The sequence below is a fragment of the Gemmatimonadota bacterium genome, assembly GCA_009838845.1.
GTDB lineage: Bacteria > Latescibacterota > UBA2968 > UBA2968 > UBA2968 > VXRD01.
Genome location: VXRD01000033.1, coordinates 1 through 50,124, shown reverse-complemented (window position 1 = coordinate 50,124; position 50,124 = coordinate 1). Strand labels below are relative to the sequence as shown.

The window sequence follows — 50,124 nt, the reverse complement described above, 5'->3', positions numbered from 1 at the left end:
CCCATCACCATCGACATCGCATACGAGATCCGTCGCCGTACTTCCCCCTATTGACACCGTGTAATTCACGCGCCGTCTTTCGCCCGAAAGCGATGTCTCCATCACAATAAATACCACCTCGTCAAAGCGATTGGCTCTTGGAATCACCACCGTTGTCCCACGCGGGCACAATAGCTCAATACCAGACGGAGAAATCAGCATAACCAGCAACTGCCACTGTCCCCGGTCATCCAGTGTAAACATCCCCCGAAGCCCGCCAGCGATATTTGAAGTTGCCACGCGCAAATACGTCGCTCCCAAATGATCAACCGTCTCAGACCCTTCAAAAGAACCACCTGTGCCGAGGAATATATTGGTATGCTTTATCGAAGGCAAATCGCGCGCCTCAACATAATATCCGGGGCGCGTGCGCAAATCAGTCAAATAATTCCACGCGGCAAACCGCGGCATCACCTGGGCAAATCCGCCCAATGGCATCCCATCATCAATAAGCGACAAACTATATCTACTCGGATCGCGTCTTTTGAGCAACTCCCAAACACTCTTGATCGCATCTGCACCGTAAACCTGCTCGATGTGATGGGCAAAAATCGACGCGCCAAAAGGATGGAGACTACCAGAAAACTTGTCCAATGAGGCTTCGGGATCGTCGTAAAAACACGAAAAGTTGCTCGGGCAACTCATGTACTGATAAAAATCATTCACGTCGGGATAGGCCACATCCTCCATCCATACCGCCGTGAGTTCCTGCCACCATGCAGCGGCAAAATCGGCATAATACCCAAATTGAATCGCGTGAAAAAACTCGTGTGCAGCCGTCACGCGCAACCCGTTGAATCCACGTGAATTTACAGGATAAATATTATCCGTAAAATTATTGTCAATCTCCATATAACTCGGCGTCGTCAATTCCGTATATGCAATCGGATATGTGAAACCATACGCCTGCTGAACGGCGAGATTTTTGATATAAATGTCGTAAACATTATCGCCATCAGACAGAGGAGGATTATAGCCCAATTGATTGATCTGCAAATCCCAAACCGACTCAAAGACGCGCGCGGCTTCATCGACATAATCCGGAACGCCATTGGCATTTGCATCTGTTGGAGCAACAGCGTGTGTCCCCACAGTATTGTAGTGAATCTTGAAATGCCCCCCCGAAGACAGAATTGAATGACTCAGAACAGGACGCTGCTGGAGAAACGCAAATGCCTCCTTGGCTGCGGGAGGCAATCGATCCCAATTCGCGGTCAAACCCCTTATTGCCGATGTCCCACAAATAGCTCTATCCAGCCGAAACTCGCTATCAGCGGGCAAAACCTCGGGAAAAAAATGGGCACACGCACGGCAATAAATATCGTGCAATTCGGTCCCGGGCGCAAAAATGGGCGGAACTTGTGCATGCACAGATCCGCCCGCCAATAAAACAACCACCAAAAAAAGAACAACCCTGCCCATATCAGCCATCTTCCCCCAATGATGAAACATAAATATGTGCAGCCACTTCAAGCCCGAGTGAATACGTCGCCTCGCCATTGACCACGATTTCCAGCGGGCCGTTAAAAGGCGCGCGCGCCACCACCTCGATCTCGACATTGGGTTTAATACCCATCGTCGCCATATAGCGCAACATCTCCGCGCTTTGATCACTTACCTGTCTGACGAGCACGTTTTCTCCTGCGGGAATATCTGCCAAACACAGGTAGTGGTCGTATTCTATCGAACCATCTTTACGCGGAATCGGCGCACCGTGAGGATCGACTGTCGGATACCCCAGCATTCGATCAATTTTATCTTCAAACTCCTCAGAAATCACATGCTCCAATCGATCCGCCTCCTCATCGACCTTATCCAGATCAAATCCCATCACCTCTGACAAATATAGCTCGAGCAAACGGTGGTGGCGAAGGACCTCAAGGGCAATGCGTTTTCCCGTCGATGTAAGTACAACGCCCTGATAGGGCGTGTGTTCCACCAACTTCATCGCGGCGAGTTTCTTCAGCATATTGGTGACCGAAGCAGGAGCAACAGCCCTGTGCTCTGCAATGAGAGAAGTCGTCACAGAAGCGACGGGATTCTGCCCGTGTGTCAGCTTGTAGATCGTTTTCAAATAATCCTGTGACGATTGACTGATCATATTCATCTCCTCAAATAACCATCACAAAAAGTAAGATAAACCTCACGTACAGGCAAGCACATCCTATCCATCGGGAATGCGCTTGCCCTGTGGATCAATTGCGATATTGGGCAATGCCGCCAGAATTTCTTCCCGCAAATGGTCATCTGTAAAGTGTTCCAGCGCGTCAGCAGGGGCGTGTACATGATCTGGCGGAAGCCCCAGTTGGTTCAGGTAGGACTCCCAAAGTCTGTGATTGCGGAGCAATCTGGTCGCGTGTATAACGCCCTGTTCCCCCAGTGAAAAATGCCCATTTTCCCGCGTTATTAGCCCTTGCCACATCAACGACCGAATCGCAATACCAGACACCCAACGCGCAGCCGTATCGACCAGATCGCCCCAACTGAGCGCGGATACGCGCTGCGATTCTCGCTCGCGAAGCAACTTCAACAAGACGTGATCTCGCGCAACCCTCAGAGAGAGCCGCACCTGCCGCACAAATCGCCCCAACAACCCATAGTGGGGTGCAAAAATCAGGGAAAGCGCAAACAGCACACCCATAACCACGACCATAGCCCCGGCAATAGAGCTATTCCAAACCCCTGCGAGAAAATATCCGGCTATTGCGGAAATAACGCCCATCAAAGCAGACAACATCAAAATGACTTTTAGCCGATCGCTCCACAAATAAGCCGAAGCGCCGGGAACAATCAGCATTGCCACAACGAGGATAGCCCCTACGGACTCAAATGCGGCTACTGTTGTGACAGAAACAGCTCCCATCAGCATATAATGTACCAGCGTGGCACTCACGCCCACAGAAAGCGCCATCTCGGCATCGAAAGACGCGATCAAAAGCTCTTTGTAGAACACCAGAACAAGCGCGATATTAAGCGCAAAGACCGTTCCGAGAATCCAGACTGGACGCGGTCCCAAGTCCCATTCTCCCCAGAACAGGCGATCCCAGGGCGTGTACGCGATCTCTCCGTAAAGGACGCATTCCTGATCTAGATCGACCTGCCCGGCGAATGCCGTGATCAAAACAACCCCCAGCGCGAAAAGCGCTGTAAAAGTAATGCCTATCGATGAATCTTCTTGCACGCGCCACCTGCGGTGAAATGTCTCAATCAACACAGTGGCAATCACCCCACATATAGCAGCACCAATAAACATCGGAATCACATCGCGACTGCCCGAAAGCAGAAACGCAATAACAATGCCCGGCAAAACAGCATGGCTTAGCGCATCGCCCAAAAGCGACATCTTGCGCAACACGAGATACGCACCCAACAAACCGCACGAGGCTCCGGCCAGCGCGCCTGCAAGCACAATCCAAAATGGTCCCCAAAACTCATCCATCTTCGCCGGTCCTCCGATAGCCACTGTGTGTTTTGTGGATATCTCCAACAACATCTATACCTTCTTGTGCCAGAATCAGTTCAAGCTGTTCAATAATCTCAGGCGTTAAAATGTGTTCGACCTCATCGGCGGATCTATCCACGTGATCCACCTCCAGGATAGACCGATAAACCAGATAATATTCCCATAGCTGATGGGACTTTACCACAAAATTCGCCTCTTTGTGTCCCCGTTCCGTCAAAGAACACGCACCATTATGCGTGTTCACCCATCCATCACGGCCGAGACGCTTTGCAATTCGACGCACGCGGTAAAGCGGCAGCTGAAGCTCATTGGCGAGGTCCGCCAACACGACCTCCCGCTTATCCCGTACCTGCAGCGCGAGATATGCCCGCAAAAAATGCTGACCGTTCTCCCGCAAAACATTTGCCCTGAGCCGTGCCCACCTGGCGAGCACTCCACGCCTGGGGGCAATCAGCACAGAAACGAGAAATGCAGCCGTTGCAACCAGCACCATCACTGGACCCGTTGGGATTCGGGGTGCCAGCGCACTCAGACCAACGCCCAGCGCGCCGCATAACGCACCCAAAATACCCGACACCAGCACCATCACATGCAGCCGATCTGTCCAAAACCGCGCAGCAGCAGCGGGGGTAATCAACATCGCAGCAATGAGAATAACTCCCACAGCCTGAAGCCCCACCATAACGGTAAGCACGATCAACCCCATTAGCAAAAGATCGACCACACGCTGGGAAAATCCCAGTGAAGATAGAAACTCCGGATCAAAAATGAGTCCCTTAAACTCCTTGAAAAAAAGAAAAACCGCAACCATAACCAGCGCAGACACAATGCACATCACATACAGATCAGCGCGCACGATGGAAGCTGCCTGCCCAAAAAGAAACTTATCCAGACCACTTTGATTGCCCACCTCGCTTTGCTGAATATGCGTGAGCAACACAATACCCCCACCAAAAAAGACCGAAAGCACAATGCCCAGCGCAGCATCTGCTTTGATGCGCGTGTAATAGACAATGGCTTCGATAATAAGCACCCCCACCACACCGGAAATTGTCGCTCCCAAAAGCAGAATGGGCAATGCTTTGCTCTGTGACCACAGAAATGCCAGCGCAACGCCCGGAAGTGCTGCATGTGCCAGCGCATCGCCCAACAGGCTGCGCCGGCGCAATACGGCAAATGCACCCAGTGTGCCCGATGTTGCCCCGATCAATAGCGAACCGAGCAAAACCAGTTGAAATGTCGCGTCCCAAATCACTTCATAAACCCCGCTGGTGATGGGCAACAGCCTGTGCGGCTTCGGAAAGCACCGTCAACCGTCCGCCGTAAGTTTTGTTCAAATTATCTTCTGTGAACACACCTTCCGTCTCTCCCGCGGCAACGATCCGCATATTGATCAAAACCAGCCAGTCAAAATACTGATGCACCGTGTGCAAATCGTGATGTACAACCAGCATGGTCTTTTTTCGCGCCCTCAAATCCATCAAAATGTCTATAATGGCGCGTTCGGTCGCCGCATCCACGCCGGCAAAGGGTTCGTCCATCAAATAAATTTGTGCATCTTGAGCCAGAGCGCGTGCCAAGAAAACCCGCTGTTGTTGGCCCCCCGAAAGCTGATTGATCTGCCGATGCCCAAAATCGGTCATACCGACCTTTTCAAGTGCTTCCTCAGCCAGTTCTCTGTCAATTTTATCCGGACGCCTCACCCAACCAACGTGGCCATAACGCCCCATCAGCACCACATCTAAGGCATTGATGGGAAAATCCCAATCCACTGACTCGCGTTGTGGCACATAGCCAATGGCCTGACGCATGCGCGAATAGGGCTTGCCGTAGATGCGGACCCACCCCGAAGCCTTGGGCACGAGATCCATAATGGCTTTGATCATCGTGCTCTTGCCCGCGCCATTTGGACCCACAACCCCCACGAGTTTGCCTTCTGGCACCGCGAGATCCACATCCCAAAGAACGGGTTTCTTGTGATACGCCACCGTCATATCGTGAATATGAATGGGCGTCACCGATTCATCAACTGCGTGTAACATTATTTTAATACCTCGACAATTGTGTTCACATTTGACCTTACCATGCCGATGTACGTATCGGCCCCACTGCCCGCAGGTCCCATCGCGTCGGAATACAGAGTTCCACCAATTGCAACATTCCATCCCTGCGCCTTGCACCCTTCGCGCACGGCATTGATCGAACGCTCGGGCACACTGCTTTCCACAAAAATGGCTTTTACCCGCCGTTTGACGATAAAATCTACCAGCAGCGACACATCGTTGACGCCGTATTCGGCCACAGTCGAAATTCCCTGAAGCCCGCGCACTTCAATGCCGTAAGCAAGACCAAAATATCCAAAGGCGTCGTGTGCTGTAATCAACACGCGCTGGTCGCTGGGAATGCGCCCAATCTGCGCTTTTGCCCAGGCGTCGAGATCGAGCAATTGCTTGCGATACGCCTCGGCATTGGCGCGAAACACACCTGCACCATCGGCGTCACGCCCGCTCAGCGTCTGGACAACTACGGACAGGGTCTCTGCCCACATGCTGACGTCAAACCAGATATGTGGATCGTGCTCCCCTTTTCCAGCAACCGGTTTCCGCAGCCTCTCTTTGGAAATATCCCGCGATACTGGAATCACCGTCTTGCTGCGCGCCATCTTTTCAAAAATACCTTCCAGCTTGCCTTCCAGAAAGAGACCATTGTAAAATATCACATCCGCTCGAGACAGTTTCTGCAAATCGCCCTGCGTCGCCTTGTAATAATGCGGGTCAATTCCAGGCCCCATCAGGGAAATCACCTCAGCGCGATCCCCTGCAACATGGCGCACCAGATCGCCGACCATTCCGGTCGTACACACCACCAGCTTTTTATCCTGTTCAACCGGCGGCGTTTCGCCTCCGCCACACGCGCACAGCAATAAAACACCAGCCATAATGAAAAATCTATACATATACCCTCCATTATATATGCCTACAACAATTCTTATATTGCTGCTAAAATAAAATTTAGTCAGAGCTAAAAATATAAAAATCAGGGGATATGGTCAAGAAAAGAAAAAACCCTCAATCCATAGATTGAAGGGTTTTTTATACAAAACGAAACTTCCGTATTTCCCTAATTATTCAATCTCTATCAAACCCTCGCGCTTTGCTTCCCCGCCACAGCCGGAACAAGACGAAGTCAAAAACGGCCTTACGACCTCACCAATAACGCGATAGGCACACCAGAGTGCCACTGCAACCGCGATCCAATTTTGCCAGTCGGTCATACCATTACCCCCATCCGAGCGCCATTCCGAGGCGATAAGTCACAAATGCGCCGATATAGGCGAGCACCGTCATATAAACAAAAGTCAGCACGGGCCACCGCCAGGCCCCCGTTTCGCGTTGAATAACCGCAAGGGTGGAAACGCACTGCGCGCACAGTGCAAAAAATACCATAATAGACAGTGCGACCGGGATATTAAACACCTTTCGTCCATCAGACCAGGTCGCAGACCGAAGCGCGTCTCTAAGCGACGCCGATTCCTCATCTACCTCTCCCAGACTATAAATAGTCCCCAGAACAGCGACAATTACTTCCCTCGCAGGGAAAGATGCCAGTGCCGCCATCCCAATCCGCCAATCCCATCCCAATGGCTCTACGACGGGTTCAACAGCATGTCCCATCCGCCCCAGAAAACTCTGCTGGAGCATCTCGCCGGCCTCTTTCGCGCGCAAATCATCCAAAACCTCCTCCGATGCCCCAACTAATCGCTCGCGCTCAGCCTCGTAATGTTCGGCAATTGTTTCAGACCTCGGGAAATACGCCAGTGCCCACATCACAATCGTCGCGGCGAGAATCAATGTGCCAGCTCTTTCGAGAAAATGCCTCGCACTTTGATAAATACGCATCCCAACAGTGCCCACATCTGGTATTTTGTAAGACGGCAACTCGAGCAAAAAAGGCGTGGGCTGCCCTCTCAACAGCGTCTTTTTTAAAATCCACGCAATGGGAATAGCCACAACAATACCAACGCAGTACAGCGCGAAAAGCGTAAGCCCCTGCAACCCAATCCCCCCCCAAACATCTCGGGCGGGAATAAAAGCCCCAATAAAAATCGCGTACACCGGCAAACGCGCAGAGCAACTCATCAACGGCGCAACCAGCATCGTGGCAATGCGATCTTTGGGGTCATTGATAGTCCGCGTAGCCATCACACCCGGAATCGCACAGGCAAAACTCGACAACAGGGGAATAAAAGACTTCCCCGACAAACCACACGGCGTTAACAGGCGATCCATCAACAGCGCCGCGCGGGCCATATATCCACAATCTTCCAGTATGGCAATAAAGAGGAACAGAATACAAATCTGGGGCAAAAAAATGACCACGCCTCCCACTCCGGCAATCACCCCATCCACCACCATACTTTGCAGCGCTCCTTCAGGCAGATAGCCCGAAGCCCATCCTCCGACCGTCCCAAACAACGCGTCAATACCATCCATTAAAGGCACGGCCCACGAAAAAATCGATTGAAATACAAAGGCCATAATCACAGCAAAACTCAGGCTACCCCATAGCGGATGGGTCAAAATCCGATCCAGTTGATCAGAACGGGTCACGCGAAGTGGTTCGGGATCGCGCAACACATCATCGAGGACTTCGTCGATCCATCTATAGCGCCATTCGATCTCTCGATTCGCCAGTGCATCATCCGCATTAATCTGTGCTCGCAACGCGTGAAGGTCGGCGGCAAAGTCATCACCAAAGCGTTCCACGACATGGGATGTAAAGGCGTTCTGATTATCAACCAACACACGCAACGCCAGCCCCGTAGATACACCTTCGTATTTTCGCGCCAACTGATCGGCTTCTACCCACCAGGATTGCGGGGATATCGGGCTGCGCGAGGGAACCCTGCCCTTTTCAACAACCCGAGAAAGGGCTTCTTTCAATTCATCAAGTCCCACGCGTTTATTGGCCTGTATGGGAATAACAGGAACGCCCAAACGCTCGCTCAGAGCAGGTGCATCAATAACAATGCCCCTGGCTTTGGCCACATCTAACATATTGAGGGCAACAACCAGGGGCAAATCAATTTCGAGAAGTTGAGATACGACGTATAAACTGCGCCTCAAATTGCTGGCGTCGAGAACCACGAGCACAGCTTGAATGGTACTCTCGCTCTCCAACAACCCCATCAGTGCTTCAACAGCAATAAGCTCATCTGGAGACTTGGCTGAAAGGCTGTATGTACCGGGCAAATCCAGCAGGTCAACCGCACCCGCGTTGGGCAATGTCAATTGTCCGACCTTGCGCTCAACCGTAACGCCGGGAAAATTTCCCACGCGCTGCGAAAGCCCCGTCAGAGCATTAAAAAGCGTTGTCTTACCCGTATTGGGATTGCCAACCACAGCGACCGTGGCACGACCCACATAAGGTCGCTCTCGATTCGCTATATTCATTGCCATAATAAATCAGGCCGCTTTCATTCCTTTGATGCATGCAGCATCGGTTTTTCGCAAGCAAAATCTGCTGCTACCCACCTGAATGACCACAGTGCGCCCAACGCGCAACACGCGCACCGGGACACCTGGTATAGCACCCACCTCACGCAGTCGGGCCGCCAGTTGATTGGCTCCTGAAATGCCTTCAATAGTACCTTCATCACCCCGGCCCCATATTGAAAGTGGGGTTGCAGCATCCGTTGCATAAGCCATTATTGAGACTCCAAATTGAATAATTGATCAACATCCTGAACGGGCCACTGCCACTCTTCATCCTGATCCAACCTGGACCAGAATTCAGAGAGAAATTGTCGCGCAGTGGGATCATCGGAGAGCAAGAAGCGCACAAAATGCAGCAATTGCCCACCAGTTTGCGCGCTTAAAAGATGCTCGACCTTGCACGCATCTACTTCGGCTTGATGCTCGTCGAGCTTGAGCACCTCATTGAGAAATTTGCGAACAACAGCGCGTTTGGCTAAAATAGAATCGACAATGCGGCGGCCATCTTCGGATAATTTCAAAAATTTATTGTGATCTTCCACAACCAGCCCGCGCGCCTTGAGGGCTTTGAGCGTCAGCGAAGCACTACCCCGGGTAATCTCCAGCGCACGCGCCACATCCGAAACCCGCGCATAGCCCAGATCGCCCATCAACTCGTGAATGGCAGTTAGATGATGGGCAACACTGTGGGAAATCTCGTTGCTCTCGTATTCTTTCCATACATCCGATGCCATCATAATGCCCCCTCGTGCGTTTAGCCATTTAACCAATGTTTTGCTAATAAAACAACTGATAGAAACATAAACCAAACGCACTCGCTCTGTCAAGGTATTTTTTGGGTGAGACGCAATACGCGAGATGTGAGACAAGACACCCGCGTGAACTGGCCTGAGAGTCGGCCAATTGTCCACCATTTCTCCCCTCACACTTCATCCTTCTCCCTTGACATCTCTTTTTTTTATCCTTATACCTCTTATCCCTAAACCGACTTATCAAAGGACACAACACATGACGCATTTCTATAAGTTTTCTGAAATCGGTCGTCTCCCTCTTCCAGGAGACAACGTCGGCATTGCAACCCGAAAACTGGACGGAGGCACGCAGATTATCCATTCAGATCGCACCTTCGCGCTTCGGCACACCATCCTCGAAGGCCATCGCTTTGCCATCCAACCCATCGCGCCCGGCGACCCCCTCCTCTCGTGGGGCTTGCCCTTTGGCATTGCAACGCGCCATATCTATCCCGGAGATTATGCCTGCAACCCGGAAATCCTTGGCGCCCTTAAACTCCGCGATCTCGACTTTGAACTGCCAGACATGCCCAACTTTGAAGATCGCATTGTTCCATACCAGATCACCACTTTTGAGGCAGGCGAGCAAGTCAAGCACTATGATCAGTGCGGTACTTTTCAGGGTTACAAAAGACCGGGAGGTCGAGGCGTAGGCACGCGAAATAATATTGTTATACTGGGAACATCCTCTCGTACAGCGAGTTATGCCAAACAGCTCGAAGCGAGGTTACAAGACCGCATACGAGATTATCACAACATCGATGGCATTGTTGCAGTAGCCCACACCGAAGGCGGCGGCACTGAAATCCCCAATAACAAAGACCTCTTATTGCGTACACTCGCCGGATTTGCAGTACATCCAAACGTCGGTGCGGTACTCGCGATCGACTATGGTCACGAAGCCATCACCAATCAGCACCTACGGGAATTTCTCGCGCAAAATAACTATCCTATCGACCATGTCCTGCACCACTTTCTCACGCTTGAAGGCAGCTTTGAAAACGCGCTAAAACAAGGCGAAAACATCATTGCCAAATGGCTGCCGCAAGTCCAGACAATGGTCCGCGCACCCGAACCCCTATCGCACATCAAAATCGCACTGCAATGCGGTGGCTCAGACGCATTCTCGGGCATCTCTGGCAATCCATTAGCTTCGTGGGTGGCAAGAGAAATCATTCGCCACGGCGGCTCGGCCAACCTCGCAGAAACCGACGAACTCATCGGTGCAGAGTCCTATGTCCTCCAAAATGTCTCATCTTACGATGTCGCCCAACGCTTTCTCGACAAAGTGGAAGCCTATAAAACCCTCGCGGCCTGGCACGGAACAACGGCAGAAGGTAACCCTTCTGGTGGCAACAAATTTCGCGGCCTCTACAACATCGTCCTCAAATCAATTGGCGCGGCCATGAAGCGTCACCCGGATGTCCGTCTCGATTCTGTCATTGATTACGCGGCACCGATGACCGACCCAGGGTACTATTTCATGGACAGCCCTGGCAATGATCTCGAAAGTATTGCCGGACAAGTAGCTTCCGGATGTAACATGATCTTCTTTATCACGGGCAATGGCTCAATCACAAACTTCCCCTTTGTACCCACCATCAAGATCGTCACCACATCCGAACGCTATCATCTACTCAGTAAAGATATGGATGTCAACGCGGGTGCATATCTGGACGGTACCTCCATGGACGACCTCGGCAGCGATATGTTTGACCTGACCTGCAAAATCGCCTCGGGAGAACGCAGCAAAGGCGAAAAAGCCGCACACGCACAAGTCTCGATATGGCGCACATGGCGACAGACCTCAACAGATCACCTGCCCGACCTCAAGAACCGCCCCGAACCCCGGGGCGTGCCACTCGCTATTCAGGTATTGGACGCCGACGAACACAGCTTTGAAGCCATTCGCACCCGAGATGGATTTACAACCGACCGCCTGGGCCTGATTCTACCCACCAGCCTGTGTTCTGGACAAATTGCGCTGATGGCGGCAAAACGTCTCACAGAAAAGGGTCTGGGCCACGATAAGGGCATCTCGCGCTTTGTCGCCCTCCCTCACACCGAAGGATGCGGCGTATCGGGAGAAGCCACCGAACGCCTCTACACGCGCACTATGCTCGGCTACCTTACTCACCCCCTCGTACACACCTGCCTGTTATTGGAACACGGCTGTGAAAAGACCCACAACGACTATATTCGACACGCACTGGACGACAGAGGAATCAGCCCCGATGCGTTTGGATGGGCAAGTGTACAACTCGACGGCGGTATCGAGGCCGTTCTCGACAAGGTCGAAGCCTATTTTCTCGACCAGTTCTCGCAGACGCCTCCCCCTAAAATCACTCCCGCCAGCCTGTCCGCACTTCAAATCGGTCTTCACGCTTCTGGTTCTATTTCCGATATAGCCGCGCAATCACTCGCCATTCTATCCCAATCCTTGATCGGCACAGGTGCCACGCTCATTGTACCCGACAATGCAAGTTTTCTGTCTCATCCTATATATCTATCCGAAGTTCTGGGCGACACGCCACCTGTATCCACTCTTGCACACGGGCAAAATCCCACCCAACCGGGCTATCACATCATGGACAGCCAGACCGACCACTGGGTCGAAACCCTCACGGGATTGGGCGGCACGGGCGTCCACCTCATCGTCGCCTACTCGGGCGATCACCCCTTGCAGGGGCATCCCCTGACCCCCATGCTTCAAACAACGGCTGAAGAGCGCGTCACTAACTCCTACGGCGATGACTTTGACCTCATCTTCTACACCGAACCCAAACACAACGCCGACGCTCTCTTGCGCCAGATCATCTCCATCGCCTCTCGTCAATACACGCCTAAAACGCCCCCCACAGGTAACACAGACTTCCAATTCACCCGAGGACTTCTGGGCGTCTCGATGTAAATAATGGAACATACAGGAGATATCAATGTCTAAAATCAGCTTTTACACCTGGAACAGATGAAGCACCTGCCGCAAGGTGAAAGCGTGGCTTTCACGGGAAGACGTGAATTTTGAGGAAAGGGATTTCTTCAAAGATGAGTTCTCTGAGAAAGAGCTTCGAGAATTGCTCGGCGACACTCCGCCAACCGACATATTCTCGTGGCGGAGTCCTTCGGCGCGAACATTGAAACTCGACCGGGAAGAAGTGTCAGCGGACGAACTGATTCGCCTCATGGCTGAACAGCCCCGGTTGATACGTCGTCCACTAATACACACTGGAGATCGGCTATTCGTGGGCACGGACAAAGCGGCGATGGGCGAGATATTTCCCGGCTACAATCTGTGAAATAAAAAAGCCAGACAAAATATCTGGCTTTTTTTCTTTCACACTTCACACTTCCCCTACCCCACCTTAACTTCCCGCCCCGTGCGTCCAGATTCAAACACCGCAGTGATAATTTCCACAGCATGGCGCGCACTTTCAAGACCAATCATAGGCTCGCGGTCTTCATTGATCGCCCCGACGAGGTCTTCGATGATCAACGTGTGCCCATCGGAACTGACAGCCAGCGGATCTGCTGAAATATTCTTCTGTTTGTCTTCCTGGTCGCCGTAAAAACCCAGCATCTCCGCTTCTTCTGCTGCCTCGTTCTCACCCTGAATTTTCCAGGAAATCAGCTTCGAAGCATCTTTCATAATCGACCCATTCTCGCCGTAAATAGTCACCAGTTGCGGAAGCCCTGGATAGCAGCAGGTCGTTGTATAAACCGTGCCAATCGCGCCATTCTTAAACTTGAACAACGCCACAGTCTGATCTTCTGCTTCGATATCGTGCCCAAAAACGCCAAACATACCCATCACAGACTCGACGCCGCCTGCAAGCCACTGAATCAAATCGACAGTGTGAACGCCCTGATTCATCAGCGAGCCTCCCCCATCGAGATCCCACGTTCCCTTCCACGATCCATGTGCGCCCTGATAATAGCTATCCGCGCGATACCAGGGCAAATGGCCGTGAACGCCGATCAACTTACCCAGCTTGCCGCTATCAACCGCATCTTTAATCCGCCTGTTTAGAGGTTCCAAACGCGCTTGAAAAATACATCCGACCTTTACCCCGGCATCCTTCACCGCACCAATTAATTGGTCAACGCGCTCAGGCGTAATATCTGCGGGCTTCTCAACGATCATGTGCTTACCCGCATCTGCAGCCTGAATACCCAACTCGGCGTGCTTTCCAGACTCAACGCAAATATTGACGACCTGGACCTCATCATCCTGAAGCATCTCTTCATAACTCGTATAAGCTTTGCACCCGTATTCCTCAGCCGTCGGTCCCAAACGCTCCTCATCTAAATCGCATACGGCCACCAACTTCGCACCTTCGGCCCGTGTGACAGACCGACAGTGATTCGTGCCCATACCCAGTCCAACAACGCCAAAACCCAGCTCTGCTGCCATAATATCCCTCCAATCAAAAATGTAAAATCAATCTATCAAAACGCCGCCCAATGTAATGAGACACCCGTCCACGAGCAAGCAAAAATTATTAAGGGAAAGACCTTGACATTTGATGAGAACAGGCTATACATAGTTAAAGAGATAATCTACAAACTATGAACGAGGAATCACACCATGTGCGGTCGATTTGTTTATGCTGCCCAAAACGATGAAAACCAGCTTGCATTTCCACAGATTGTTTTTCCCAACGAGATACCCTTGCGATACAATATCGCACCGGGCCAGGACATCACGGCGATTGCCAACACTGCCGAGCCGCGGGCAGACACCTTCAAATGGGGACTTATTCCATCGTGGGCAAAAGATCACAAAATTGGCAACCGACTCATCAATGCTCGGGGAGAAACCCTTGCGGAAAAACCCTCATTTCGCACGGCCTTCAAAAGACGGAGGTGTCTGATTCCCACAACGGGATTTTACGAATGGCAACGCAATCCCGACGGCAGAACCAAAACCCCTATGTACATCGCGCTCAAATCCGGTATCCCCTTTGCCTTTGCTGGCCTCTGGGAATCGTGGCATTCGCCCGAAGGACAACGCATCCAATCCTGTACGATTATCACAACCGAACCCAACGACCTGATGGCTCCAATTCACAACCGCATGCCCGTCATTCTACCGGATGATGTGTATGACCTCTGGCTCGATCCAGAAGAAAGAACGGACCTCCAGGAACTCCTCATTCCCTATTCCGCCCAGGAGATGAGCGCACATCCCGTTTCCACCCTTGTCAATAATCCGAGGAATGACACTCCCGACTGCCTGAAACCCGCGCAATCGCCCGAACAGGGCGCATTGTTTTGATCCCACCCCTTCGGAGCAAACACAATGACCATTGTCGATACACACTGCCACATTGGACTTCACAAATACGAACCCGTGGAATCTCTACTCTACCACATGAACACATCCGGCGTTGATCGTGCCATCTTTATCCAATACGCGGGGAACTCGGATAACCAGTACATGATCAATAGCATGGCGGCACATCCGGGAAAATTTCAAGCGGCCATGATCGTTCCCCCCACAGACGATGGCACAGCCATGCGACAATGGACAGAACAGGGCATCGTGGGCATTCGCCTTCCGGCAAATAGTCGCGCCGATTGCGCTGCCCCCCTCGTGCAGTGGCGTACAGCAGCCGAACTCGACCTCGTTGTCAGTGCGCCGAGCAGTCCCCAGAGCCTTCTAAGCGATGAATTTGCAGAAGTAATCAGAGAATTTCCAACTCTGTCCATTGTGATCGAACACCTCGCGGGCATCGGCGAGGGCCAGCAACCTCCTTATGATACCTTCAAAAAAATCCTCGAACTCGCCGAATACCCCAATCTGTCCATCAAACTCCCCGGATTCGGCGAAATCTGTCCTGTCCCCTTGCCCTTTGATCCCATTCCCCCACTCGCCGACATGGCCATAGAAGCCTTCGGTCCCCAAAGGGTCATGTGGGGAAGCGACTATCCTCCAGTAAGCAGACGCGAAGGCTATGATAACAGCCTCAAAGTCCCGATGGATTATCTATCTGATCTCAGTTCAGAAGACAGAGAATGGATATTCGGAAAAACCGCCCTGAAAATCTGGCGGTTCTGATCACAAAAGCCAAAAAAAAAGCGCCAGCTTAATGAGCTGACGCTTTTTTTATTCTTGATTTTTATTCACTTACGTCTTCATACTCGGGAAATGCGGGAGCCAATAAAAAGGCACAATCTTCGTGACATTTACCGCAATAAGGTACCATGGCGCGGAACTTCTTATTCGCCTCTTTGACATTTCCCGCCTTGGCAGCCGATGCAATCCCCAAAGCCAGTGTTTGAGATGCCTGGTTGTAAATCGTGTACTTCTCCTCGTGTTCTGGCGGATAGAGATCGATCACCGCTTTCAACGCATCCTGAATCTTCTCGGCATCGTCGGCAACCCCCTCAACCGTCTCGTTTTTCAACGCGACCATAATCCGGTCTGTACTCAGCTTAATATCGCGCATCTTCGCACGTCTTACTGGCAGATTATTGTCCGACTGTTCGTTACCTCCACCACAGCCAGCGATACCAGCCATCACAACACCCAGAATTACCGAACCCAGAGCCATAAACCTCAAATAACGCATTGATTCCTCCTCATTTCATTCTCGTTTTACAGTGCGAATATGATAATAAACTTTTCCGAACATAAAATCAAGTTTTTCCAGAGGGGTTATCTCGGCCTCCCAAAACTTTTCTCAAGCCCTCCTGAACCCGGCGATTTTGATTGTGCTGACGCACCCCCGCCTGAATCATAAACCGCGAAAGCCGATCCTTTTTGGCCCTCATCCAGCGATTCAATGGTGGATAGGCATACATCAGAAAACCAGAAAGACAAATCGTCAACGTAACATAGGCAACGATATCGGTATAAATATACGCGTTGCTAGCACCCGCAAAAATAACCCCCGAATGCAACTCCAGCATGATTTTCCGGAAATCAGCAGATCGCACCATCACCAGAGAGGTAATAGACATCACCGCCAACAAAATCATGCCGACGAGCCCGGCCCAATAGTGTATCTTGCGATTGTACTTAAACACGGTATTGATAACCGTGCGGTCTTCCACCAGATGCTCAAATCCCGACAAGCGCTCCATCTGTGCTTCGAGCAACTCATTGCGGTGGGCCATCTCCTCGCGCCGCAACATCATATCGACCAACCCACCGATTTGCGCGGCCACCTCGTGCAGGAAATCCTCATCATCTTTTGTAAAATACCCCGGATCGTCTTTCTTGTTCAGGAGTTCCAGCACACCTATCACCTCCCCGCGTCTGTTGTGCAGCGGAAAAGCCAGCATAGTATGCGTTTCATACCCAAGCTCATTGGAAAACAAGGGGTCTTTAGAGGTATCTAAAACATTTCTCACATCGCCGCTATTAAACACATGCCCTGCGATACCCCTATTGCTCGGGATTCGCACCTGCGTGTCTTTTTCGACGCCCGCACCAACATGCGTATATAGCTCATCCGTCAGGCGGTTGTGAAAAAAAATTGAACACTGTTCCGCCTCTAAATACGTGGAGATTTCATGTGCAATACCACTGATTAACCGCCCCTGGTTTGACGTCGCATTCATCAACCGACTAATTGCCAACAGCGACTCCAAACGCTCCACACGAGCGGTGAGATCTTGAGAAAGTTCGCTATCTTGTGCCATATACCAACCTCGAATATAAACTATATCCGATTGATACCAACGTTCAATGTTTCCAATATACAAAACTATTTGACGAAATACAAACTCCCTCCTCGTCTTTTAGCTCTCACCTCACCAATTCCGCTGTACCCCACAAACTCGGATCATAAGACACGGGCAAAATCTCTTCTGCTGTCCAAACTTGTCGTCCCAGATTTTTGTCGCGCAGCAAATAAGTAAAACCGATCCGATTATTCTCATCGGGATCAAACCCGGTCATTGCAGTAGCGGGAATATGAGCTTCCAGACGATACCCCGTTTTGAGCACCTTTGAAGCCGCCTTTAGACGCTCGGGATCGCACAATCTCGGATGTGCTCTCGCCCGTCGCAGACGAAACTGCCTTCCCCCGGCTCGCCCCTTGCCCTTGCCCGGCCAAAAACAAAAATGATGACAGTAACGGCTTCCCCGAGGCGCATTACGCACATCGCGCGTATCAATCCACACCTGAAGTCCGTCACCGCGCAATGGACTGCGAACATCGGGCGCACGCCCACCTCCACTTTTCACATCAACTGCGAAAAATAATCCGGTATCGTGCCAAGCCATATACACATCGGCAAAGGGATTTTTTCCCTCAACCCCGGTCAAATCAGGCACCAGATAAGTCGCCTCCCAGTCATTGAGTACCCCATCAATTACCGGGACATCTGCGCGAAACACGCAGGGAAAAGCCACCTGAAAAAACGCACGTTTGGGAATACCAATATTCATAACCTTAGCCCCCAGCCCCAACCTTGCGACCAAAAAGATTGGCAAAGATGAGAAAGTCGGGGAAATTGACGATACCATCGCCGTCAAAATCAAATGTGGAATCAGAAGTTTGAAATGCACGGACAAAAGATAGGAAATCTGCGAAATCGACAACGCCACTGCCATCGACATCGGCCCGCGCGAGAAGGCTCGGATCAACAATATCTGAAATAGTTTTCAAACCAAGAGGTGTACCGCTCGCATCGGATGTATTGAGAATAGTCAGCGTATATCGAGGGGGAAACAGTACGGCAAAAGACAGAACCGCGCGAGTATTTTGCTGGTCGAGAATCACTGATGTGGGTTGCCCAACACCGCCGAGCAGATAACTCGACGGCAGTGCCGCATCTGATCCCATCTCTTCCGAAAAGAAAATTTGAATCTGGTTTTCCGACAGTGTTTCAACGCGCACGACCTCTGGCGCACGATTCGGCGTGAGAGATACAATACCCGAGCGAAGGTCCCAATCGGCCACGGCGACAATCTGATAGTGATAGGTCTGGCCTTCGGTCAGCAAAGAATCAATATATACCGTGCGGTCGCTGATCTCATCAAAATAATCGAGCACACCATCGCCGACAGCGCGATAAATCTGGTAAGAAGACGCATCGGGCACTTGCATCCAGTCTATTTCAACGCGAGTTGGACCCAGAGGCCGCGCGCGTATAATCTGCGGCGACCCCACCTCAACTGGCGGTTCATCGCGTTCAACAATATGCACTGCGCCATCCAAATTAAAAAGCACCTCATAGCGAAAATCTTTGTCCAGATCCGCAATGAGTGCGCGGCGCATCAAACCCACTGGCGTATGCCAGATCGGGCGATAGTGATCGGGTTTCTCAGCGCGAAAAGCGTAGAGATCGGGGCGCAGACATACTATCAGATCGACAAGGCCATCCCCATCGACATCCCCTGCTGAAATCCCATTGCCCGTGGTCGCCACCCCGTGGATTCGCGTCGTCCATTCACGCGCATAAGTATCGGGCGCACGCATGCTGTAAATCTCCAATTCCCAGAAACCATTGGAAGCCTCGTACGCATCTGTGTACGCACGAGCAACTGCAAACTCGACCAATCCATCGCCATCCAAATCCATACCCCCGCCAATCCATCGCGCATCCCCATCGCCCGGCAAGTACCAGGTCTGCACGTATTTTCCCGCGCGATATTCGTACATCCAGAGATCGCCATCGCCATCGCCAGCGAGAATTTCCTGCTGTTCATCTCGATCAAAGTCCGCAACTACAAAGCGCGGACCAGGGTCTCCACCACCTTCCGAGGGATCAACAAGAAATACCTCCTCGCGGATCACACTGCCGAGATTGCGAATCACGCGGATACCGCGCTGATCGCCTGCGCGAGCGATAATATCGGGAATGCTATCACCATCCACATCGGCAAAATCGCCGCCCCATGTGCCGCGCTGTTCAAATTCCACCTGCGCGGGATAGGGATTGGAGAAACTATCTGTAAAAAGCACGAGACGCTCATAAGTCACGCCCAATAAATCATCGGTCCCATCATTTGTAATATCGCCAATTGCCCAGGGTAAAAAACGCTCATCGCTTTGAAATTCATCGATAAATGTACCATCCGCCTGGCGTTCGTAAATATGCACTGACCCATAAGAACCGCCTCCAACATAGGGCATAAGCGCGATTTCCAGCCTGCCATCGCGGTCGAAATCCGACGCGCGGTCGGGCAAAAAACCATCGGGCAATGTGCCCCTTTCCACAAAGCCATTTTGTGGGACGCGAAATGGAACATAATCAATTGTCTGCGCCGGATGCACCGCGCGGATATTATTTTCCCCATCGGCTAAAACGTGAAATGTAACGACACCTGATGGCAATGTGTGGGGCAGAACAACGCGGTGTTTGTTTTGCACCAGACCGGTGTACAGAGTATCAAAATTCGTGCCATAGCGATAAGCAATACCCCCGTGTGCGCGCTGATCGGTTCGCCAGCGACATTCAAAAACGCGGCGGTCGTCCTCCAATACATCGCCACAGGCAAGCGCGGTGATAGCGGGTGCTATTTTTTCAATGGCAACGCGAACGCGGTCCTCTACGACCACACCATCCGACAAATCTGCCTCGAGTCTCAAAACCACGTCAGAATCTGCAAAAGCAGAAACATCCCACGTCTGACGAATGTCCAGAGAGGGCGCCCCCTCGGCGAGACGTGTCCATGTTTGTGGATTGTACCCGCTGCCATAAGACAGTCGATAACCCGTGACCTGCGCGCCCGAAACAGAAGCGCGAATATCAAACGCAGTATCTTCTCCCTCGTCATTGGCGGGAGATCGAATCGCAACCGTCAGCGAATCGAAAGTACTCAGGCGGTCTGCGAGTTGCGCGCCACTCACGCGCCCTGCGCCGTAGTCATTGTCGTGCCCCGACGGACCCAGATCAATCGCAGATGCGATGAGTAAATTGCGCACAGAGTGAGGCGAAAGATCGGGACGCCGCGAGAGAATCAGCGCGGCCAAACCGGATATGTGAGGCGCAGAAAAAGAAGTGCCAGAACCAGACGCATAGCGATTATCGAGACGTGTGCTGAGAATACTGACCCCCGGCGCAACCAGATCGAGCGACGCGCCCGTGCTGCTAAAGCCCGCCAGGCGATCGGCGTGATTTACCGCACCTACGGCAATCGTATAGTGATTGCCCGCGGGATATCCCAACTCATCTCCCGAGTTGCCCGCAGAGGCGACGAGCACAACGCCTTGAGCGTGTGCATATTGGATTACATCGCCCAAAATAAAAGTGCGCTCGGGTCCACCCAAACTCATATTGACAACATGCGCGCCATTTTCCGCGGCATAGAGAATAGCCGCAGCAATATCGTCTTCTTCGAGAAAACCAATACCTCCAAGCCGTCTCAACCCCGCTCGCAATGCCATAATCTGTGCATTGGGTGCAACACCGACAATACCTCGATTGTTATTCACCGCAGCTGCAACAATACCAGCAACGCGCGTACCGTGCGACGATTCATCCTGTGGATCGTTGTCGCGCCTGAGATAATCGCCCATTCCCGGCAACCCGGGCGCATGGGTAAAATCCCACCCCCTTATATCGTCGATATACCCATTCCCATCGTCATCAACGCCAGACATGCCGTTTACTTCTGCTGCGTTGTGCCAGATATTATCGCGCAAGTCTTCGTGGTTGTAATCGACGCCAGAATCAATGATCGCGACAATGATCTGTTCTCGAACGGGACCGAGATTTTGTTGCAATAGCTCCCAATCGATGGTCTGAAGGCTGCGTTGATCGCCGTAGTGAGGGTCATCGGGCACCTGGTGGTGCGTAAACAAATAATTGGGCTGTGCGTAAACAACATCGGGACGCAATGCGTAATCGGCTGCGGCTGCGACCGGATCGCCCGATAAATGAACGCGGTACACACGCGTCAAAGGATGGGGATAAACTGCCTTAGCACTTCGCGGCGTAAAAAGTGGTTCAATCGCCGTCACGCCATGGAGCTCTGATAGATCGCGGAATTGTGCAATTGCTGGCTTTGCGTTGCGAAATTTGACGAGAATTTGCCCGGGAGAATATGTGGGCTGCGCGTGCGCTATCTGTAAAAAACAACCACTAATAACTACAGCAAGCGCGTAACACCACCTCAGTCCCCGCTTTTCTCTGTGTCTCTGTGTCTTCGTGTGAGCCATCCCACCCTCACCTTTTATTTTTTCTTGCTTCTCACCTCACCATACTCAGAAGGCAGTAGCGCCACCAGAAGTGTTGCCGGGATAAGCACCATGGATACAACCACAAGCGCAGTCGCAGTAGAGGTCCACTCTGCAAGGCTCCCCACGCCGATCATAGCAAGGCCCGCCATGCCCCAGGAAAATCCCATCACCAATCCCGTCGCCGTACTCGTATTGTGCGGCAAGGCACGCTGTGCCAGAGATATATTCGTCGTAATACCGAGATCGAACAAATACCCCGCCACAAAAAACGAAATAAGCGACACATATCCGTCTGTCAGACAAAAACCAGCGTGAAAAATTGCGGACGAAGCACACGAAAAAGCCAGAAGCTTGCGCTGAGACATGCGATCTGCCAGATAACCACCTGTGATGCGCCCCAGCGTACTGGAAAGCAAATAGCCGGAAAAAACCCAACCAATTTCGCTGGTAGCCCAGCCGCGAGACGCTCCCAGAATAGCTGTAAAACTGACAAATCCCGTGTGAATAATAGAGCGCAACACACTAATCGCAAAAAGCGTCCACAGAGAGCGGGCTTTTTTTAAAATGGAGAAATCGATTTTACCCGCAGTTACGCGGCGTTCACGCACGGGAACTTTTCGAGACTGCCACAGGATAAATGGCGCGAGAATCAAGACAGGGATGACAATAAGCCACAGATATTGGATGCCGTATCGCTCGACAATTTGCGTCCCGGTAATCGAAGCGAGCGCCATCCCCGTTGTTCCCCCCGTCAGAAAAATAGCCATAGACAGATTGGCACGATGCGGCGTTAGAGCAGTAACCAATCCCCCGGCGGTAGGATGAAAAAGAGAGGATCCAAAAGACGCGAAAATCAAAAAAATAGCGAGTGTATAAGCAGTGGGCGCAAAGCCGATACAAGAGACAAAAATGCCCGTGACAAATAGCCCAAGTGCAACAAGAGCCATGCGATCGCGTCCATCGCTAAAATAGCCCATAAAGGGTTGCGTGATAGAACCGCAAAAGACAATCACCGTGGGCAAATAGGCAAACTGCGCTACCGTGAGATTGTAATGACTCTGAAAAAAAGCCCACAATGGCGGCGTAAGGACCATATAAAAATCTAACGCCAGGTGTGCAGCGGTAATATAAAAAACAGGGCGCAAATCCCCTCTTGAAGCAGAGCGAAAAGATGGCGCGGTTTCTGTGGACATAAGAGAGCTTTCAGCAGTCAGCAGTCAGTAAAACATGCAGTCAACGATCTTATCCTGGGGGCGGATGGGTGGGAAGCTGAAAGCTGATGGCTGATCGCTTTCCTTCACAACCCGGCGCGTTGGAGAATAACCTCGCAGAGTTTTTCGTGCAGGCCAAGAGGTTCGGTAACGCGGATATGTACATCTGGATATGCAGCCCCCGCTTCTGTTGCCATACGCGGAATATCCTCCGTGGCATGGCGTCCGGGAGACAGCATGTAGGGATGAACAACGATCTCACTCGCTCCCTCGCGCACACATGCATCAATGCCTTGGCTGATAGTGGGTTCGGCCAGTTCCATGTGCGCGACGTGGACAATGATCTCGGGGCGTTCTTGACGCAAAATATCGGCAACGCCGTAAAGCATCTGGTTGGCTTCTTCGCGCCTGGAACCGTGATCGACAATGAGAAGTGCAATAGGCATGTTTGTTAAGTAAAAAAAATTAACTACTACCATCCAGCCACGCTTCAATTCGCTGTTCATCCTCGTCTGTCCACGGCGCAATATCCTCAATACAAATGCGGTCATGACCGCTATAGACGCGAGCCATCGTATCCTCGTAGATGCCTTCTTTGTGCGCCTGCTCGCGCCATGCGACAAAGCTTTTGCGGTCGTATTCTTTCGCCCGCGCATCAATACCTTCGCAATCAAAATTGCTGGTCAGCACCCGATCCAATTCGCGGGTGATTTCCGGTTTGTCATGGACGAGATCCGTCGTTTCATCTGGGTCGTCCATGAGATTGAATAGCTCGGATTCAAACCCCGTGTGCTTGACGTATTTCCAGTCGCCCTGACGCAACATAAACGTGCCAGTGGCACAGCGATCGCCGTGGTATTCGCACATCGCCCAATCGCGTTTGCGCGCCGTCCCCTCGACGAGTTGCGGAAATAGAGATTCGCCGTCCAGCGTATCGGGATATGCTGCATTATCCGCATAATCTTCATAGCGAATGCGCGCCATATCCATAAACGTGGGATATAGATCAACGAGAGAAACGGGTGTATCGACGACAACGCCTTTTTGTACATCGGGACCGCGAATAATGAGAGGAACGTGGGATGACGCCTCGTACATCGAACGCTTGAGTATTTGATTTTGATCGCCAGCCATTTCGCCGTGATCGCTCGAAAAAATGACATACGTATTATCGCGCAACCCCAAATCATCGACCGTCTGAAGCACCCGACCAACCATCTCATCGAGCGCGGCGATCATCGCAAAATAGGTGTGCCGAATCTCTCGAACGAGGTTCTCAGAGAACTGTTTATCGCAATTTTTGGTCACGCGTTGATACGCAATCGCCTGATTGTGCGTGGCTTCGAGCGGCATCAAAGTCGGCGGAATATCGACATTATCCGCATCGATCAAAGGCATGTGGCGTTTCTCGGCAGTAAATGCGGGATGCACCAATCCCGTAGTGAGATAAAGCCAAAAAGGCCGGTCACTCCTCGCGTATTGATGCAGTTGATCAACAGCCTGATACGTCCGGTCCCAATCGCGCCCATTCGCCTTGCCATCATCTACAACTTGCGGCAAGGTCGTGCGACATATAGGACGGCGAATATTGGCCGCGCGCGTCCACGAGCCAATGCGATCGCGGATGGAGTGTTTGCCATAGGCGTAGTCTATAGGACCGATGGCAGAGGTCTGATAGCCCGCGCTCTCAAATGTATTTTGATACGTGGGCACATTCTCGTGCAACCCTTCGTGATTATTCCAACAATCGTAATAATTGGGATATTTTCCACTCCACATGCTCGCCCGCGACGGATTGCACACCGGACAATTGGTGTACGCATTTGTAAACAGCACCCCATCACTGGCGAGGCGATCCATATTGGGCGTGGCATTTTGCATGGCAGGATGGCCCATACAGCCCATCTTTCGCCCATCCATGCTCTCGGCGTGAATAAAAACGATATTCGGTTGAGAAGGCATTTTTGTTTCCTATTGTAGGTGTAATCAATTAAACATCCACCACACGCCCTGTTTGTGCTGCTTTGTGCATAGCAAAAACAACGCGAAGAGCCTGGAGGCCGTCTTCACTGTGCGGATCGGCAAAGGGAGCATTGGGGGCGGGACGATTGCCTTTAATCGCCTCGACAAAGTGATCGCTCGAATTGCCGTATTCGGGCAAATTCTCCACGCGCTGCCAGCCACCTCTGCGCGCAATCGTGTAGAGGCGGTCGCGTTCCAGGCGATAACTCTGCTTGTCAGTATATATGTTGACCTCATCCTGATTTTCGTCACAGGACTTGATACAGAGCAGACTGGCACATAATCCCCCTTCAAATTCGAGACGCATATCCACCAGCATTTCCTCTATGTGCCCGGTCTCGTATTGAATTTTGCCCTCCACTCTGACCACGCGCTCGCCCGTGATCCACGGCAAAACATCTGTAATGTGAATCGTGCGCCGGTGCAACATGCCCCCGTCTTCTATACCGCGCTTGACGGGACTTTTCCGCTGGACAGCCGTGAGCATTTGCGGAGTGCTCGCACCAGACGCAATTTGTCTGCGCACGTACTCGGTACTGGGCATAAAATGACGCGTAAACGCCGTCATCAAAATACAATTTTGCGACTTACTCAACGCCACGAGTTCCTCGGCATCCTCCAAAGTCACCGTAATCGGTTTATCGACAATCGCCGGAATACCGCGCTCAAGCGCCAATTTGCAGGCCGCGAAATGCGCCCGATTGGGCGTACTGACAAAAACCCCATCAATCAAATCCGGATTGATCATATCGCGATAATCGGTAAATACCCGACTATCCCGCAACCTCCTATTGCGCCCGTCCAGACATTCTTGAGAAATATCGCAAACCGCCGTGACTTCTACATCCGACCTCTTGAGCAAATTCGGAATATGATAGCTCGAACAAAAAGAGCCGAGACCGATAATACCGATTTTTACCTTATCCATATCAATCCTTCCCCAGGCGCAACCAACCATCCGCATCGGGGGTGAGTTCGCGCCAGTGACTGGTAATCGCCTGCGCTTCTTCAAGGCCCATTTTGCTCCTGTCTTCATAAGATGCGGGCACGCCCTTTTCAGTGAGATAATCCAGACAGCGAACCCACATTGCGCTCCATACATAGGCATTGTGTAATTCTGTTTCTGGAGCCGAGCGGCTGCGCGCAACAAAACCCGGTATAAAGGGGCGACCAGGGGGCTGTCCAATAGGAAGATAACGGAAATTATAAGCCCAGCGATAATCTTCGCGACTCGTGTTGGGCGTAGAGCTGTGCATCACTTTATTATCCAAAAAAACAATATCTCCAGGATCAACGGGCAGAGTAATTCCCTGCGTGTCGAGATCTTCTGGAAAAGGATGGTATTTAACGCCTTCTTTGTGACTGCCGGGAATGACCACCAAACAGCTATTTTCTTCGGTAGCATGGGTAATCGGAATCCACGCATTGACAATCTCGCTCTCATGAGAATCTCTCAGGCCCGAACCTGCGTCCATGTGCCATCCTGTTTTGCCCACCTGAAATGTATAAAACCCTTCCTTTGAAAGATCTGCACCCACAGACCCGGCCACCTGATCTGCCAGCTTGAGATGATCGGGCGCGAGCTTGAGATTAAAATGGTAAATCGGCGACGCAGCTATCTCCGGCCCGATAAGAACTTCCAAAACATCTAAGACTTTTGGATGGCGCATAAGAGCAAACATTTCGGGAATCCGCGCATCTGGCAGGTCTTTGCGCCACTGAAAAGTCGGAACAAAGATATTCAGCACGGGATCGAGATGGTGTAAAACCGTTCCCCGACTGGCTCCGAGCGACATTGCAAACCGCTCGGGCAAAGACATCTCATCAAATCTATCCAGTGCCTCAGAATTAGTCTCAACCAGATAAATTCGCGCCAGCGCATATAGAAGCTCAGAATAGGCTTTTTGCAAGGGATAAATATCCTGCTCGATATTGAGCACATCTTTGACAACAATGTATCCCTCTTCTACGTATTGTTCTTTTAATGACGACATATATGGTCTCCTGTTGTTGATCATCAGTAATCTATTGTCAACCTCCCCCATCTTGGACGCCTGCCTAAAGCCGCAATCCCTACTGGTGCTCACAGTTATCAAAAGCCCAGCGCAATGCCTCTATGGATTCATTGGTCGCCGCGGCAATTTCATTAACGGGATTTTCGGTGGGCAGCATATAAAACGCATGCGTCATACCAATATAACGCCGTGTGACAGTGTCAATCCCTGCCGCTTTTAAGGCATGGCCATAATCTTCGGCCTCGTCTCGGAGGGGATCAAATTCAGCGGTCATAACCAGCGCGGGCGGCAAGCCAGACATATCAGAAGCGCAAATGGGCGCGACATCGGGATGATTGCGGTCTGCGATATTGGGAACATAACAATCCCAGAACCACTTCATCGCACTGGCCGTAAGCAAATACCCTTCGGCATTTTCAGAATAAGAGGCACGATCAAAATTTGCCTCAATAACGGGATAAACGAGCAATTGAAAAACGAGATTTAATCCCGCATCTCGGGCGCGAAGGGCGACACAGGCAGCCAGATTGCCCCCGGCACTATCGCCAGCCACGGCAATGTGGGAAGAATCAATCCCCAATTCATCCGCTGAAGATGCCGCCCATAACGTAGCGGCAAAACAATCGTCAATTGCACCGGGGAAAGGCGTTTCTGGCGCGCGGCGGTAGTCAACTGAAACGACAACACACCCTACATCATGCGCGAGTTTTCTGCATTTAAACTCCCCAGTATCGAGATCGCCCAGCACCCATCCCCCGCCGTGAAACCACATGAGAAGCGGCAACCCTCGATACTCATTGGGGCGATAAATGCGAATGGGAATCTCCCCCGTTTCACTCGATATCGCGCTATCTTCCACATGATAAATAGGCGGCAGCATATCATCTGGCATTTTGCGCGAATCGTTAAAAGCCCTTGCAGCTGCCACCCCTTCGCTGTGCAAATCCGTCAGACCATCCTCGTGCATTGCGTTTTCAAATGTCTGCACGAATTTCTGTATCTCCGGATGTGGTTGGCTCATATTTATATCCCTCACTCTGGCATTGGAACGGGTCTCGCATCCTCTGTGCGAATACTCCAATCCGCCAATTTTAATTGCAAATCTGCGATAACATCGCGGTGATCGGCATTATCTATCACATTGTACAATTCCCAGGGATCGTTCACCAGATCGTACAACTCATCCCGATCCCCCATAGGATCATGCACGTACTTCCATTCGGCAGTACGCACCATCTTGCGGCGGCCCTCAGCTTCGCGCCATTGCAAAGACTGCCCAATAGCCCGCCTTCCCCATGGCTTCTCAAGCTGCTCTAAATCTGCCATAGTAAATGCCGGTCCTCCTGCGCCGTATTCTGAAAAAGCCGCATCTCTCGGCGCTGTATCCGTAACCGTGGGCAATCCCTCCCCGTACATAGAACGCGGCACATCGTGCCCCTGCAATTGCAAAACCGTCGGCACAATATCGATCAAATTGACACAACTCTCATCCACCACGCCCTGCGGGATCTGTCCCGGACACGACACGATAAGCGGCACGCGCGTCAAACAATCGTAAAACGCACCTCCTTTGGCGATCTGCGCGTGCTCACCCGAAAAATCGCCGTGATCTGCACAGAAAACCACAACCGTATTCTCGCGCAAATTGAGCCTGTCCAGCGCATCTAAAATCTGCCCCACGCCATCATCCAAAAAACGCACCATTCCGTGATACACGCCCACGCATCCCTTTACGTCTTCAATCGGATCATCTTCCACCCCAATCATCGCATGCAAGACCCGATTGCGTTCGGGCGCTGTACCATCGCTATACTCATCCGCTCGCCAGGGTGGCATCACCACATCATCGAGTGCAATCGCATACCGCTCGGGACATTCATACGGCGTATGAGGATCGGGAATGGAAACCCACAGCGCGAATGGATCATTGCCAAATTGCTCCAAAAACCGCACGGTCTGTCCCGCCACCAACCCGGTCGAATAATCCTCCAGCGGAAAATCGCTAACCCCATAGGAAAATTGCGGACTAATATCCGGCAAATTCCTTCTCACCGCATGTGCCGCATTGATCGACTCACGGGACCGAAACCAATCCATTCCCTTTGTCGCGGAGCCTCTGGGCAATCCTCCATGTCCGATCTCACACCACACATCGAACAAATCGAGATCGCTTTGTTCCTCAAAACAGTGATTTTTCCCAATCAGTCCACACCGATATCCCGCAGCTTTCCACAGCTTAAACGCATGCGTCGCATCCCCAGGCATCAGCGTCTGATTTCGCCGCCCACCGTGCGAATGAGGAAACTGGGAGGTCCAAAACGAAATGCGGCACGGCACACACAGCGGATGCGGCGTAACAGCGTGTTTGAACAACACCCCTTCATTCGCCATCCGCTCCAACGACGGTGTCTGACAAAACGCACTGCCGTATAAATGGCTCGCCGTTGCCTTCATCTGATCGCTCATAATAACGATTACATTGGGTTGGTTCATACATCCTCTCCATTGACCATCACCGGTTCACCACTCTCGGCACTGAGCTTCACCGCCTCAATCACAGCCATCGTATGCCGCACAGACCTGCCATTGGCATCGGGCACTTTTCCATTGAGACAACAATCTACAAATTCGGCAATCTGACTGGGCATCCCTACCCGCGATGTCACATCTACGGGCACTTCTTTGCCATTGACCATCAATTTCTGATTGGTCATCCAAATAGATCCCTCACTACCCATAATATACGTATCGTGTGCGCCAGTATGCGTCACCACAGTTTGCGTCAGCACACTTACCGTGCCATCTTTGTGATTCATAATCGTCGAATAAGAATCCTTTTGCCCTGCGTATCGCTCTGCGCTTTCACTGCCTTGCGAATATACCTTAACCACGGGGGAATCGATATACCAGGGTAAAATATCGTACTCGTGCGGACCAAAACAATACAAAACACAAACACCGCCCAATTCCAAATCGAGATACCACGATCGGTCAGGCGGATCAAAATTGCCGTATCGCCTGCGGATCATGTGCCCGACCTCGCCAATCGCACCCTCCTGAATCAGCGCCTTCACCTTTAAATTCACTGGAAAGTGCCGCATCACCTGCCCCACCATCAGCACCACACCGGCATCCTCACACGCAGCAATCATGCGATCGCATTCGGCCACAGACAGCGCCATTGGCTTTTCAACCAGCACATGTTTTCCAGCACGCGCAGCGGCAACCACCTGCTCGGCGTGTACTTTGTGAATCGAACACACATGCACGGCATCCACTTCGGGATCATTCAACAAATCATCCAACACCCCATAAGCGCGGGCTTTGTGCTCAGTCGCAAGAGCCTCTGCCCGACTGCGGTCAATATCCATAACCGCCGCCAGACGGATATTTTCATTCGCCGCAATACCGCGCGCATGTCCTCCCGCATTCGAACCTGCACCAATCAGCCCAACAGATAAAATGTCTTTCATCATATTACCCCGCAATTTGACAAGAATTAAAAGCATCCCATCCTGGACGCCTGCTTAAACCATGCAGGCGTGAAGATAGAAATAGCGATTGTCATTGCGGCATGTTTTTAGCCGCAATCCAGTGTTTTGCAATGTTAGTATCCACTAATTTCAGTTGCTCGTGCAATAGCTTTTGTTTTCTTTATTATTCTCTCACAAAGGAGCAATTTATGAACCCCGTAAAATTTGGCATTGTTGGCATTGGCGGTTTTGGCCAAACGCACGTACGCTCTGTCGAAGCACTCGAACGAAAAGGACGCGCGCGCCTCAATGCCGCTGTTGTCATTGATCCGGAAAACCACCCCGAAAAACTCGCCGAATTTAAAACCCGCAATGTTCGCGTTTACGACACATTTGACGACCTCCTCAGCGCAGGAGGCATGGACTACGTCACTCTACCCATTGGCATTCACTATCACGTCCCTTATTCCGTTGCAGCGCTCGAAGCGGGATTCAATGTTATCTGTGAAAAACCACTATCAGCCACAGTACAGGACGCCAACCACTTGATAAATATAAAAAACAAAACGGGCAAAATCGCGCTCATCGGATATCAATCGATCTACGCTCCAAGCATTCAGACCATCAAAACCCGCTTATTGGACGGTCGGCTGGGCAAGTTGCATGCGATTCGCATCAAAGGCGGATGGCCGCGCAACAACCTATATTACAGCCGCAACACCTGGGCCGGTCGGCTCACACTCGACGACGACACCTGTGTTCTCGACAGCCCGATTAACAACGCCATGGCACACGACCTCAACAATGCGATGTACCTGTGCGGCGCAACCCATCACGAATCGGCCATACCCGAAACTGTACAGGCCGAACTCTACCGAGCACGCGATATCCAGACACTCGACACAGCCGTACTCCGCATTGTCGCAAATGGCGTTGACGTCCTCATCGGCCTATCCCATTCCACCCGCGAAAATTTCGGTCCCCTCATGCAACTCCAGTGCGAACATGGAACAGTCGAATGGAGCCGACCAGGTTCAATCATTCGCTACAATGACGGCAGCACAGAAACCTTTGAAGAGCACAACTTGCGCGACCACCACGGCCCGTTTCACAACGCCATAGACGTACTGCAAAACAACGCCACGCCCCTGTGTCCGCCAGAAGTTGCACGCGCACAAACCCTGTGTGTCAATGGCGCACACGAAAGTTGTCCGAATATCGCCACAGTCGATCACAGTGAAATCGAAGTCGTCAAACGCGACGGCGCAACCTTCCACATCATCAAGGGTCTCGACGACCTGTTAGACCAGAGTTTTCGCACGGGCAAACTCTTCTCAGAACTCGGCGTCAGTTGGGCAATCTCACCCCAGCCTTATGACATGACGAACTACGACCATTATCCTTACGGCGGCAAATAGTTCAAAAACCAGGCCAGCGTTCGCCGCGCACTATCGCGGCGGTTTTTCTCTTTCCGAAACCCGTGGCCCTCGCCCGGATACACCACCAGGCCCACTGGCACCCCCAGTGATTCCAGCGCACGACAGGTGACTTTGGATTCTGACAGCGGACAAATCGGGTCCTGATCGCCGTGCAACAACAGTAGCGGCGTGCGAATTGCGCCTAAATTGGGAAACACATCGCCCCCGCGCGTACGCTCTGTAATTGGCCACGACAGCGGTTCCAAATACTCTGTCTCATACGTAAAATCACCCGTCTCCAGAGTCATCCGCCTGTTGTCGATAAAGCCGAAAAGCGCAACGCCAGCCTGAAACCGATCCGTCACAGCCAGCGCCCGCAAAGTCATATATCCCCCGTAAGACCCACCGAAAATACCCACCCGATTTTTTAATGCAAGCCCCTCTTCAATCAAAAAATCAATACCCGAAACAATATCCTCGAGATCGGCCCGCCCCTGGCATCCGATATTGCTCCGCGCGAAATCGTCCCCAAAACCCAGAGAACCTCGAAATGCCGGACGAAAAACCCGGTAGCCTGCCCGCAACAAATGGCGATATCGAACCACCTCGCTCCGCACATTCTCCACCGGAGCGGCAGGCCCCCCGTGTGCCGAAACCAGCAACGGGGCAGAGCCTCTAAGTCTATCTGCTTCGTAGAGCACGCCTTCAATCTCCATGCCATCGGGGGCTTCCCATTCCATTTCTAAAACGCGCAGATCCTCGTAATTCTCAGGCTGGGGCAAGGGCACCCTGCGCATTCCCGTCCAAATTGCGGGGAATCTCTCCGCATCCTCGGTTTCAAAAATAGCCAGACCATCGGGCATCCACACAATATCTGATACTGCGTCCAGATCGCCAAATGTCCCTTCTGGCGTTCCATCCAGAGCCAGTACTTCCGTCTGCGTTTGCAAACCCTCCACAAACGACACCCAGGCAGTTTTGTCGCGAGGTCCCCAGCCAAAGCGCGCAATACAGCGCCCCCCCTCTGTGAGATTCACTCGTTCGCTGCCATCCCATGACAACCACCACAAATCCGTATGTGTCGTAATGGGATACGCCGCCTCGTGATTCGCTTCGTAAAGCAACGCAGAGCCATCCGAAGCCATCACCACACGGCCGACTTTGCCCGCACCCTCAGTCAACTTTCGCACCTCATTTGTATTCAAATCAAATCCGTAAAACTCTCCCCGCTGCGCTTCTTCTGGAATCACATTGAGGGATTCTCGCCACGCGATCCGACGGCCATACCGACACATGCTCAAGTTCCCGCATCCTTCTGGCACATCGGCAAGATCGTGCCACCCTTCAATTGAAGCATATCGACACAGCGTGACCTTTTCTCTGGACGCGGGATAAAAATAAGGTGCTTTGGGATCCACAGACTCGCGGCGATCCACAAGCGCACCTACAACCAAGCCCCGTATTCCCCATTTGACATCATAGGAAATCGTCCCTTTGGGAATGGTGAGCAAACGCCCCTTTGTACCATCCAGATCAACCCGCCATAGCGCGCCTTCAGATTCGACCAGCGCACAATTTTCATCGGCCGGCCAAATGCGTGTCACCGAATCAAACACGGGCTCGAGCACGGCTCTCTCAGCGGTCAACTTGTACAAGGAGCCACTCAATATCACAAATAACACATCGGGACCAACGCGCACCATACCCTGCACACGCCTGAGATCCAGAGCCGTATCCGTCAGACGATCTAAATGCGACGGCAATTTGACATCATCCAGCAACACATCCATAGCAATCCTTCCAACCAAAATTCCATGCACAATTCAACGAGGCAAACAAATCGCCTCACAAGATAGTGTTAGACCACGAGATATGCAACAGCACAATGCATAAAAATAAGAGCCTACTTCGTAAGATACAAAACAATCGCTCTCTCTTTTTAACTTGACCAACAGAAATACTTTGCCATACCTGTTTCCCCGTCCTATCTTGTCCCGTCCTTTGATCCACCTGAATTCACCCTTATTCCGGAGCACCTTATGGCTCGCAACCTCCTTTTAATCACCACCGATCAACAGCGCTGGGACAGCCTGCCCTGTTACGGCCTCGACTTTATGCAAACCCCCAACCTCGACCGCCTTGCACGCGAAGGCATGGTATTTGACCATTGCATCGTCCCCTCCCCTGTATGCGTGCCTTGTCGTGCATCCATCATGAGCGGGCAGTACCCCAGTGTAACAGGCGTACTCGGCAATGGCAACTGGCTACCCGATCACGTGCCAACCTGGCCGCGCATCATTTCGCAGACCGGAAGGCGCACCGCGGCCATTGGCAAAATGCACTTTCATCCTTGGGACTCGCACCAGGGCTTTGACGAACGCATCATGGCCGAAGACAAACGGCACATTTACCTGCCCGACCACCACGTACAATTTCTCGCTGCACATGGCCTTGACCGACCGCACCCCACCACATTGCCGGGTTATTACGAAAACATGGGCGCATCCATCACACCACACGAACGCAAATTTCACGTCGATGGCTTTGTCGGCGATCAGGCAGCCGAATGGCTCCAACAAAACGGGAGCGACCCCTTTGCCACATGGGTCAGCTTTCCCGGACCACACGACCCCTACGACCCCCCAGAAGACATGGCCCTTATGTATGCCGACGCGCCCATCCCTGAACCCGTCGGTTCCCCGGAGGAACTCGCCGACAAACCACCTGCCCAAAGAGACCGCGGTCGCGGTAGCCTGTCCAACTCCATGTTTCGCCTGGACTATTCAAAAGCCACACCAGAACACTACCGCAAATGGCGCGAGCACTACTACGCCAACATCAGCCTGATTGACGAAGGCATCGGCAAAATCATCGCCGCACTTGAAGCCCATGGCGTACTCGACGACACCCTCATCATCTTCACCAGCGATCACGGCGACGCACTGGGCGATCACGGCCTCCCCTTCAAAGGCTTCTTTTACGACTGCATGTCCCGCGTGCCCCTCATCATTCGCGGTCCCGATGTCCCCGCCCATCAGCGCGCTCCGGGCCTTGTCAGCATCATTGATCTCGTCCCACTCTTTTATCACGCCTGCGATACCGAACCGCCCGGCACACTTCAGGGAGAGGACATTCGCCGATTATTCAAAGACCCCACCGCGACCATCCGACAGGCCGCATTTTGCGAAATTGGCGGTCGCGCTATGGTGCGAACCGAAAGCTACAAATACGCACACTACGCCGACGGATCTGCCGAACTTTACGACCTCGAAAACGATCCCGATGAACTCGTCAACCGCGCGGACGACGCGCACCTCGCCCATGTTGAACACGACCTCAAATCCCGCTTGCTCGAACACTGGATCGACAACCAGAAACACCAATCAAACTACGTCTCTGCCCCGCAATACTGGGTGCGAGAGGCACTTGAAGCCGATTACAAAAAACAACAGGAAGAAGGCGGAGATCTACGTTATAGACCGCTGTATTGAAAGGAGTTACCCTTGAAAATCACCGATGTCGAAACCATTCAATTCAAATATATCGCCAACACCGAACAGGACAGCGATGGACACGGGCATCCTGGACCCGAACGCGAAGCTGTTCAAACCCTGCTCATCATTTCAACCGATGAAGACGTATCCGGATACTGGTTCGGTGCAAATGCACGGGTGATCAACAGCATGGTCAAGCCAGAACTCATTGGCAAAGACCCCTTTATGCGCGAACAAATCTGGCACGACCTCAACCACCGCCAGCGCATCAACTCAGACACGATAACAGATAAAGTCATCATGTCCGTTGACCTCGCCCTCTGGGACCTCGCCGGACGCGCCGTCAATCAACCCGTTTACAAATTGCTCGGCGGGTACCGCGACAAAGTACCCGCCTATGCATCTACCATGTGCGGCGACGACCTCGAAGGCGGCTTGGCCACGCCCGAAGACTATGCCCGCTTTGCCGAATGGTGTATGAAACGCGGGTACCCCGCCTTCAAACTCCACACCTGGCAGCCCCCCTACGAAGGTGCCCCCAGTGTCAAACGCGACCTCGAAGCCTGCGCTGCCGTGCGCGAAGCTGTCGGCCCCGACGTACCCCTCATGCTCGACCCCTATCACTATTATGACCGCGAAGCCTCGCTTGCCCTGGCAAAAGGACTCGAAAAACTCGACTACTACTGGATGGAAGAACCCATGGACGAACACAGCATGTCGTCCTATGTCTGGCTTTGTGAACAAACGTCTTTACCAATATGCGGTCCCGAAACCTGCGAAGGCAAAATGTATGTGCGCGCCGAATGGATCAAAGCCGGAGCGTGCGATATTTCCCGCTGCGGCGTCGGCGACGTGGGCGGTTTGACCCCCCTCATGAAAACCGTTCACCTGTGCGAATCCTTTGGCATGCGCTGCGAAATCCACGGAGGCGGTCCCGGCAACCTGCACGCCCTGTGCGCCATGACCAATGGCGAATTTTACGAACGCGGCCTCCTCCACCCCTTCATCGACTTCGATGAACAGGCGCCCTGGCTGCACGAACACGGCGAACCCATGGATGACCAGGGATTTGTCCATGTTCCCCAGCGTCCGGGATTGGGCATGAATATTAATTGGAATTATATCGAAAAAAACAGGATCAGGATGTAAGGATGAAAGGATGTTCAGGATGCCCCCACATCCACCCAAAACAAGATCAGCACAACCCCCTACCCCCAACCAAAACAGGAGAATTTTATGGACAAAGTACGCATCGGCATTATCGGCATCGGCAACATGGGCAGTGGACATAGTCTTTATTTGCACCCGGGCGAGGTATCCAATGCCGAACTAACCGCCATCTGCGACATAGATCCCGACCGCATCAAGTGGGCGCGCGAAAACCTGGGCGAGAATATTCGCACATTCGACAGTGCCGATGATCTCATGGCTTCTGGAACCGTCGATGCCGTCATCGTCGCCACGCCGCACTACCTCCATCCGCCACTGGCAATTCAGGCTATGAACAGCGGGTTGCATGTACTCATTGAAAAGCCCGCAGGTGTTTATACAAAGCAGGTCGCAGAAATGAATGTTGTAGCTGAAAAAAGCGACCGCGTCTTTGGCCTCATGTTCAACCAGCGCACCATAGGAGCGCACCAAAAACTCAAAGACCTGGTCGCATCGGGTGATCTGGGCGAAATTCAGCGTACGAACTACATCATCACCACCTGGTTCCGCTCGCAAAGTTATTACGACTCAGGCGGTTGGCGCGCGACATGGGAAGGCGAAGGCGGCGGCGTCTTAATGAACCAGTGTCCGCACAACCTCGATCTCTGGCAATGGATTTGCGGTATGCCTACCCGATGCAGGGCATTTGTCGGATTTGGCAAATACCACGATATCGAAGTCGATGACGAAGTCACCGCCTACGTGGAATACGAAAATGGCGCAACAGGTGTATTCATCACCACAACGGGTGAAGCCCCCGGCACTAACCGTCTCGAAATCACTGGCGATCGCGGCAAAGTCGTAATGGAAGGTGGAAACATCACCTTCTGGCGCACACGCGAATCCGTCAGCAAATTCTGCAAAGAATACAAAGGCGGCTTTGGCAGCCCCGAATCCTGGAAATGCGACATCCCCACGGGCAGCAGCGGCGAAGCCCATCGCGGCATCACGCAAAACTGGGTTGATGCCATACGCACGGGCAGTCCCCTCCTCGCACCTGGGGTTGAGGGAATCAAAGGCGTCGAACTCGCCAATGCCATGCTCTTATCCGCCTGGACAGACTATTGGGTGGATATCCCGGTTGACAGCGATCTCTTCTATGAAAAACTCCAGGAAAAGATCAAAAACTCCAATACAACTAAAGAGGCAGACGCCAGCACTGTCCTCGACGTATCCGAAACGTATTGAAAAGAAAAAAGCAACTGGACGCCTGCTACAAGCCTGCAGGCGTGACGAGTACAACTGGTCGCATCATCCCGTGAAGGTCCAGACCTGTTCATCGTCATCGCGGCAGGGTTTTAGCCGCGATCCAGAAAGTTTTTGGCCGACCCCAAAAAAACGAGGGCCGATTCTCAAGTAAAGAACCGACCCCCACGCGGAAGCTGACTGAAGAATAAGTTATCCGTATTCTGTGACAGCCAGGTTTCGGATAAGTTACGGACACGTCAAATCGACTTTGGCACCTCAAAAAACACCAGATCCCCCGATACCGCATCTGACCAATCATCAATCTGCAGATCAATACCTGCGACACCACACGTCGGCACATTGGCGATAGCAGATCCCGTTAGTTCATTGACCAATACGGTCATATCCGGGTTGTGTCCTATTACCATAACCTCCCGATACCGATTATCGACCTGTCGAATCAAATCCAGCACATCTCCACTGTGCCCTGAATAAATGCGCTCGTGCCAGGCAATCCGTTTTTTGGAAAAGTTGAGAGATTTGCGCAACCGCTTGACCGTAGATCGCACGCGCTTGGCCGTGCTACACAACAAGTAATCTGGCTCGACCTTCCACGCCTGCTTCAGGTATTTGCCCATGCGCTTCGAATCCCTTCTTCCGCGCTTATTCAGGGGACGATCAAAATCAGCCAACCCGACATAACTCCAATCCGACTTGGCGTGCCGCACGAGATAGAGCCGTTTCATAAAGTATTCTCCGTTAAGGTTTTACACACGTTGAAATATACGCAACCAATGGGCTTTTACAACTTAATCTTCACTTCGGAAGAATATAAAGTCTCAAGTCACTCGGCGGTGGGATCTCCTCTCGTGGAAGGTCTCGATTGCGCCCCAGCGTTTCCCAGCGCAAGAGATATCGCTCGCCGGGCCTCGTGCCCGACCCCCGCGCCCAGCGCGTATTGATCCTCATCCCCGGATACTGAGAAGTCACGCGCGCCAACTCCCTGGGTATCGCACTCGGGGGCGGCGGATACGTCCCGATCACTTGCATGGTTTGGGGATCCAGCTTCCAGATTCCCCGTCCTTCTTTCACATGTATATAGCTCATACTCAGACCCCCATCGGATGCCACATTTACGCTACCCAACCGAATCTCTGCAATAATTGATCCACCCCCTCCAAATTCCCACCGATAGGTCCAATTGCTCACCTTGTACACAACCCATTCGCCGTATTCCAATCGCGCACAATAGGCTTGCGTATATCCATTTTCGTCGTGCTTGTGATAACTGATCACCGGGCGTTTCTGATGATCAAAACCCAGCGACTGCGTCATATTGATCATCCCTCCCCTCGGCGGCACGGGATCGACGATAGCACCGCTTTCTATTGTAATCGGTAAATCCAACGCATCGCCGCTACCCGTTTCCCAGGCGACCAGGTCACGGCTGCGGGCATATGAGATATCGTGATTGGTTGCAGCATCGGGTGTGTCGCGCCACATCCAAATCATGTGGAACATTCTATCGGGACCTTTCTGGGGACTGCGCGCGTACGCATTCATCCGCCCTAACCCATCCAATAACGGCGTATCGTGTAACCGCCGCCATGTTCTGGTCTCAACATCATACATATTATAAAATTCAACCGCATTGCCACTACTGCCGTCTCGATACCTGAAAATCAATTCATTATTGGGACCGCGCATAAACACGGGATAAGTGCAACGATCTTCATTTTGTCCCACCATCGAATCAATGCGCTCAAAACTCGTCACATCGAGTGGCCGCGTTGTGCGAAAATAAATCAGCGGATCCACATGCATATTCCCGCTCAGATGGATATGATCGTCGGTGTCAATAGCCATGGTCAGGTAATTGTGGGTGTCCCATCCGGTTTCCGACGACAGTCGGCCTCGATTTTCCAACCACACACCTCTGGGCTGTTCAGATGTCCACGTCTCTGCATCTAAATTTCTCATCCCAACCGTCATTTTGCGGTCGGCATCGTAAAATGCGACAAATTGTACATCGCCATAAGTCAACAAGTCAAAACTAACGGGATGCCCAGCCCATACCTTTGAGATAAATAACGAGCCGAGAATTTTCCTATTATCTACTGTCGGGGTCGCCCCCCCACTTGACGCGACTGTTTTGCCAAAATTTGCGGCAAAATGCAAAAAATCATCGAACCCGATCTCGCCATCGCCATCCAGATCAAAACGATCTTCATACTTATCATCGCCCTGACGCGCCCCGAATTTGGCGACAAAGAGCAAAAAATCGGGAAAATCGACCACGCCACTATTGTCAAAATCTGGACTGGAGACTTGTTCTAATGCCACATTGGCCCGAAGGGGTTGGATCAGAAGCACGATGAATAGCAAGGCGAGGATATGCCTACACATGGCATCTTACTCCTATCGACAGAAAAAGGGCTTGCGATCCATATCACAAGCCCTTGCTTTTATGTGGTGCCGAAGAGGGGATTCGAACCCCTACACCCTTTCGAGTACTGCCCCCTCAAGACAGCGTGTCTACCAATTCCACCACTTCGGCACAAAATCTATGGCGTGGTACTGCCGGTATCGGCCGGTGCTGTTTGGGTTGTTCCTTCAGTGGGTGTGGTTTCCGGAAAGGTCAAAGGTTGAGGAATTTGCTGCAGGGGCATCTGCCCTTCTTCCATTAACCGCTCAGCAGCCGTTGACGGTACAGAATCAGTCGAACGCCCCGCGTACCAGAGCCCGATACATGTCAGCGCAAAAATAATCCCCACATACGTCGTCACTTTTGCCAACATAGGCACGGCACCACCACCGCCAAACATCGATGTGCCACCGCCCATACCGCCAAAAGCACCACCGGACAACCCACCACTTCTGCCGGGCTGCATCAAAATAACCAGAATGAGTACCGCACAAACTATCACATGAACAATCAAAAGAAAAATTTCCATATCACCCTCTATATAGCCGCTTTCACAATAGCGGCAAAGTCATCGGCTTCCAACGAAGCCCCGCCGATCAATCCACCGTCGATATTGTCCTGCTCAAACAACTCCGCCGCATTATCTGGCTTCACAGACCCGCCGTATTGTACGCGAACCGCCTGCGCGACATCGTCGTCGTAAATTTGCGCCAATACCTGCCGGAGAAACGCATGGACAGCCTCTGCCTGTTCTGGCGTCGCCGTCAGCCCCGTACCAATGGCCCAAACAGGCTCATAAGCCAGGGTAATCCCCTGCACTTCATCAGCGGAAACGCCATTGAGAGCACCCCGCGTTTGCTTCTCAACCACCTGCTCAGTCACATTGGCCTGACGCTCATCAAAAGACTCGCCAATACACATAATAGGCTTCAATCCAGCACTCAGAGCTGCCTTTAAACGGCGGTTGACAGTCGCGTCAGTTTCGCCAAAAAACTGCCGTCGTTCAGAGTGTCCTAATATAACGTATTCACAACCGCAAGTCAACAGCATGGGGGCCGAAACCTCACCCGTAAAAGCACCCTCAGCCTCCCAGTACATATTCTGAGCACCCAGCCCTACGCCAGTGCAGCACACCACACTTGAAACCCGTTCCAGCGCCGTAAAAGGCGGACATATTGCCACATCCACATCCGTCACATCCGAAACCGCATCCACCACATATCGCGCGAGTATTTCTGCCTCATCCGGCGTCTTATTGAGCTTCCAATTTCCCGCCACAAACGGCGTTCTCATTACAACTTCCTTTCAGTGTTTGAACACGCACCTATGCTTCCTCTTCCCTATCCGAAAGTGCCGCCACACCCGGCAGTGTTTGGCCTTCTAAAAACTCCAGCGACGCCCCACCCCCGGTCGAGACATGACTCAATTTTTCCGCCACGCCAAAATCTGCCATCGCAGCAGCAGTCTCCCCCCCGCCAACAATCGTCGTTGCACCGCGCTCAGTCGCCGTAACCAGTGCGCTGGCAACCGCACGCGACCCTTTTGAGAACGAGTGAATCTCGCACACCCCCAGAGGACCATTCCACACCACGGTTTTGGCACTTAAAACCACATCGGAAAATCGCTTCCGCGTCTCAGTCCCAATATCAAACCCCTCCAAATCTGCTGGAATTTGATCTCGCGGCACTATCTGAGCAGATACCCCCTCCGTCATCTCTGCTGCCACAACCGTATCAGTCGGCAATACCAGATCTACACCTTCGGCCTCTGCGCGCTTGAGCAAATGGGCAGCGACCCCAACGCGATCTTCTTCTAACAACGACTTCCCAATTTCCAGGCCCATCGCCTTAAAAAACGTAAACGCCATACCACCGCCAATAAGCAGGGTATCTACTTTTGAAAACAAATTTTCAATCACATCAATTTTACCAGAAATTTTTGCCCCGCCCATAATCGCGACATAAGGACGCGCCGGATCGGCCAACGCCGTGCCCAGATACTCCAATTCTTTCTGCAACAACAAACCCGCAGCGCATTCAACAAAATAATGGGTAACGCCCTCAGTAGAGGCATGCGCGCGATGGGCACTGCCAAAGGCATCGTTGACATATACATCGCCCAATTCCGATAATTGTGTGGCAAAACCCGGCGCATTTTTTTCTTCGTCGGCGTGAAAACGCAAATTTTCGAGCAACACAACCGAACCATCGGGCGCGCGTTTCACAAGTGAATTTGTTGCCTCACCCACGCATTCTGGCGATAGAAGCACCTCCCGTCCCAACAACACTTGAAGGACTTCAGCCACGGATTTAAGCGATAACTCGGGCACGATCTCGCCCTCGGGACGCCCTAAATGCGACATCAACACGGGCTGTCCCCCCGCATCCAAAATGTGCCGGATCGTGGGTAAAGAAGCCCGCAAGCGCGTGTCGTCTGCGACCTGCCCATCTTCAATGGGCACATTAAAATCAACGCGCATCAGAACGCGCTTATCTCTCAAATCCAGGTCTGTAATCGACAATTTCGACACGCTATCGCCTCTCAAAAGTCAAAATCAGCGACTATTTCTACATCTCCGCCAACTTCGAGATCAAATCCACGCACCGATTGGAATACCCCCACTCATTGTCGTACCACCCACACACCTTCACCATATTGCCAGCCATCACCGTGGTAATCATCGAATCGAAAATACAAGAATGGGCATTCCCCAGGACGTCAGCTGAAACAATGGGATCATCGGTATATTCCAAAATACCTTTCAAACGCCCATGCGCTGCACACTCAAAGGCATTATTCACCTCTTCTGCGGTCACCTCTTTTTGAAGCACCGCGACAAAATCGGTAAATGAACCATCTGGCGTGGGCACGCGCACGGCCATACCATCGAGTTTGCCATTGAGTTCGGGAATAACCAGCCCCACTGCACTCGCCGCACCTGTTGTCGTCGGAATCATCGACAGGGCAGCAGATCGCGCCCGGCGCATATCGGAATGGGGCGCATCGATAAGACTCTGATCGCCCGTATAAGAATGTATAGTGGTCATAAGCCCGTGTACAACGCCAAAAGAAGCGTGCAACACACTCACCATAGGCGCCAGACAATTCGTCGTACACGAGGCATTGGAAATGACCGCATCATCTTTTTGTAAAACACCGTCATTAATCCCCATCACCACAGTGGGCAAATCCCCTTTGGCGGGCGCAGAAATAATCACCTTTTTTGCACCTTTTTCTCCCAAATGGGCGCTCGCGGACTCTTTATCGGTAAAAAAGCCCGTCGATTCAATCACCACATCCACACCCAATGACCTCCATGGCAACTGTGCCGGATCTCGTTCGGACAAAACAGCTACCATTTTGCCATCTACCACAAGCGCGTCAACCGATGACTTTTCAACTTGCACGCCGTTTTCCCGATGTTTAACACACCCCGGATACCGTCCATGCGTCGAATCGTATTTGAGCAAATGCGCCAGACTGGCAGCATCGGTCAAATCGTTTACAGCCACCACATTGAGGCCCCGCGCCATCGCCGCGCGAAAAACCAGCCGCCCAATCCGCCCAAATCCATTAATCCCTACTCTCAGTCCTACCATAATTTCCTCCAAATTCATTATCCAAAAAATACTTTGGCAATATCGTAAAGGCCCATATCCACGGTGCGCAATTTCGACACGGCCTCTTTCAAGTTAATCGCAACAATATTTTGCCCTCGCAGCGCCACCATCTTGCCAAAATTGCCTGCCTGTATCAGATCAATTGCCGCAATTCCAAATCGCGTCCCCAACACCCGATCATACGCAGAGGGGCTACCTCCGCGTTGAATATGTCCCAGCACGGTTGCGCGACTTTCGTATCCGGTGCGCCGCTCAATTTCATCACTCAGCATATTGCCAATGCCCCCCAGGCGAACATGCCCGAATGCATCTTTTTCCTGAGATTGCAACACCATACTGTCATCGTCGAGCTTGGCACCTTCAGCAACCACGACAATACTAAATGTCTTGCCGCGGGCATGGCGTTTCCTGATGGTATCGCACACGTCATCCATATCAAATGGGACTTCCGGGATCAGAATCACATCTGCCCCCCCTGCAATACCAGCCTCCACGGCAATCCAACCGGCGTGGCGGCCCATAACCTCGACGACCATCACGCGGTTGTGAGATTCGGCCGTCGTGTGCAGGCGGTCAATCGCCTCCATCACAATATTAATCGCCGTATCAAAACCAAAGGTCTGGTCTGTGCCATCCAGGTCATTATCAATGGTTTTGGGCACACCGACCACTTTGATACCCTGATCTGTGAGTTGATGAGCCACACCAAGCGTATCATCGCCCCCAATGGCAATCAACGCGTCCAGACCCATTTTCTCCATCCCCGTTCGCACGAGCGCACCGCCATCTGCACCATCTTGATACGGATTTGTCCGCGACGATCCCAAAATTGTTCCACCGCGCGGCAAAATCCCCGAAACAGCATCCAAATCCAGAGGGACTGACAGCCCTTCAAGCATCCCTCGCCATCCCTCCTGCACGCCCGTCATGTCGTAATTATAAACCATAATGCCTTTGCGTACAATCGCGCGGATTACCGCATTAAGACCTGGGCAATCGCCGCCACCTGTAAGTATGCCAACGCGTTTTACAGACATAATATCTCCCTTACAAAATCACTATGATGAGCATAATCGCCTGAGTCCTTTAAAATTTCCAAAGGTTTGAAGTTTAAGGTATTGCAACATACCTGTCAAGCCCGTTGTATTCGCCCACTAAAATATAAAATCACTGTCAAGGCTCTGATTTTTTTACATCTTGAGATAGATCATCCTCACCGAATGGGGGACTGGCAACAGCACCAACGGACACGCATTTTGCCCCCGCAGATCGCAGAGCCAGAACACATGCATTGAGCGTCGCACCAGTCGTGATGACATCGTCAATCAGAAATATTTTTCGCCCCTCAATAGACGCGGGATGACGCACGCGAAATGCTCCCTGTACATTGTATTCGCGTTCCAAAACGCCCAGTTGTGTCTGCGTAGGAGTTGCTCGCACTCTTTTCAGCGCGTTTGCCATCACTTGTAAACCCGATACCCGTCCTGTAGCACGTGCAATAATCTCACTCTGATTATACCCACGTGCTCTTTTTTTAGCAGAGTGAAGAGGCACTGGAACAATTACCGCATTGGGTTCGACAGCGCCCGCTATGCGCCGCCCCAAAGCCTTGCCAAATATCTGTCCAGGCAACGTTTTCCCCCGGTATTTGAGCGCGTGAATCAAAGACCGAATACAATCATTAAATTGATACAAAATAACTATCTGATCAAATTCGTGTTCAAAATCCACCTCGTGTAGTTCTGAATCCCAAATCTCGATATCATCCCAACACGAATCGCACAGCCCCGGCGAATCCGGCAGCGATGCTTTGCAAATCATACAAGACGACGGATAAACAAAATTGAGTGCCGCCTTCCAAATTTTCCGTACTATTTGCACAATCTTTCCTCTTCCCCACATTTATTTTTTTTCTTAACCTAAAAAGTCCCTATTTTTTTTCATCCCATAACTCAATCGCGGAGATATGCCGTGTCTCTGGAAAATGCCCGCGCAATCGTATTCGACCTCGACGGAACCCTCTTTGACCTGACACCCGTCGTACATGCCGCGCGCCAACGCGTTGCTACCTTTCTATTTTCAAACGGTTTTTTTTCTACCCGCGCCTACGCACGCCAGCGCATCAATACGCTCGAACGCAAACACGGCCCTTATTATTCATCCTCGCCCTATTATTTCGCCTTTTTCGATATCGCCAAAGCTGTCTTCAAAGACAAACCCGACCAGGTGCGTCGTTTTCTCGACAAACAAAATACCGACCCGGAAGCCGAGCCGGTCGAAGCCCTCGTAGCAGAAATGGAGCGCGTTTACAATGCCGAAGATGTAGAAGATATTCGCCCCTATCCCGATGCGTTACACACCCTTCGGGAATTGCGCCACGCGGGCTATAAACTGTTTCTGGTCACACTGGGCAGAGCGCGCCGTCAGCGCAACAAAATTGAATGCCTGGGCATTGCTCCTTATTTTGATCGCATCATCAACGAAGGTCCCCCTGCACATGCCTACTGGTTTTCAGAGCTTATGGAAAGCCACGACCTCTCCCCCGACCAACTCATCGTCGTTGGCGACCGCACACATGACGAAATCCGTGCGGGCAATCGCCAGGGGCTAACCACAATCTGGTTGCGGCGCGGAAGATTCTCCCGCGAAACACCCGCAATAGGCGACCGTCCCGACTACGAAATTAAATACCTCGCCCAACTATCCACATTATTGCACCTCTCGCGGATCGGGAAAAACCCCGACAGATTCAGAATTGCCGTTATCGGCGGCGGCACCGGTCTGCCCACTGTCTTGCGCGGGCTAAGGCCCTATACCCGTCACCCGACAGCCGTCGTTGCCGTAACCGATAGCGGAGCTTCCTCGGGGCGTATCCGCTGGAATTTGGGAGTCCAGCCCCCCGGCGACATTCGCAATGCCCTCACAGCACTTGCCGATCCCGAACAGATATCTCAGGGACTTTTCAACGTCTTCCAACACCGCTTTCCCAATAGCGAACAAGAATCCGGTATTTTTAAGAACGACCATATTGGCAATTTTCTCGTGGCTGCCCTCACCCAGCAACTCGGCGATTTCCATGCGGCTATAAAAACAGCCAGCGACATGCTGCACGTACAGGGCACAGTTTTCCCTGCCAGCACCGACAATGTCGATATTTGCGCCAAACTGACAAACGGCGAACATCGCTATACCGAATGGATGGTCAGAAAACCCGGCAAACCACCAATTGATCTGGCGTATCTCGTCACTAATGACACACTCTTGCGCGAACTCAATCGCAAAAACAGCGCGCTCGATCGCGTCATAGACCCCGAAACAGGACAGGTTGAAATCTGCGTGCGTCAGGGGCGCAAAGTGAGCCTGGAACAAGATCAGATCAGAGCACCGCGTGGAGCTTTGCAAGCCATTGCAGATGCAGATATCGTCGTCATTGGACCGGGTAGCCTGTACACCAGTGTCATCACCAATCTCCTCGTACCCGATATTCAAAAAGCACTGGTCAAACGCGCTCAGGGCAAAACCATCTATGTTTGCAACATCGTCACACAACCCGGACAAACCGACGATTTTAGAGCCTCTGACCACCTCAAATCCATCCTCAAACACATTCCTGAAAATCAGCGCGATGGCGTCATCGATCACACGTTGGTTCAGGACCTCCGCATATTCCAAACGCCCAAAAGCGTGGACTGGCACCCACTGATCAAAAAATACAAAAAAGATGGCAAAGTCCTGGTTGAATGCGATACAGAAACGCTCGACGCCCTCGGTCCCTGGACCCGCGCTGACTTCTTAGAAGAATTTCATCCCGATGCCATAGAGCGCGGCACCGGCGATTTTATCAGCCACGACCCGGCCAAAGTCGCCGATGCGATCTGTCGCATTTTCTGCGGCCTGAGCGTACCCGACTACTGGGGCCTGGACGAATGACAGGAAAAATTAGAGGCATTATTTTTGACCTCGATGACACCCTCTTTGACTGCACGGGTCAACTCACCCAACCGGCACGTCGCAGAGCAGCTCAAGTTCTCGCATCTGCACATCCCGACCTCTCAATTGAGACTGGTTATCAGCAACAAGTGTCACTATCCCAAACGCATGGGTCTTCAGAGGCCATTCGCATACTCGGCACTCAGTACAATATCCCAGCCAACATCGTAGAACGGGCGCTCAATGCCTATAATCCCCGCACTGTGGAGACCATCACCCTTTTCCCCGATGTACTCCCCACCCTCGCTACCCTTGTCCAGCGCGATTACCAACTCGCCCTTGTCACCTCTGGAAACCCCGACCGCCAGCGCGAAAAAATTCGCCTTCTCGACTTGTGCGATTATTTTAGCGAGGCTGACAATACCCTCATCCTGCACGACGACCGAAAAAACAGCGATAAAGAGTCATCGCTCACCCAGGCCGCAAGAGCAATATCCTTGCCACACGCCCACATTCTATGCGTGGGAGACAAACTCACCGACGAAATCGCTACGGCCAAAACCCTGAGTATGACTACCGTACACATGCGTCATGGCCGACAAAAAAACAGAAAGCCTCAAACCCCATCAGAACAGCCCGATATTGAAATAGACCGCATTTCTCAACTGCTATCTCTCCTACCCTGACCTCTATAAACGCAAATCTCATCCCCTCGTTTTACACCGAGCGTCCTGCTTGCACTGCCCCCACAAACCGCGATCTCCAGCGTATCCAAACTGCCGTAAAGCGCCAGTGTTTCCTCCTTTTCGACCTGGCTATATGTCTGACATATCCGATCAAACCGGATCTCGCCAATAATAATCTCAAAATTCCCATCGGGATATTTTGCATCAATTTGCGACCGCGCAATCATTGAGATCGCATTGCCAAAATGGTCAACACATACCACTCGTCCAACGAGTGCATCGTCACGTTCTTCAACGCCCCACAAATCGCATGTGACCGGATCCCCAATTTTTGTCCCCACTTCTTCACATGAAACCCCCTTGAGTAAATGCGCCCCCACCTGGGCAAATACATCTCGTCCGTGGAACGTCGAACTCACTTGCGAGCGCATCAATGCCGCATTTTCAATCGCCACAATGCGCCGTACAACTTCTCGCTCATAGACAGGAGAGAACAGGCCATTATCCGGTCCGACATACACAAATTGCTCTGTTTCAACGACAATGCCCCGGCGATCACTCCCCACCCCCGGGTCAACCACTCCAACATGTACGCTACCCTCTGGAAAAAAAGGACACGCACAATACATGGCAAAAGCGCCAGCAGCAACATCTTGGGGCGGCACCTGATGTGTTATATCTACAATTTGAGCCCCTGGCACAGAGGTGAACACCACGCCCTTCATCGCAGCAACATAGCCATCAGAAATGCCAAAATCTGTCGTCAGTGTTAATATTCGGCTCATATCACCACCTAAAAAACATTCGCCTCTTTCATACTCAAGAACCGCTCTGAACCGACGATTAGATGGTCCAACACCTCAATCCCCATAATCTCACCGGCCTGCACCATGCGGCGCGTGAGTTCAATATCTTCTCGGCTCGGTGTTACATCACCACTGGGGTGGTTATGCGCCAGAATCACACTCGCAGCAGACGACCCCACAGCCGGCACAAACACTTCTCTCGGATGTACGAGTGAGGCGTTAAGCGAGCCAACCGACACATTTTCGCGGCAAATCACCTGATTCCGCGCATTGAGAAAAAGCGCCACAAAATATTCCTTGCGCAGATCTTTGATATCTGTCAGCAGGCCCAAAACATCGGCTGGGCTGGTGATAGTAGGCTCAATCCCTATCCCCTGGTTAAGCCCCCGTTTTGCCAGTTCAAATCCCGCGACCAAACCCGCGGCTTTTGCCCGCCCGATTCCCTTTATTGTCGTGAGCTCTTTCAGATCCATATCCACGAGTTTATTAACGGGATACCTCTTGACTATCCCGCGCGAAATTTCCAGAACATTTCTGCCTTCGTATCCCGTTCGCAGCAAAATCGCCAGCAGTTCCTCATCGCGCAATCCCTCTGGCCCCAAACGCTCGAGTTTTTCTCGTGGCATATCCACATCTGCCACGCCCGCGATACCTCCTCTACTTTTTACAAAGCCATTCATATACTATCTCCCTGATATTGTT

Annotated in this window: 42 protein-coding genes, 1 tRNA gene and 1 pseudogene; 10 read left to right on the top strand and 34 right to left on the bottom strand. The window is 52.0% G+C overall.

From position 1 onward, the window contains the following. From F4Y39_05220 to F4Y39_05180, 9 genes and pseudogenes are all read right to left on the bottom strand, one after another. Window positions 1–1,491: hypothetical protein (locus F4Y39_05220; protein MYC13110.1), on the bottom strand; the 1,491-nt coding region annotated here is incomplete at its 3' end. Then, on the bottom strand, window positions 1,463–2,140 hold the full coding sequence (locus F4Y39_05215; protein MYC13109.1) for a metal-dependent transcriptional regulator: 678 nt from the start codon (window positions 2,138–2,140) through the stop codon (window positions 1,463–1,465). The genes F4Y39_05220 and F4Y39_05215, both read right to left, overlap by 29 nt. A 444-nt stretch (window positions 2,141–2,584) precedes the next feature. Beyond that, a pseudogene (locus tag F4Y39_05210) lies at window positions 2,585–3,478 on the bottom strand (metal ABC transporter permease). After that, window positions 3,471–4,784 carry an iron chelate uptake ABC transporter family permease subunit gene (locus F4Y39_05205; GenBank protein MYC13108.1) on the bottom strand — a complete coding sequence of 438 codons (1,314 nt, stop codon included), beginning with the start codon at window positions 4,782–4,784 and terminating at the stop codon, window positions 3,471–3,473. Before F4Y39_05205 ends, F4Y39_05210 begins: the two are co-directional and overlap by 8 nt. Further along, entirely contained in the window at window positions 4,759–5,544 is a 786-nt protein-coding gene (locus F4Y39_05200; protein MYC13107.1) for an ABC transporter ATP-binding protein, read from the bottom strand. The genes F4Y39_05205 and F4Y39_05200 overlap by 26 nt, the downstream gene beginning before the upstream one ends. Beyond that, window positions 5,544–6,458, bottom strand: a complete 915-nt coding sequence (locus F4Y39_05195; GenBank protein MYC13106.1) for a manganese transporter — start codon at window positions 6,456–6,458, stop codon at window positions 5,544–5,546. The genes F4Y39_05200 and F4Y39_05195 overlap by 1 nt, the downstream gene beginning before the upstream one ends. Window positions 6,459–6,780: 322 nt before the next feature. Then, window positions 6,781–8,955, bottom strand: coding sequence for a ferrous iron transport protein B (gene feoB / locus F4Y39_05190; protein ID MYC13105.1), 2,175 nt, complete (start codon window positions 8,953–8,955; stop codon window positions 6,781–6,783). Window positions 8,956–8,967: 12 nt separating this feature from the next. Beyond that, window positions 8,968–9,210, bottom strand: a complete 243-nt coding sequence (locus tag F4Y39_05185) for a ferrous iron transport protein A (protein ID MYC13104.1) — start codon at window positions 9,208–9,210, stop codon at window positions 8,968–8,970. Continuing rightward, window positions 9,210–9,911, bottom strand: a complete 702-nt coding sequence (locus tag F4Y39_05180; GenBank protein ID MYC13103.1) for a metal-dependent transcriptional regulator — start codon at window positions 9,909–9,911, stop codon at window positions 9,210–9,212. The genes F4Y39_05185 and F4Y39_05180 overlap by 1 nt, the downstream gene beginning before the upstream one ends. A 94-nt stretch (window positions 9,912–10,005) precedes the next feature. On the opposite strand from F4Y39_05180, the gene F4Y39_05175 reads away from it, so the two are divergent. Together F4Y39_05175 and F4Y39_05170 are read left to right on the top strand one after the other, a co-directional pair. Next, window positions 10,006–12,699, top strand: coding sequence for an altronate dehydratase (locus F4Y39_05175; protein ID MYC13102.1), 2,694 nt, complete (start codon window positions 10,006–10,008; stop codon window positions 12,697–12,699). 76 nt (window positions 12,700–12,775) lie between these two features. Further along, on the top strand, window positions 12,776–13,084 hold the full coding sequence (locus F4Y39_05170) for a hypothetical protein (GenBank protein ID MYC13101.1): 309 nt from the start codon (window positions 12,776–12,778) through the stop codon (window positions 13,082–13,084). Between the two features lie 56 nt (window positions 13,085–13,140). Here F4Y39_05170 and F4Y39_05165 read toward each other — a convergent pair whose 3' ends face one another. Further along, window positions 13,141–14,199, bottom strand: coding sequence for a Gfo/Idh/MocA family oxidoreductase (locus F4Y39_05165; GenBank protein MYC13100.1), 1,059 nt, complete (start codon window positions 14,197–14,199; stop codon window positions 13,141–13,143). Window positions 14,200–14,373: 174 nt separating this feature from the next. On the opposite strand from F4Y39_05165, the gene F4Y39_05160 reads away from it, so the two are divergent. Together F4Y39_05160 and F4Y39_05155 are read left to right on the top strand one after the other, a co-directional pair. After that, window positions 14,374–15,063: an SOS response-associated peptidase gene (locus tag F4Y39_05160; protein MYC13099.1), complete on the top strand. Its 690-nt coding sequence runs from the start codon at window positions 14,374–14,376 to the stop codon at window positions 15,061–15,063. A gap of 24 nt (window positions 15,064–15,087) precedes the next feature. Beyond that, a complete protein-coding gene (locus F4Y39_05155) occupies window positions 15,088–15,846 on the top strand; it encodes an amidohydrolase (GenBank protein ID MYC13098.1) in 759 nt (252 codons plus the stop codon). A gap of 61 nt (window positions 15,847–15,907) precedes the next feature. Here F4Y39_05155 and F4Y39_05150 read toward each other — a convergent pair whose 3' ends face one another. The 12 genes from F4Y39_05150 to F4Y39_05095 form a co-directional block, all read right to left on the bottom strand. Continuing rightward, window positions 15,908–16,360, bottom strand: coding sequence for a hypothetical protein (locus F4Y39_05150; GenBank protein ID MYC13097.1), 453 nt, complete (start codon window positions 16,358–16,360; stop codon window positions 15,908–15,910). Between the two features lie 67 nt (window positions 16,361–16,427). After that, entirely contained in the window at window positions 16,428–17,435 is a 1,008-nt protein-coding gene (locus tag F4Y39_05145; GenBank protein MYC13096.1) for a GAF domain-containing protein, read from the bottom strand. Window positions 17,436–17,541: 106 nt separating this feature from the next. Then, window positions 17,542–18,357 (bottom strand): hypothetical protein, encoded by an 816-nt coding sequence (locus F4Y39_05140; GenBank protein MYC13095.1) that lies wholly within the window; start codon window positions 18,355–18,357, stop codon window positions 17,542–17,544. Further along, window positions 18,191–21,904 (bottom strand): S8 family serine peptidase, encoded by a 3,714-nt coding sequence (locus F4Y39_05135; protein MYC13094.1) that lies wholly within the window; start codon window positions 21,902–21,904, stop codon window positions 18,191–18,193. Before F4Y39_05135 ends, F4Y39_05140 begins: the two co-directional genes overlap by 167 nt. A gap of 14 nt (window positions 21,905–21,918) precedes the next feature. Further along, complete coding sequence (locus tag F4Y39_05130) at window positions 21,919–23,118, bottom strand: MFS transporter (protein ID MYC13093.1); 1,200 nt, start codon at window positions 23,116–23,118, stop codon at window positions 21,919–21,921. Window positions 23,119–23,222: 104 nt separating this feature from the next. Then, entirely contained in the window at window positions 23,223–23,792 is a 570-nt protein-coding gene (locus F4Y39_05125) for a hypothetical protein (protein ID MYC13092.1), read from the bottom strand. Further along, window positions 23,602–25,098 carry a sulfatase-like hydrolase/transferase gene (locus F4Y39_05120; GenBank protein MYC13091.1) on the bottom strand — a complete coding sequence of 499 codons (1,497 nt, stop codon included), beginning with the start codon at window positions 25,096–25,098 and terminating at the stop codon, window positions 23,602–23,604. Before F4Y39_05120 ends, F4Y39_05125 begins: the two co-directional genes overlap by 191 nt. Before the next feature lie 28 nt (window positions 25,099–25,126). Further along, window positions 25,127–26,266 carry a Gfo/Idh/MocA family oxidoreductase gene (locus F4Y39_05115; GenBank protein MYC13090.1) on the bottom strand — a complete coding sequence of 380 codons (1,140 nt, stop codon included), beginning with the start codon at window positions 26,264–26,266 and terminating at the stop codon, window positions 25,127–25,129. Further along, window positions 26,088–27,203, bottom strand: coding sequence for a phytanoyl-CoA dioxygenase family protein (locus F4Y39_05110; protein ID MYC13089.1), 1,116 nt, complete (start codon window positions 27,201–27,203; stop codon window positions 26,088–26,090). The genes F4Y39_05115 and F4Y39_05110 overlap by 179 nt, the downstream gene beginning before the upstream one ends. Window positions 27,204–27,231: 28 nt before the next feature. Next, the gene (locus F4Y39_05105) at window positions 27,232–28,194 is read right to left on the bottom strand and encodes an alpha/beta hydrolase (GenBank protein MYC13088.1); all 963 of its coding nucleotides are present in this window, start codon (window positions 28,192–28,194) and stop codon (window positions 27,232–27,234) included. Window positions 28,195–28,205: 11 nt separating this feature from the next. Then, window positions 28,206–29,666, bottom strand: a complete 1,461-nt coding sequence (locus tag F4Y39_05100) for a sulfatase-like hydrolase/transferase (protein ID MYC13087.1) — start codon at window positions 29,664–29,666, stop codon at window positions 28,206–28,208. Further along, on the bottom strand, window positions 29,663–30,682 hold the full coding sequence (locus F4Y39_05095; protein ID MYC13086.1) for a Gfo/Idh/MocA family oxidoreductase: 1,020 nt from the start codon (window positions 30,680–30,682) through the stop codon (window positions 29,663–29,665). The genes F4Y39_05100 and F4Y39_05095 overlap by 4 nt, the downstream gene beginning before the upstream one ends. A gap of 65 nt (window positions 30,683–30,747) precedes the next feature. Between F4Y39_05095 and F4Y39_05090 the strand changes: the two genes are divergently transcribed. Continuing rightward, the gene (locus tag F4Y39_05090; GenBank protein MYC13085.1) at window positions 30,748–32,064 is read left to right on the top strand and encodes a Gfo/Idh/MocA family oxidoreductase; all 1,317 of its coding nucleotides are present in this window, start codon (window positions 30,748–30,750) and stop codon (window positions 32,062–32,064) included. On the opposite strand, the gene F4Y39_05085 is transcribed toward F4Y39_05090, so the two are convergent. After that, window positions 32,049–33,854 (bottom strand): S9 family peptidase, encoded by a 1,806-nt coding sequence (locus F4Y39_05085; protein MYC13084.1) that lies wholly within the window; start codon window positions 33,852–33,854, stop codon window positions 32,049–32,051. The genes F4Y39_05090 and F4Y39_05085 overlap by 16 nt on opposite strands. A gap of 249 nt (window positions 33,855–34,103) precedes the next feature. Here F4Y39_05085 and F4Y39_05080 point away from each other — a divergent pair, with 249 nt between their 5' ends. The 3 genes from F4Y39_05080 (at window position 34,104) to F4Y39_05070 (ending at window position 37,955) form a co-directional block, all read left to right on the top strand. After that, complete coding sequence (locus tag F4Y39_05080; protein ID MYC13083.1) at window positions 34,104–35,555, top strand: sulfatase-like hydrolase/transferase; 1,452 nt, start codon at window positions 34,104–34,106, stop codon at window positions 35,553–35,555. A gap of 12 nt (window positions 35,556–35,567) precedes the next feature. Further along, window positions 35,568–36,707: an enolase gene (locus F4Y39_05075; protein MYC13082.1), complete on the top strand. Its 1,140-nt coding sequence runs from the start codon at window positions 35,568–35,570 to the stop codon at window positions 36,705–36,707. An 87-nt stretch (window positions 36,708–36,794) separates the two neighbouring features. Next, window positions 36,795–37,955, top strand: a complete 1,161-nt coding sequence (locus F4Y39_05070; protein ID MYC13081.1) for a Gfo/Idh/MocA family oxidoreductase — start codon at window positions 36,795–36,797, stop codon at window positions 37,953–37,955. Between the two features lie 257 nt (window positions 37,956–38,212). Here the strand turns inward: F4Y39_05070 and F4Y39_05065 are convergent, their stop codons facing one another. The 9 genes from F4Y39_05065 to F4Y39_05025 form a co-directional block, all read right to left on the bottom strand. After that, complete coding sequence (locus F4Y39_05065) at window positions 38,213–38,701, bottom strand: histidine phosphatase family protein (protein MYC13080.1); 489 nt, start codon at window positions 38,699–38,701, stop codon at window positions 38,213–38,215. 70 nt (window positions 38,702–38,771) lie between these two features. Then, window positions 38,772–40,361, bottom strand: a complete 1,590-nt coding sequence (locus F4Y39_05060) for a hypothetical protein (protein MYC13079.1) — start codon at window positions 40,359–40,361, stop codon at window positions 38,772–38,774. 64 nt (window positions 40,362–40,425) lie between these two features. Then, window positions 40,426–40,512 (bottom strand) — tRNA-Leu (locus F4Y39_05055). 7 nt (window positions 40,513–40,519) lie between these two features. Beyond that, the gene (gene secG / locus F4Y39_05050) at window positions 40,520–40,909 is read right to left on the bottom strand and encodes a preprotein translocase subunit SecG (GenBank protein ID MYC13078.1); all 390 of its coding nucleotides are present in this window, start codon (window positions 40,907–40,909) and stop codon (window positions 40,520–40,522) included. An 8-nt stretch (window positions 40,910–40,917) separates the two neighbouring features. Then, a complete protein-coding gene (locus F4Y39_05045) occupies window positions 40,918–41,673 on the bottom strand; it encodes a triose-phosphate isomerase (protein ID MYC13077.1) in 756 nt (251 codons plus the stop codon). 31 nt (window positions 41,674–41,704) lie between these two features. Beyond that, window positions 41,705–42,910: a phosphoglycerate kinase gene (locus tag F4Y39_05040; GenBank protein ID MYC13076.1), complete on the bottom strand. Its 1,206-nt coding sequence runs from the start codon at window positions 42,908–42,910 to the stop codon at window positions 41,705–41,707. A 37-nt stretch (window positions 42,911–42,947) separates the two neighbouring features. Then, window positions 42,948–43,979 (bottom strand): type I glyceraldehyde-3-phosphate dehydrogenase, encoded by a 1,032-nt coding sequence (gene gap / locus F4Y39_05035; GenBank protein ID MYC13075.1) that lies wholly within the window; start codon window positions 43,977–43,979, stop codon window positions 42,948–42,950. Between the two features lie 17 nt (window positions 43,980–43,996). Then, on the bottom strand, window positions 43,997–45,037 hold the full coding sequence (locus tag F4Y39_05030; protein MYC13074.1) for a 6-phosphofructokinase: 1,041 nt from the start codon (window positions 45,035–45,037) through the stop codon (window positions 43,997–43,999). Window positions 45,038–45,173: 136 nt separating this feature from the next. After that, complete coding sequence (locus tag F4Y39_05025) at window positions 45,174–45,902, bottom strand: ComF family protein (GenBank protein ID MYC13073.1); 729 nt, start codon at window positions 45,900–45,902, stop codon at window positions 45,174–45,176. Between the two features lie 69 nt (window positions 45,903–45,971). On the opposite strand from F4Y39_05025, the gene F4Y39_05020 reads away from it, so the two are divergent. Then, window positions 45,972–47,930: an HAD hydrolase-like protein gene (locus F4Y39_05020; protein MYC13072.1), complete on the top strand. Its 1,959-nt coding sequence runs from the start codon at window positions 45,972–45,974 to the stop codon at window positions 47,928–47,930. Then, complete coding sequence (locus F4Y39_05015) at window positions 47,927–48,616, top strand: HAD hydrolase-like protein (protein ID MYC13071.1); 690 nt, start codon at window positions 47,927–47,929, stop codon at window positions 48,614–48,616. The genes F4Y39_05020 and F4Y39_05015 overlap by 4 nt, the downstream gene beginning before the upstream one ends. Here F4Y39_05015 and F4Y39_05010 read toward each other — a convergent pair. Both F4Y39_05010 and F4Y39_05005 read right to left on the bottom strand, forming a co-directional pair. Next, window positions 48,592–49,401, bottom strand: a complete 810-nt coding sequence (locus F4Y39_05010) for an SAM-dependent chlorinase/fluorinase (GenBank protein MYC13070.1) — start codon at window positions 49,399–49,401, stop codon at window positions 48,592–48,594. The genes F4Y39_05015 and F4Y39_05010 overlap by 25 nt on opposite strands. Window positions 49,402–49,409: 8 nt before the next feature. Continuing rightward, window positions 49,410–50,102 carry a JAB domain-containing protein gene (locus F4Y39_05005; GenBank protein ID MYC13069.1) on the bottom strand — a complete coding sequence of 231 codons (693 nt, stop codon included), beginning with the start codon at window positions 50,100–50,102 and terminating at the stop codon, window positions 49,410–49,412. Between the last annotated feature and the right edge of the window lie 22 nt (window positions 50,103–50,124).

What these genes read in the sequence shown, in the direction of transcription:
- F4Y39_05215 (MYC13109.1), bottom strand. Translation starts at nt 2,140, where the DNA reads ATGATCAGTCAATCGTCACAGGATTATTTGAAAACGATCTACAAGCTG.
- F4Y39_05200 (MYC13107.1), bottom strand. Translation starts at nt 5,544, where the DNA reads ATGTTACACGCAGTTGATGAATCGGTGACGCCCATTCATATTCACGAT.
- F4Y39_05195 (MYC13106.1), bottom strand. Translation starts at nt 6,458, where the DNA reads ATGTATAGATTTTTCATTATGGCTGGTGTTTTATTGCTGTGCGCGTGT.
- feoB (MYC13105.1), bottom strand. Translation starts at nt 8,955, where the DNA reads ATGAATATAGCGAATCGAGAGCGACCTTATGTGGGTCGTGCCACGGTC.
- F4Y39_05185 (MYC13104.1), bottom strand. Translation starts at nt 9,210, where the DNA reads ATGGCTTATGCAACGGATGCTGCAACCCCACTTTCAATATGGGGCCGG.
- F4Y39_05180 (MYC13103.1), bottom strand. Translation starts at nt 9,911, where the DNA reads ATGGTGGACAATTGGCCGACTCTCAGGCCAGTTCACGCGGGTGTCTTG.
- F4Y39_05175 (MYC13102.1), top strand. Translation starts at nt 10,006, where the DNA reads ATGACGCATTTCTATAAGTTTTCTGAAATCGGTCGTCTCCCTCTTCCA.
- F4Y39_05165 (MYC13100.1), bottom strand. Translation starts at nt 14,199, where the DNA reads ATGGCAGCAGAGCTGGGTTTTGGCGTTGTTGGACTGGGTATGGGCACG.
- F4Y39_05160 (MYC13099.1), top strand. Translation starts at nt 14,374, where the DNA reads ATGTGCGGTCGATTTGTTTATGCTGCCCAAAACGATGAAAACCAGCTT.
- F4Y39_05155 (MYC13098.1), top strand. Translation starts at nt 15,088, where the DNA reads ATGACCATTGTCGATACACACTGCCACATTGGACTTCACAAATACGAA.
- F4Y39_05150 (MYC13097.1), bottom strand. Translation starts at nt 16,360, where the DNA reads ATGCGTTATTTGAGGTTTATGGCTCTGGGTTCGGTAATTCTGGGTGTT.
- F4Y39_05145 (MYC13096.1), bottom strand. Translation starts at nt 17,435, where the DNA reads ATGGCACAAGATAGCGAACTTTCTCAAGATCTCACCGCTCGTGTGGAG.
- F4Y39_05140 (MYC13095.1), bottom strand. Translation starts at nt 18,357, where the DNA reads ATGTCGATGGCAGTGGCGTTGTCGATTTCGCAGATTTCCTATCTTTTG.
- F4Y39_05135 (MYC13094.1), bottom strand. Translation starts at nt 21,904, where the DNA reads ATGGCTCACACGAAGACACAGAGACACAGAGAAAAGCGGGGACTGAGG.
- F4Y39_05130 (MYC13093.1), bottom strand. Translation starts at nt 23,118, where the DNA reads ATGTCCACAGAAACCGCGCCATCTTTTCGCTCTGCTTCAAGAGGGGAT.
- F4Y39_05125 (MYC13092.1), bottom strand. Translation starts at nt 23,792, where the DNA reads ATGCGCGGGCGAAAGAATACGACCGCAAAAGCTTTGTCGCATGGCGCG.
- F4Y39_05120 (MYC13091.1), bottom strand. Translation starts at nt 25,098, where the DNA reads ATGCCTTCTCAACCGAATATCGTTTTTATTCACGCCGAGAGCATGGAT.
- F4Y39_05115 (MYC13090.1), bottom strand. Translation starts at nt 26,266, where the DNA reads ATGCCTATGTATGGAGCGCAATGTGGGTTCGCTGTCTGGATTATCTCA.
- F4Y39_05110 (MYC13089.1), bottom strand. Translation starts at nt 27,203, where the DNA reads ATGGGGGAGGTTGACAATAGATTACTGATGATCAACAACAGGAGACCA.
- F4Y39_05105 (MYC13088.1), bottom strand. Translation starts at nt 28,194, where the DNA reads ATGAGCCAACCACATCCGGAGATACAGAAATTCGTGCAGACATTTGAA.
- F4Y39_05100 (MYC13087.1), bottom strand. Translation starts at nt 29,666, where the DNA reads ATGAACCAACCCAATGTAATCGTTATTATGAGCGATCAGATGAAGGCA.
- F4Y39_05095 (MYC13086.1), bottom strand. Translation starts at nt 30,682, where the DNA reads ATGCTTTTAATTCTTGTCAAATTGCGGGGTAATATGATGAAAGACATT.
- F4Y39_05090 (MYC13085.1), top strand. Translation starts at nt 30,748, where the DNA reads ATGTTTTTAGCCGCAATCCAGTGTTTTGCAATGTTAGTATCCACTAAT.
- F4Y39_05085 (MYC13084.1), bottom strand. Translation starts at nt 33,854, where the DNA reads ATGGATGTGTTGCTGGATGATGTCAAATTGCCGTCGCATTTAGATCGT.
- F4Y39_05080 (MYC13083.1), top strand. Translation starts at nt 34,104, where the DNA reads ATGGCTCGCAACCTCCTTTTAATCACCACCGATCAACAGCGCTGGGAC.
- F4Y39_05070 (MYC13081.1), top strand. Translation starts at nt 36,795, where the DNA reads ATGGACAAAGTACGCATCGGCATTATCGGCATCGGCAACATGGGCAGT.
- F4Y39_05065 (MYC13080.1), bottom strand. Translation starts at nt 38,701, where the DNA reads ATGAAACGGCTCTATCTCGTGCGGCACGCCAAGTCGGATTGGAGTTAT.
- F4Y39_05060 (MYC13079.1), bottom strand. Translation starts at nt 40,361, where the DNA reads ATGTGTAGGCATATCCTCGCCTTGCTATTCATCGTGCTTCTGATCCAA.
- secG (MYC13078.1), bottom strand. Translation starts at nt 40,909, where the DNA reads ATGGAAATTTTTCTTTTGATTGTTCATGTGATAGTTTGTGCGGTACTC.
- F4Y39_05045 (MYC13077.1), bottom strand. Translation starts at nt 41,673, where the DNA reads ATGAGAACGCCGTTTGTGGCGGGAAATTGGAAGCTCAATAAGACGCCG.
- gap (MYC13075.1), bottom strand. Translation starts at nt 43,979, where the DNA reads ATGGTAGGACTGAGAGTAGGGATTAATGGATTTGGGCGGATTGGGCGG.
- F4Y39_05030 (MYC13074.1), bottom strand. Translation starts at nt 45,037, where the DNA reads ATGTCTGTAAAACGCGTTGGCATACTTACAGGTGGCGGCGATTGCCCA.
- F4Y39_05025 (MYC13073.1), bottom strand. Translation starts at nt 45,902, where the DNA reads ATGTGGGGAAGAGGAAAGATTGTGCAAATAGTACGGAAAATTTGGAAG.
- F4Y39_05015 (MYC13071.1), top strand. Translation starts at nt 47,927, where the DNA reads ATGACAGGAAAAATTAGAGGCATTATTTTTGACCTCGATGACACCCTC.
- F4Y39_05010 (MYC13070.1), bottom strand. Translation starts at nt 49,401, where the DNA reads ATGAGCCGAATATTAACACTGACGACAGATTTTGGCATTTCTGATGGC.
- F4Y39_05005 (MYC13069.1), bottom strand. Translation starts at nt 50,102, where the DNA reads ATGAATGGCTTTGTAAAAAGTAGAGGAGGTATCGCGGGCGTGGCAGAT.